This window comes from Pseudomonadota bacterium (assembly GCA_039818985.1).
Taxonomy (GTDB): domain Bacteria; phylum Pseudomonadota; class Alphaproteobacteria; order Sphingomonadales; family Sphingomonadaceae; genus Alterisphingorhabdus.
This window is the reverse complement of sequence record JBCBSU010000002.1, coordinates 172,079-228,201: the sequence shown is the minus strand read 5'-3', so window position 1 is coordinate 228,201 and position 56,123 is coordinate 172,079. Positions and strand designations below refer to the sequence as shown.

General features: G+C 59.9%; 58 protein-coding genes (2 of these 58 running past the window's edge). 31 read left to right on the top strand and 27 right to left on the bottom strand.

Translation table 11 applies throughout. From position 1 onward, the window contains the following. Window positions 1-525, bottom strand: partial view of a UDP-2,3-diacylglucosamine diphosphatase gene (locus tag AAFX04_12775; GenBank protein ID MEO1046308.1) — the 5' portion only. Its footprint begins 435 nt before the window's first position; only the first 525 of its 960 coding nucleotides appear in the window; its start codon is at window positions 523-525; the stop codon falls past the left edge of the window. Window positions 526-741: 216 nt separating this feature from the next. Between AAFX04_12775 and AAFX04_12770 the strand changes: the two genes are divergently transcribed. Next, entirely contained in the window at window positions 742-1,470 is a 729-nt protein-coding gene (locus AAFX04_12770; protein ID MEO1046307.1) for a hypothetical protein, read from the top strand. A gap of 15 nt (window positions 1,471-1,485) precedes the next feature. On the opposite strand, the gene AAFX04_12765 is transcribed toward AAFX04_12770, so the two are convergent. Further along, window positions 1,486-2,490 carry an NAD(P)H-quinone oxidoreductase gene (locus AAFX04_12765; protein ID MEO1046306.1) on the bottom strand — a complete coding sequence of 335 codons (1,005 nt, stop codon included), beginning with the start codon at window positions 2,488-2,490 and terminating at the stop codon, window positions 1,486-1,488. 103 nt (window positions 2,491-2,593) lie between these two features. Here AAFX04_12765 and AAFX04_12760 point away from each other — a divergent pair, with 103 nt between their 5' ends. The 7 genes from AAFX04_12760 to AAFX04_12730 all read left to right on the top strand — a co-directional run bounded on the left by AAFX04_12760 (window position 2,594) and on the right by AAFX04_12730 (window position 8,187). Further along, entirely contained in the window at window positions 2,594-2,791 is a 198-nt protein-coding gene (locus AAFX04_12760; GenBank protein ID MEO1046305.1) for a DUF1192 domain-containing protein, read from the top strand. 181 nt (window positions 2,792-2,972) lie between these two features. After that, a complete protein-coding gene (clpA, locus tag AAFX04_12755; GenBank protein ID MEO1046304.1) occupies window positions 2,973-5,300 on the top strand; it encodes an ATP-dependent Clp protease ATP-binding subunit ClpA in 2,328 nt (775 codons plus the stop codon). 79 nt (window positions 5,301-5,379) lie between these two features. Next, complete coding sequence (locus AAFX04_12750) at window positions 5,380-6,012, top strand: glutathione S-transferase family protein (GenBank protein ID MEO1046303.1); 633 nt, start codon at window positions 5,380-5,382, stop codon at window positions 6,010-6,012. 156 nt (window positions 6,013-6,168) lie between these two features. Then, window positions 6,169-6,567, top strand: a complete 399-nt coding sequence (locus AAFX04_12745; GenBank protein ID MEO1046302.1) for a BLUF domain-containing protein — start codon at window positions 6,169-6,171, stop codon at window positions 6,565-6,567. An 84-nt stretch (window positions 6,568-6,651) separates the two neighbouring features. Beyond that, entirely contained in the window at window positions 6,652-6,978 is a 327-nt protein-coding gene (gene erpA, locus AAFX04_12740) for an iron-sulfur cluster insertion protein ErpA (protein MEO1046301.1), read from the top strand. 31 nt (window positions 6,979-7,009) lie between these two features. Next, entirely contained in the window at window positions 7,010-7,801 is a 792-nt protein-coding gene (gene xth, locus AAFX04_12735; GenBank protein MEO1046300.1) for an exodeoxyribonuclease III, read from the top strand. After that, window positions 7,783-8,187, top strand: coding sequence for a hypothetical protein (locus tag AAFX04_12730; GenBank protein ID MEO1046299.1), 405 nt, complete (start codon window positions 7,783-7,785; stop codon window positions 8,185-8,187). Before xth ends, AAFX04_12730 begins: the two co-directional genes overlap by 19 nt. Window positions 8,188-8,224: 37 nt before the next feature. On the opposite strand, the gene AAFX04_12725 is transcribed toward AAFX04_12730, so the two are convergent. The 4 genes from AAFX04_12725 to AAFX04_12710 form a co-directional block, all read right to left on the bottom strand. Further along, window positions 8,225-9,646, bottom strand: a complete 1,422-nt coding sequence (locus AAFX04_12725) for a phosphomannomutase/phosphoglucomutase (protein ID MEO1046298.1) — start codon at window positions 9,644-9,646, stop codon at window positions 8,225-8,227. A gap of 68 nt (window positions 9,647-9,714) precedes the next feature. Beyond that, window positions 9,715-10,173: a molecular chaperone DnaJ gene (locus AAFX04_12720; GenBank protein MEO1046297.1), complete on the bottom strand. Its 459-nt coding sequence runs from the start codon at window positions 10,171-10,173 to the stop codon at window positions 9,715-9,717. A gap of 71 nt (window positions 10,174-10,244) precedes the next feature. Continuing rightward, window positions 10,245-10,736 carry a phosphoribosyl-AMP cyclohydrolase gene (locus AAFX04_12715; GenBank protein MEO1046296.1) on the bottom strand — a complete coding sequence of 164 codons (492 nt, stop codon included), beginning with the start codon at window positions 10,734-10,736 and terminating at the stop codon, window positions 10,245-10,247. A gap of 235 nt (window positions 10,737-10,971) precedes the next feature. Beyond that, entirely contained in the window at window positions 10,972-11,805 is an 834-nt protein-coding gene (locus AAFX04_12710; GenBank protein ID MEO1046295.1) for a division plane positioning ATPase MipZ, read from the bottom strand. Between the two features lie 115 nt (window positions 11,806-11,920). Between AAFX04_12710 and panC the strand changes: the two genes are divergently transcribed. Both panC and AAFX04_12700 read left to right on the top strand, forming a co-directional pair. Beyond that, window positions 11,921-12,781 carry a pantoate--beta-alanine ligase gene (gene panC / locus AAFX04_12705; GenBank protein MEO1046294.1) on the top strand — a complete coding sequence of 287 codons (861 nt, stop codon included), beginning with the start codon at window positions 11,921-11,923 and terminating at the stop codon, window positions 12,779-12,781. Window positions 12,782-12,953: 172 nt separating this feature from the next. Next, window positions 12,954-13,250, top strand: a complete 297-nt coding sequence (locus AAFX04_12700) for an SEL1-like repeat protein (GenBank protein ID MEO1046293.1) — start codon at window positions 12,954-12,956, stop codon at window positions 13,248-13,250. A gap of 2 nt (window positions 13,251-13,252) precedes the next feature. On the opposite strand, the gene AAFX04_12695 is transcribed toward AAFX04_12700, so the two are convergent. The 5 genes from AAFX04_12695 to AAFX04_12675 all read right to left on the bottom strand — a co-directional run bounded on the left by AAFX04_12695 (window position 13,253) and on the right by AAFX04_12675 (window position 18,118). Further along, window positions 13,253-15,433: a S9 family peptidase gene (locus AAFX04_12695; protein MEO1046292.1), complete on the bottom strand. Its 2,181-nt coding sequence runs from the start codon at window positions 15,431-15,433 to the stop codon at window positions 13,253-13,255. Between the two features lie 86 nt (window positions 15,434-15,519). Then, on the bottom strand, window positions 15,520-16,692 hold the full coding sequence (locus AAFX04_12690; protein MEO1046291.1) for a GNAT family N-acetyltransferase: 1,173 nt from the start codon (window positions 16,690-16,692) through the stop codon (window positions 15,520-15,522). Between the two features lie 11 nt (window positions 16,693-16,703). Continuing rightward, a complete protein-coding gene (locus AAFX04_12685; GenBank protein MEO1046290.1) occupies window positions 16,704-17,168 on the bottom strand; it encodes a RidA family protein in 465 nt (154 codons plus the stop codon). Window positions 17,169-17,198: 30 nt separating this feature from the next. Then, entirely contained in the window at window positions 17,199-17,852 is a 654-nt protein-coding gene (locus AAFX04_12680; protein MEO1046289.1) for an HAD family hydrolase, read from the bottom strand. Further along, complete coding sequence (locus tag AAFX04_12675) at window positions 17,849-18,118, bottom strand: DUF3572 domain-containing protein (protein ID MEO1046288.1); 270 nt, start codon at window positions 18,116-18,118, stop codon at window positions 17,849-17,851. The genes AAFX04_12680 and AAFX04_12675 overlap by 4 nt, the downstream gene beginning before the upstream one ends. 112 nt (window positions 18,119-18,230) lie before the next feature. Here AAFX04_12675 and AAFX04_12670 point away from each other — a divergent pair, with 112 nt between their 5' ends. Continuing rightward, window positions 18,231-18,593: a response regulator gene (locus AAFX04_12670; GenBank protein ID MEO1046287.1), complete on the top strand. Its 363-nt coding sequence runs from the start codon at window positions 18,231-18,233 to the stop codon at window positions 18,591-18,593. On the opposite strand, the gene AAFX04_12665 is transcribed toward AAFX04_12670, so the two are convergent. Continuing rightward, window positions 18,590-19,054, bottom strand: a complete 465-nt coding sequence (locus tag AAFX04_12665; protein MEO1046286.1) for a helix-turn-helix domain-containing protein — start codon at window positions 19,052-19,054, stop codon at window positions 18,590-18,592. The genes AAFX04_12670 and AAFX04_12665 overlap by 4 nt on opposite strands. 95 nt (window positions 19,055-19,149) lie before the next feature. On the opposite strand from AAFX04_12665, the gene AAFX04_12660 reads away from it, so the two are divergent. Genes AAFX04_12660 through AAFX04_12650 form a run of 3 tightly spaced genes read left to right on the top strand, consistent with a single transcriptional unit; the run spans window position 19,150 to window position 20,626 of the window. Further along, window positions 19,150-19,467 (top strand): hypothetical protein, encoded by a 318-nt coding sequence (locus AAFX04_12660; GenBank protein MEO1046285.1) that lies wholly within the window; start codon window positions 19,150-19,152, stop codon window positions 19,465-19,467. Window positions 19,468-19,490: 23 nt separating this feature from the next. Further along, on the top strand, window positions 19,491-19,904 hold the full coding sequence (locus AAFX04_12655) for a hypothetical protein (protein MEO1046284.1): 414 nt from the start codon (window positions 19,491-19,493) through the stop codon (window positions 19,902-19,904). Next, entirely contained in the window at window positions 19,901-20,626 is a 726-nt protein-coding gene (locus tag AAFX04_12650) for an SDR family NAD(P)-dependent oxidoreductase (GenBank protein MEO1046283.1), read from the top strand. The genes AAFX04_12655 and AAFX04_12650 overlap by 4 nt, the downstream gene beginning before the upstream one ends. 18 nt (window positions 20,627-20,644) lie before the next feature. Here AAFX04_12650 and AAFX04_12645 read toward each other — a convergent pair whose 3' ends face one another. Next, entirely contained in the window at window positions 20,645-21,421 is a 777-nt protein-coding gene (locus AAFX04_12645) for an aldo/keto reductase (protein MEO1046282.1), read from the bottom strand. Window positions 21,422-21,527: 106 nt separating this feature from the next. Here AAFX04_12645 and AAFX04_12640 point away from each other — a divergent pair, with 106 nt between their 5' ends. After that, entirely contained in the window at window positions 21,528-22,427 is a 900-nt protein-coding gene (locus AAFX04_12640; GenBank protein MEO1046281.1) for a LysR family transcriptional regulator, read from the top strand. Here the strand turns inward: AAFX04_12640 and AAFX04_12635 are convergent. Continuing rightward, window positions 22,424-23,326 (bottom strand): hypothetical protein, encoded by a 903-nt coding sequence (locus AAFX04_12635; GenBank protein ID MEO1046280.1) that lies wholly within the window; start codon window positions 23,324-23,326, stop codon window positions 22,424-22,426. The two genes, AAFX04_12640 and AAFX04_12635, sit on opposite strands and share 4 nt — an antisense overlap. 56 nt (window positions 23,327-23,382) lie before the next feature. Here AAFX04_12635 and AAFX04_12630 point away from each other — a divergent pair, with 56 nt between their 5' ends. Next, window positions 23,383-24,714, top strand: coding sequence for a S8/S53 family peptidase (locus AAFX04_12630; protein ID MEO1046279.1), 1,332 nt, complete (start codon window positions 23,383-23,385; stop codon window positions 24,712-24,714). Window positions 24,715-24,746: 32 nt separating this feature from the next. After that, window positions 24,747-25,022, top strand: a complete 276-nt coding sequence (locus tag AAFX04_12625) for a hypothetical protein (GenBank protein MEO1046278.1) — start codon at window positions 24,747-24,749, stop codon at window positions 25,020-25,022. 105 nt (window positions 25,023-25,127) lie between these two features. Here AAFX04_12625 and AAFX04_12620 read toward each other — a convergent pair whose 3' ends face one another. Then, window positions 25,128-27,455, bottom strand: coding sequence for a DNA translocase FtsK 4TM domain-containing protein (locus tag AAFX04_12620; protein ID MEO1046277.1), 2,328 nt, complete (start codon window positions 27,453-27,455; stop codon window positions 25,128-25,130). A 228-nt stretch (window positions 27,456-27,683) separates the two neighbouring features. On the opposite strand from AAFX04_12620, the gene AAFX04_12615 reads away from it, so the two are divergent. Together AAFX04_12615 and AAFX04_12610 are read left to right on the top strand one after the other, a co-directional pair. Beyond that, the gene (locus AAFX04_12615) at window positions 27,684-28,940 is read left to right on the top strand and encodes an FAD-dependent monooxygenase (GenBank protein MEO1046276.1); all 1,257 of its coding nucleotides are present in this window, start codon (window positions 27,684-27,686) and stop codon (window positions 28,938-28,940) included. A gap of 86 nt (window positions 28,941-29,026) precedes the next feature. Next, on the top strand, window positions 29,027-30,340 hold the full coding sequence (locus AAFX04_12610) for a hemolysin family protein (protein MEO1046275.1): 1,314 nt from the start codon (window positions 29,027-29,029) through the stop codon (window positions 30,338-30,340). 2 nt (window positions 30,341-30,342) lie between these two features. Here AAFX04_12610 and bamE read toward each other — a convergent pair whose 3' ends face one another. Then, window positions 30,343-30,891 carry an outer membrane protein assembly factor BamE gene (gene bamE, locus AAFX04_12605; GenBank protein MEO1046274.1) on the bottom strand — a complete coding sequence of 183 codons (549 nt, stop codon included), beginning with the start codon at window positions 30,889-30,891 and terminating at the stop codon, window positions 30,343-30,345. A 131-nt stretch (window positions 30,892-31,022) separates the two neighbouring features. Between bamE and AAFX04_12600 the strand changes: the two genes are divergently transcribed. Both AAFX04_12600 and AAFX04_12595 read left to right on the top strand, forming a co-directional pair. Next, a complete protein-coding gene (locus AAFX04_12600) occupies window positions 31,023-31,556 on the top strand; it encodes a ubiquinol-cytochrome C chaperone family protein (GenBank protein ID MEO1046273.1) in 534 nt (177 codons plus the stop codon). Beyond that, window positions 31,553-32,101 carry a DUF177 domain-containing protein gene (locus tag AAFX04_12595; protein ID MEO1046272.1) on the top strand — a complete coding sequence of 183 codons (549 nt, stop codon included), beginning with the start codon at window positions 31,553-31,555 and terminating at the stop codon, window positions 32,099-32,101. The genes AAFX04_12600 and AAFX04_12595 overlap by 4 nt, the downstream gene beginning before the upstream one ends. A 32-nt stretch (window positions 32,102-32,133) precedes the next feature. Here AAFX04_12595 and ssb read toward each other — a convergent pair whose 3' ends face one another. Genes ssb through AAFX04_12580 form a run of 3 tightly spaced genes read right to left on the bottom strand, consistent with a single transcriptional unit; the run spans window position 32,134 to window position 34,838 of the window. Further along, the gene (ssb, locus tag AAFX04_12590; GenBank protein ID MEO1046271.1) at window positions 32,134-32,667 is read right to left on the bottom strand and encodes a single-stranded DNA-binding protein; all 534 of its coding nucleotides are present in this window, start codon (window positions 32,665-32,667) and stop codon (window positions 32,134-32,136) included. A gap of 51 nt (window positions 32,668-32,718) precedes the next feature. Next, window positions 32,719-34,581, bottom strand: a complete 1,863-nt coding sequence (locus AAFX04_12585; protein ID MEO1046270.1) for a ferrous iron transporter B — start codon at window positions 34,579-34,581, stop codon at window positions 32,719-32,721. Next, the gene (locus AAFX04_12580; GenBank protein ID MEO1046269.1) at window positions 34,581-34,838 is read right to left on the bottom strand and encodes a FeoA family protein; all 258 of its coding nucleotides are present in this window, start codon (window positions 34,836-34,838) and stop codon (window positions 34,581-34,583) included. Before AAFX04_12580 ends, AAFX04_12585 begins: the two co-directional genes overlap by 1 nt. A 267-nt stretch (window positions 34,839-35,105) precedes the next feature. On the opposite strand from AAFX04_12580, the gene AAFX04_12575 reads away from it, so the two are divergent. Both AAFX04_12575 and AAFX04_12570 read left to right on the top strand, forming a co-directional pair. Further along, entirely contained in the window at window positions 35,106-36,068 is a 963-nt protein-coding gene (locus AAFX04_12575) for a TAXI family TRAP transporter solute-binding subunit (GenBank protein ID MEO1046268.1), read from the top strand. A gap of 290 nt (window positions 36,069-36,358) precedes the next feature. Beyond that, window positions 36,359-36,772 carry a hypothetical protein gene (locus AAFX04_12570; protein MEO1046267.1) on the top strand — a complete coding sequence of 138 codons (414 nt, stop codon included), beginning with the start codon at window positions 36,359-36,361 and terminating at the stop codon, window positions 36,770-36,772. Window positions 36,773-36,801: 29 nt separating this feature from the next. Here AAFX04_12570 and AAFX04_12565 read toward each other — a convergent pair whose 3' ends face one another. The 3 genes from AAFX04_12565 to lgt all read right to left on the bottom strand — a co-directional run bounded on the left by AAFX04_12565 (window position 36,802) and on the right by lgt (window position 39,517). Beyond that, entirely contained in the window at window positions 36,802-37,476 is a 675-nt protein-coding gene (locus AAFX04_12565; GenBank protein ID MEO1046266.1) for a COQ9 family protein, read from the bottom strand. A gap of 75 nt (window positions 37,477-37,551) precedes the next feature. Further along, window positions 37,552-38,622 carry an SAM-dependent methyltransferase gene (locus AAFX04_12560; GenBank protein ID MEO1046265.1) on the bottom strand — a complete coding sequence of 357 codons (1,071 nt, stop codon included), beginning with the start codon at window positions 38,620-38,622 and terminating at the stop codon, window positions 37,552-37,554. Between the two features lie 7 nt (window positions 38,623-38,629). Beyond that, window positions 38,630-39,517 carry a prolipoprotein diacylglyceryl transferase gene (lgt, locus tag AAFX04_12555; GenBank protein ID MEO1046264.1) on the bottom strand — a complete coding sequence of 296 codons (888 nt, stop codon included), beginning with the start codon at window positions 39,515-39,517 and terminating at the stop codon, window positions 38,630-38,632. A 69-nt stretch (window positions 39,518-39,586) separates the two neighbouring features. On the opposite strand from lgt, the gene AAFX04_12550 reads away from it, so the two are divergent. Both AAFX04_12550 and AAFX04_12545 read left to right on the top strand, forming a co-directional pair. Continuing rightward, window positions 39,587-41,308 (top strand): class I adenylate-forming enzyme family protein, encoded by a 1,722-nt coding sequence (locus AAFX04_12550; GenBank protein MEO1046263.1) that lies wholly within the window; start codon window positions 39,587-39,589, stop codon window positions 41,306-41,308. 165 nt (window positions 41,309-41,473) lie between these two features. Continuing rightward, window positions 41,474-44,233 (top strand): [protein-PII] uridylyltransferase, encoded by a 2,760-nt coding sequence (locus tag AAFX04_12545; protein ID MEO1046262.1) that lies wholly within the window; start codon window positions 41,474-41,476, stop codon window positions 44,231-44,233. On the opposite strand, the gene ribA is transcribed toward AAFX04_12545, so the two are convergent. The 4 genes from ribA to rpmG form a co-directional block, all read right to left on the bottom strand. Then, complete coding sequence (ribA, locus tag AAFX04_12540) at window positions 44,230-45,300, bottom strand: GTP cyclohydrolase II (GenBank protein ID MEO1046261.1); 1,071 nt, start codon at window positions 45,298-45,300, stop codon at window positions 44,230-44,232. The two genes, AAFX04_12545 and ribA, sit on opposite strands and share 4 nt — an antisense overlap. Further along, a complete protein-coding gene (locus tag AAFX04_12535; GenBank protein ID MEO1046260.1) occupies window positions 45,300-46,118 on the bottom strand; it encodes an exodeoxyribonuclease III in 819 nt (272 codons plus the stop codon). Before AAFX04_12535 ends, ribA begins: the two co-directional genes overlap by 1 nt. A 314-nt stretch (window positions 46,119-46,432) precedes the next feature. After that, a complete protein-coding gene (locus AAFX04_12530; protein ID MEO1046259.1) occupies window positions 46,433-47,107 on the bottom strand; it encodes an outer membrane lipoprotein carrier protein LolA in 675 nt (224 codons plus the stop codon). Between the two features lie 73 nt (window positions 47,108-47,180). Next, a complete protein-coding gene (gene rpmG, locus AAFX04_12525; protein MEO1046258.1) occupies window positions 47,181-47,348 on the bottom strand; it encodes a 50S ribosomal protein L33 in 168 nt (55 codons plus the stop codon). A gap of 295 nt (window positions 47,349-47,643) precedes the next feature. Between rpmG and AAFX04_12520 the strand changes: the two genes are divergently transcribed. Together AAFX04_12520 and AAFX04_12515 are read left to right on the top strand one after the other, a co-directional pair. Beyond that, on the top strand, window positions 47,644-48,210 hold the full coding sequence (locus AAFX04_12520) for a TMEM165/GDT1 family protein (GenBank protein ID MEO1046257.1): 567 nt from the start codon (window positions 47,644-47,646) through the stop codon (window positions 48,208-48,210). 238 nt (window positions 48,211-48,448) lie between these two features. Then, on the top strand, window positions 48,449-52,261 hold the full coding sequence (locus AAFX04_12515; protein ID MEO1046256.1) for an autotransporter domain-containing protein: 3,813 nt from the start codon (window positions 48,449-48,451) through the stop codon (window positions 52,259-52,261). 412 nt (window positions 52,262-52,673) lie between these two features. Here AAFX04_12515 and AAFX04_12510 read toward each other — a convergent pair whose 3' ends face one another. Then, window positions 52,674-53,423, bottom strand: coding sequence for a cold-shock protein (locus AAFX04_12510; GenBank protein ID MEO1046255.1), 750 nt, complete (start codon window positions 53,421-53,423; stop codon window positions 52,674-52,676). Window positions 53,424-53,883: 460 nt separating this feature from the next. Here AAFX04_12510 and AAFX04_12505 point away from each other — a divergent pair, with 460 nt between their 5' ends. The 4 genes in view from AAFX04_12505 to AAFX04_12490 are tightly spaced (at most 50 nt apart) and all read left to right on the top strand, a layout consistent with a single transcriptional unit that may run on beyond the window. After that, window positions 53,884-54,699 (top strand): TerC family protein, encoded by an 816-nt coding sequence (locus AAFX04_12505; protein MEO1046254.1) that lies wholly within the window; start codon window positions 53,884-53,886, stop codon window positions 54,697-54,699. After that, window positions 54,699-55,316 carry a ribonuclease D gene (locus AAFX04_12500; GenBank protein MEO1046253.1) on the top strand — a complete coding sequence of 206 codons (618 nt, stop codon included), beginning with the start codon at window positions 54,699-54,701 and terminating at the stop codon, window positions 55,314-55,316. The genes AAFX04_12505 and AAFX04_12500 overlap by 1 nt, the downstream gene beginning before the upstream one ends. 50 nt (window positions 55,317-55,366) lie before the next feature. Beyond that, on the top strand, window positions 55,367-56,005 hold the full coding sequence (gene lptC / locus AAFX04_12495; protein ID MEO1046252.1) for an LPS export ABC transporter periplasmic protein LptC: 639 nt from the start codon (window positions 55,367-55,369) through the stop codon (window positions 56,003-56,005). Further along, window positions 56,002-56,123, top strand: the 5' end (the start) of a protein-coding gene (locus AAFX04_12490; protein ID MEO1046251.1) for an LptA/OstA family protein. 463 nt of this gene lie beyond the right edge of the window; the window shows 122 of its 585 coding nt (coding positions 1-122); it begins with the start codon at window positions 56,002-56,004; the stop codon falls past the right edge of the window. The genes lptC and AAFX04_12490 overlap by 4 nt, the downstream gene beginning before the upstream one ends.

Genomic DNA, 56,123 nt, shown 5'->3' with positions numbered 1-56,123 from the left:
CGCATCGAATTCATCACCATGCAGCACGAGCAATTTGCGGCCATCGGCGGTTTCGTGCACGGCCGCACGCTCAATCTCGACATCGCCGAACTTCATCCCCGAAAACGGCCGTACCATTTCGTCATGATTGCCTGGAATGTAGATGATACGGGTGCCGCGCTTGGCGCGCTTGAGCACCCGCCACACCACGTCATTATGGGTCGAGGGCCAGTAGAATTTCTTCTTCAGCCGCCAGCCATCGATAATGTCACCGACCAGATACATGGTGTCGCTGTCGACATTGTCCAGAAAGTCGATCAGCATCTCGGCATTGCAGCCTCTTGTGCCGAGGTGAATGTCGGAAATCCAGATGGTACGATATTTGCGCCGCTCGCCACCGACCGGCTCCTTGATCACCGGAGCTGGAATGTTGAGCGGGAAATCGGTGATATTGTCCGCATTGTCGCCCTTTGATGGACTGTCCTGTGTAGCATCATCGCTCAGCGAGCGGATATTGGCAGGCAGGAGATCGGACGGCGTGACCATGGTGCTTTCCCCGGGGCAGTTTGCGTCTGCCGGGCGGGATAGCCGCTAAACTGTTACAAACGGAATCATGGTTCGATGAAACTTCTGTGACGAACACAGGGAATTTCATGGCACTTCGGTGACAAGAGTCGGGGCCGGAGCTTTCTGCGGCTCTAACCTTTCATTGACATATACCGGTTATTCCTCCCCGCGAGGATCAGTATGGGAGTTGGGGTAATGAAACACGGTTTTTGGACGATGGTCTGGCTGGCGCTTACTTCGCTGTTACTTGGCGGGTGCACTGACCAACCGCAGGATTTTATTGTCGCGAAACCCGCATCTACGGTTTACCAGGCACTGTCATCACTGGAAATGTCCGGCTCCCAACTGGGTAATTACAGCATGGCCATCAACACCATTTCGGTTGACCGCCAGAACAACAATCAGATTACCTATCATCTGGCGTCCGAAAAAGTCGACAAGGGCACCACGATCCGTTTCGACATAACCGCCATCGACCCGAATACCAGCAAGGTGCAGGTGCATTATGATGTGCCCGGCATGAACATGGGGGATGGCAGCCTCTATGGTCTGTCGCCGGGTCCGAAAGAATTGTCGGCGCGCAGGGTGAAGCGCAATGTCGGCAAGGACCTGAAATCCTTCTTCAACGCGCTGGAAGGTGGCTTCGGCTACCATGCCGAGGCGCGCGAACTGAACCTCACCTTCATGTCGCTGAGTCTTGCAACCAATCCCGACCGGCTGGCGGCAATGGTAGAGGGTAAGGGCGATTATGTGCGTATGCTCGCCAATATTCTGGGTGATGGCGATGGTGGCCGTAGTGACTATGCCGCGTCGACCAGCAATATCAACAGCGCGACGACAAGCGGACGTGCCACCGATAGCGCACGGCCGATGAATGATGCCGGCCCGATGCTCGATCCGGATGAGGCGATTGGCGACTATTGATGTGCGCTGCGGCGGTTAGTCGCCGGTGAGCAGGACGATCTTGCCGAAATGCTGGCCACTTTCCATATGCGCCTGCGCTGCGGCAGCGTCTTTCAGCGGGAAAGTGCTGTCGATGATTGGTACCACCTTGCGTGATGCCACCAGAGGCATAGCATTGTGCGCAATTTCATCGGCCAGCAGCGCCTTGAAGCTGTCAGGGCGTGGCCGCAATGTCGATCCGGTCAGGGTCAGCCGCTTGCGCATGATGTCGATCATCGGGATTTCCGCCGTCAGCCCGCCCTGCACCGCAATGGTGACATGGCGGCCATCATCGGCGAGACAGGCCATGTTGCGCGGCACATAGTCGCCGGCAACCATGTCGAGCACGATATCCACGCCTGCGCCACCGGTCAGCCTTGCAACCTCGGCGACAAAATCGGATGCCTTGTAGTTGACCGCTGCATCGGCGCCGAGTTCTTCCGCCTTGCGGCATTTCTCATCGCTGCCACAGGTGACGTACACCGTCAGCCCAAAGGCCTTGCCGAGCATGATTGCCATGGTGCCGATGCCGCTAGTGCCGCCATGGACCAGCAGGGTCTCGCCCTCGCGGGCATAGGCGCGCTCGAAGACATTGTGCCATACGGTGAACAGCGTCTCGGGCAGGGCCGCCGCTTCCTCGATGCTCAGTTCTGCGGGTATCGGCAGGCAATGGTCGTGCCGGGCAAGGCAATATTCGGCATAGCCGCCGCCACCGACCAGAGCGCAGACCTTCTGCCCGCGCATCACCGGATCGACCCCGTCGCCCAGAGCGACAATCTCTCCGGCCACTTCCAGACCCGGGGTGCTCGGTGCTCCGGGCGGCGGCGGATAAAAGCCCTTGCGCTGGACGATATCGGGGCGGTTGACCCCGGCAGCGGCAACATGGATCAGCACCTGGCCTGGCGCCGGCTGCGGCACATTTATCGTGCGCAGCGACAGCACCGAGGCGTCGCCCGGCGCATCCATATCGATTGCGTGCATCGTTTCCGGCAATTCTGCCATAGCACCCCCCCCGCTCTTCATGCCGGACTGTTTTCCCACCAGTCACTGCAAATCGGCCTGGTAGTTATTGACAGTCCAGCCTTGCGGGTCAACATTGTCGGTTATGGAAATTGACGAGAATCTTCCACGGCGTACCGATAATCCGGTCGAAATGCTGGGAAAGCAGGACCTGGATCCGCTCTCGCTGGACGAACTTGATGCGCGCATTACCGCGCTTCAGGCTGAAATCGAACGCTGCAAGGCACATAAGGAAAAAGCATCCAGTCATCGCGCCAGCGCGGAGGCGCTGTTCCAGAAATAGCGCATTTGGCCCGCTTCTTGCGGTATCACAGGTGCGCGGCTGGTGAAAGTGACATGCCCGGCAGCGACAATATTGGGGAGGCAGGAACGCCGGACCGATGAAAAAGCCGGTTGTCGTTCCTATATTGGACAGGAATATGATAGTCTGGCGCACAGGCTATCGAGCGAGAGAGTAAGATATCATGCCGTCATTTGCGGAATCCCTTGAGAAAACCATCCACCAGGCGCTGCACAATGCGTCGGAGCGGCGGCATGAATATGCCACGCTGGAGCATCTGCTGCTGGCGCTGATCGACGACGCCGAAGCATCGCAGGTGATGCAGGCCTGCGGTGTCGATCTTGGCGAACTCAGCGACACGCTGGTGCATTATCTCGACAATGAACTGGATTCGCTGAAGATCGAGGAAAAGATTGATCCGGCACCGACATCGGTGTTCCAGCGGGTTGTCCAGCGCGCCATCCTGCATGTCCAGTCCTCGGGCAAGGACGTTGTCACCGGTGCCAATGTGCTGGTGGCGCTGTTTTCCGAGCGTGAATCCTATGCCGTTTATTTCCTGCAGCAGCAGGATATGAGCCGCCTCGATGCCGTCAGCTATATCAGCCACGGCATCGGCAAGGGTGGCCAGCCGGTCGAACAGCGTCCGGTCGAGGGCAGCGATGACCAGGAAGAGGAAAGCGGCAAGGGCGATGCCAAGCAGAAAAAGGAAAGCGCGCTCGACCAGTTTACCGTCAACCTCAACGCCAAGGCCGAGGCTGGCAAGGTCGATCCACTGATCGGTCGCGGGCCGGAGGTTGACCGCACGGTGCAGATTCTCTGCCGCCGGTCAAAGAACAACCCGCTCTACGTCGGTGATCCCGGCGTCGGCAAGACCGCGATTGCCGAAGGGCTGGCGCGCAAAATTGTCGAAGGCGATGTTCCCGATGTGCTCGGTGATGCGGTGATCTATTCGCTCGATATGGGTGCGCTGCTGGCAGGTACACGCTATCGCGGCGATTTTGAGGAGCGGTTGAAACAGGTGGTGGCCGAGCTGGAGAAAAAGCCGCACGCCATTCTGTTCATCGACGAAATTCACACGGTGATTGGCGCCGGTGCCACTTCGGGCGGAGCAATGGATGCCTCCAACCTGCTCAAACCGGCGCTGTCGGGCGGTACCATCCGCTGCATTGGCTCGACCACCTATAAGGAATTTCGCAACCATTTCGAGAAAGACCGCGCTCTGTTGCGCCGGTTCCAGAAGATCGATGTCAACGAGCCAAGCATTGAGGACACGGTGAAGATCCTCAAGGGGCTGCGCAGCGCCTTCGAGGAGCACCACAAGGTGCGCTACACCCCCGACGCGCTAAAGACCGCAGTCGAGTTGTCGGCGCGCTATATCAATGACCGCAAGCTGCCCGACAAGGCCATCGACGTGATCGACGAGGTCGGCGCGATGCAGATGCTGGTGCCGCCATCGCGTCGCCGCAAAACGATCACCGCACGCGAGATTGAAGCGGTCATTTCGACCATGGCACGCATCCCGCCCAAATCGGTATCCAAGGACGACCGCAAGCAGCTCGAGCATCTTGAGCGTGACCTGAAACAGGTGGTCTTCGGCCAGGATCTGGCGATCGAGAAACTCGCCAGCGCGATCAAGCTGTCGCGCGCCGGTCTGCGCGAGCCGGAAAAGCCGATCGGCAATTATCTGTTCTCCGGCCCCACTGGTGTCGGCAAGACCGAGGTGGCGCGTCAGCTGGCGAGCATCATGGGCATTCCATTGAAGCGCTTCGACATGAGCGAATATATGGAGCGCCACAGCGTCTCGCGCCTGATCGGTGCGCCTCCGGGCTATGTCGGCTATGATCAGGGTGGCCTGCTCACCGACGCCGTCGACCAGCAGCCGCATTGCGTGTTGTTGCTCGACGAGATTGAAAAGGCGCACCCGGACCTGTTCAACGTGTTGTTGCAGGTGATGGATAATGGCAAGCTCACCGATCATCACGGCAAGACGGTGGATTTCCGCAATGTGGTGCTGATCATGACCACCAATGCCGGGGCCAGCGACATGGCACGTGAAAGCATCGGTTTCGGCAATGTCAGCCGCGAGGACGCGCAGGAAGACGCGGTGAAGAAGATGTTCACCCCCGAATTCCGCAACCGTCTCGATGCGGTGGTGCCGTTTACCTATCTGACGCCCGAGGTGGTCAGCCGTGTCGTCGACAAGTTCATCCTGCAGCTGGAGCTGCAGCTGGCCGAGCAGAATGTCCATATCCGCCTCGATCAGGATGCACGCGGCTGGCTCGCCGAGAAGGGTTATGACAAGCTGTTCGGCGCGCGCCCGATGGGCCGATTGATCCAGGAGAAGATCAAGGAACCGCTGGCCGAGGAACTGTTGTTCGGCAAGCTGGCCCAGGGCGGCGAGGTGGCGGTGCATATGAAGGAAGGCCGTATGGCGTTCGAGATCATGCCGGCACCGCCGCGCGGATCGAAGAAAAAGCCAAAGAAAAAGGCGCCGGCCAAGAAGAAGGACTGATCCCGGTTGGCATGGCCGGCAGCGGCGCTGTCGGCCATTGTCCCGGCTGTTAAAGACCGGCTTTTGAGGGGAAGATACGATGCTGGATTTTTACACCAATCCAATGTCGCGCGGCCAGATTGTGCGATGGGCACTGCATGAGGCAGGTGCCGAATATCGCCAGCATCTTTTGAGCTATGATGCCGATGCCGAGGACAGCATGAAGGGCGATGCCTATCTTGCGATCAATCCGATGGGCAAGGTCCCGGCAATTGCCGAGGACGGCAAGGTTGTTACCGAATGTGCCGCTATTTGCGCCTGGCTTGCCGATCGCTTTCCCGACTCCGGTCTGGCGCCGCAAAATGATTATGAGCGGGCCGAATATTATCGCTGGATGTTCTACGCCGCTGGTCCGGTGGAGGCTGCGGTCACCAACAACGCCATGGGTTTCGCGCCGAATGAGGAGCAGCAGCGCATGGCGGGTTATGGCTCCTTCGCCACGGTGATGGATGTGCTCGACAACCTGCTCTCCGAGCGCGATTTTGTCTGCGGCGAGCGTTTCACCATGGCCGATGTCTATCTCGGCAGCCAGATTGTCTGGGGCATGCAATTTGGCAGCATGGACAAGCGCGACAGCTTTGCCCCCTATGCCGAGCGCATGGAGGCGCGCAAGGCCTATAGGGCGGCCAAGGCGATCGATGCCGAATTGATTGCCGGCGCGCAAAGCGGCTGAACGTCGCAACCGGGTTTCCGCCCGCTGAGATGCCGCCGGAGACCCGTCGGCTGGCTACAGACCGGCTTAGCCTTAAATTTTCAATAGCAGAACCAACCCCTTGAATAGTGAACGAATACTCGCTTATGATATATTTCCAAGGGGTGGGGATTCCTTATGCGTTCAGTGATTTACATCAGTTCGGCGACTCAGGCTTTCGACAAGCCGGAGCTTGAAATCCTGCTCGAACAGTGCCGCACATTCAATTCCGCGCATGAGATTACCGGCTGCCTCGCCTATAATGGCATCAATTTTCTGCAGCTGATCGAGGGACCGGATGACGCGATTGCAGCCTGTCTCGACCGGATATTGTCCGACAAGCGGCATAGCGGTGTGGTGAAAATCCGCGATGAGGCGATCGGCGTGCGCGAATTTCCCGAATGGACCATGGCAGGGCGGCTCAGTCCCGATGCCGAAGGCAAGACCAGCCGCGGCCAGATGCTCGACATCCTGCAGGGTGCCCGCCAGGCGACGCGCGAGATTTTTGAAGGTTTCGCAACGCTCAAGGCGGCCTGACACGACCCGCGCCATAGTTTTTCTGTATCACCCCCAATGACAGCGCCACTTGAGCCATGGGCGCAGGCATATTACATAGGGTGCATGACCGAAGTCGACCTCCTGCCCGCTGCGGCCAAGCGCGTCGCCGCCATTGCCACCAAGCTCGGCAAGCAAGCCGCCCTGCGCCTGTCGGTAGAGGGTGGCGGCTGTTCCGGCTTTCAATACCGTTTCGGCCTGGCGGAATCGATTGACGGCGATGACCATGTCACCGAGCGCGACGGCGTCAAACTGGTGGTCGATCCGGTCAGTCTCGATCTGGTGCGCGGCTCGGCGGTCGATTTTGTCGAATCGCTCGGCGGGGCGTCGTTTCAGGTGACAAATCCAAACGCCGCCTCCGGCTGCGGCTGCGGATCCAGCTTTTCGGTTTGATGCTTTGGTCTCTGCTCGCTAGACCGGGTGCATGACCAAAATCGCCAGCTTCAATATCAACGGTATCAAGGCGCGGCTGCCGCGGTTGCTCGAGTGGCTGGAGGAAACCCAGCCCGACATTGCCTGTCTGCAGGAAATCAAGAGCCAGGATGAAGGCTTTCCCGCCGACGCGTTTGAAAAAGCCGGCTATGGCGCGATCTGGCATGGTCAAAAATCGTTTAACGGCGTTGCCATATTGGCGCGTGGCGCGCAGCCGGTGGAGACGAAGCGTGGGCTGGATGGCGAGCTGGAGGATGAGCAATCGCGTTATTTAGAGGCCGATGTCACCATTGGCGATGCGGCTCAGCCATTGCGGGTCGCCTGCATCTACCTCCCCAATGGCAATCCGCAACCGGGGCCGAAATTCGATTACAAGCTGCGCTGGATGGAGCGGCTGCGCAAACGTGCGGCGCAAATCTGGGCCGAGGAAGTGCCGGCGGTGCTGGCGGGCGATTATAACGTCATCCCGCGCGACAATGATGTCTGGTCACCGAAAGCCATGGCCTCGGACGCGCTGATGCAGCCGGAAAGCCGCGCCGCCTATCAGCGGTTGCTGCACGATGGCTGGACCGATCCGATTGGCAGCTGGCACCCCGATGGCCAGATCTGGACCTATTGGGACTATCAGCGCGGTGCCTGGCAGCGCGACCATGGTTTCCGCATCGACCACCTGCTGCTGTCGCCGCAAGCCGCCGACCGGCTCCAGGCCGTCGGTGTCGACAAGGACCATCGCGGCAGGGAAAAGGCCAGCGACCATGCGCCGACATGGGTGGTGTTGGGGTGATGGTGGCGTGGCGGGATCTCCTGCGGAGCAATCTCGCCAGCGCCTTGCTCATTGTCGCGCTTGTTGCAGGTTCTGAAACGAAGCTGCTGGCGCAGGAAGAGCCGTTGCACCTCGACGTCAAAGATGCGGTGAAAAACCGGGAATGCGTGCAACTGGAGGATGCAGATGAGGTTGTTGTATGCGCCACGCCGCAGGACAATGAACGCTACAGAATACCCAGAGCCATTCGCGAAAAACCGGTAAAATCAGTTCCGCAACATCTCAGGGTGTTGGAAGAAACGCCCACCTGTCTCGATGGCAACACGACACCGTGCGGGAAGGCCCAGATCAACATTTTCTCGATAAAGGGCGGCAAAGCCAGAATTGGCCCGCAGCAGGAGGACTAACGGGAAGCCGCATCACAGCGCGTATCTGGGTTAAATATCAGTGCCCCACACTCTCACCGCGTTCCAGTCCGGACAGCGCCAGTTGCGCGTCGATCTGCGCCAGCAGCCGTTCGAGCCCGGCCTCGGATCCGGCCTCGGCACGGGCGACCAGTACGTCCTGGGTGTTGGAAGCGCGCAGCAGCCACCAGCCATCATCGGTATTGACCCGCGCACCGTCGGTGTCGTTGACATTGGCGCCATCGGCCTTGAGCCGTTCGAGCACCTCGTCAATCACCGCGAATTTACGGGCTTCATCGACCTGGAAACGCATTTCCGGCGTGTTGATCATTTCGGGCATTTCGCCGCGCAGCATGGTGACACTCTTGCCGAGATCGCTGGCGGCGCGGATCAGCCGGATCGCGGCATAAAGCGCATCGTCAAAGCCGTAATATTCATGCGCGAAGAAGACATGGCCGCTCATCTCGCCCGCCAGCGGTGACCCGGTTTCCTTCATTTTGGACTTGATCAGGCTGTGCCCGGTTTTCCACATCAGCGGTTCGCCACCCAGCTGGGCGACCCGGTCATAGAGTGCCTGGCTCGCCTTGACATCGGCGATAATCGTGGCCCCCGGCTGGTCCTGCAGCACCGGCTCGGCAAAAATCGCCAGCAACTGGTCGCCCCAGATCACCCGGCCTTCGCCATCGATGGCGCCAATGCGGTCGCCATCGCCATCAAAAGCCACTCCGAAGTCGAGCTGCTTCTCGGCGACAAGTGCCTGGAGATCGGCCAGATTGGCCGCATCGGTTGGATCGGGATGATGATTGGGAAAACTGCCATCAACATCAGTGAACAGGCAATGATGCTCTCCGGGCAGCCGCTCAACCAGCCGCTCGACAATCGGTCCCGCAGCGCCATTGCCCGCATCCCAGCCGATGCGCATCCGGGCGAAATCGCTGCGCTCACTGTCAAAGCCTTCGATCAGCCGCGTCACATAGCGTTCCATGATGTCGAGCCGGGACACCGAACCGTTACCGCTATCCCAGTCGCCCGCCGCCGCCATTGCGCCGAGGCGCTGGATATCGGCGCCGAAAAACGGACGTCCCTGAAACACCATCTTGAAGCCGTTATAATTGGCGGGGTTGTGACTGCCGGTTATCTGGATGCCGCCCGCCGCCTCGTCGAGTACGGCCTCGGCATAATATAGCATCGGCGTCGGCCCCAGCCCGATGGTGATGACATCGATCCCGCTGTCGTTCAGCCCCTGCGCCAGCGCATCGGCCAGTAGCGGCGAGCTTTCACGGCCATCATAGCCAATGGCGACGCTGCCGCCGCCATCTCGGCCGATCAGCGTGCCGAAACCGCGGCCAATGGCATAGGCATCGTCCTCGCCCAGCGTTTCGCCGATAATACCGCGAATATCATATTCGCGCAGCGAGGTCGGGTGGAAGGCATGGCTCTGGAGATGGGGTGTATCGGTCATGGGAATAGGCTTTCTCTATGCAGGTTGCGGTGCCTGTCCGCACATCGTCGCGCCGCCTTATCGCGCTTTTATGACAATGGCGAGTCTGTCTTTTCAGCCTGGTTTTCCAGCAGCAGGTCGCGCGCGGCGTTGAGCTTGCTCGCCAGCTCGGCATTGCCGCCAGCATCGGGATGCGCCCGCGCCATGCGGCGGCGCCATGCGGCACGGATCATCCCGGCACTGGCGCGTTCGTCGATGCCGAGCAGCATACGCGCCTCGGCAATCGACATCTCCGGATAAGGACGGTCCGCATTGCCGGGCTTTCCCGCTTCCGCATCCGGTTTATGGCTGCGAGATCGATAGAGCGCCCAGCCAATAGCGCCGGCGAGCATGGCACCGGCGGCAGGCAGCTGCCCGGTAGTCAGGACGCGCGTGCCGAGCACGGCAATGGCGAGGGCGAACCAGTCGCCGGGCTGCATCTTCGCCAGCCGCCCCGAATAGTACAGCCAGAACAGCAGCGCGCCGGCGATCAGAAGAAATGGCACCATGGCGACAGCTTACTCGCCGCACCTTCCGTGCGCAATGATCCGTCCTGGCGCGGCGCTATCCTGCCGCCGCTTTAGCCGCCGCCATAAGGCAGTGACGATTTATGCACCACCATACGCAGATTGCCGTCATCGTCTTTGACATAGCCAATGGTGTATTCGACCTTGACCTCATCGCCCTCGGCAGGGGTGAACCAGTAGTTGCCCATCGCCACCGCCATGTCGCAGCTGGAGTTGGTGATGCCGGCATTTTCCCAGCGCACGGCCGTCCATGGGGTCAGCGCAAAGCCTTTGTCTTCGGTGAAGGACGGGTTGCCGCCGACAAAATAGGACAGTGCGCCATCGAACGATCCGCGAAACTGTTCATCGGCGGCAAGTGTAGGCTTGAACAGGACCAGTCCCAGATCATAGCCGTAAAAGCGGTTGATGTGGTCGGTGGCAGCGGCGGTATAGTCGCCTTGCTCGGAGAATGTTTTGCCGATCGCGACAATACCATCGCCCCAGGCCTTTTGCGCCGCGACGACTTCCTCCTCGGTAATGCACTGTTTGCTGTCATCCGTCGCCATGGCTGGTCCGGATTCCGGGCCGCATGCACCCAGTCCGAGAGCAGCGGAGACCGCCAGCAAAGCACCATATCTTCTATATGTCATCGATACCCCTTTCCGCTACACGTGCCGAAAACTTCGGTTTCCGGGCACCAGCATGATGATTGAAGGCATGATTTTAGACGAAAATACCTTTTCCGGCTTATCCAGAATGGCCGGTCATTTCGATAAGCTGGGCCAATGGCCTTATGTCGCTTTAGATGTTGGAGAACAGGCTGGCCTGTGCCTCGGCAGGGCGTTCCATGCCGGGCAGTTTGAGCGCGCTCAGCAGTTCGCGCAGCTCCTGCCGTGCAAGGATATGGCTGGTACCGAGATCGCCCAGATGTCCCTTGTCGAGCAGGGTCAGACCTGAAGGGAACAGCTCGCGATAGATCACCCGCTCGCTCAACCCCGGGATGATGCGGAAGCCGATACGGCGCGACAGTTCCTGCAACGCGGTGTTGATGCGGCGCATATTGCGCGCCTCGATATGCTGGGTACGGTTGCGCAGCACCACCCAGTCCATTTCCTTACCGGCATTTTTGGCGCGTGCCTTGCGTGCTTCCCAGATCAGCTCGGCATAGAAGCTGATCCGCTTGACCTTGAAGGTGTCGGGGTCGACCTGTCCGATCAGATCGAAATCGACAAAGCTGTCATTAAGTGGTGTTACCAGAGTATCGGCAGAGGTGGCGACATAACGGGCAAATTTGTCATCGCGGCCCGGGGTGTCGAAGATGAGAAAATCCAGTGATTTTGACTCCTGGGCGATCATCTGGTCGAGCCGGGCGATATTGTCCTGCTCGAACACCTTGAAATTTGCCATCGGCAGCGAGATGTTGCGGCGGATCATCGTCGCGGTGCGGTTTTCCATATAGCGGAAAGAGGTGCGCTGACGCGGATCGAGGTCGATAATGCCGACTTTCTTGCCATTATAGGCCAGCGCAATTGCGACATGCACCGCTGTGGTCGATTTGCCGGTGCCGCCCTTTTCATTGGCAAAGACAATGCGGTGGACGCCGCCATCATCCTTTGCAGATCCGCCGTTCATCATTGTCCCCCGGCACCTATGCCGATATGCGCTGCAGCAACGGGACGCTATGGTGTCCCAAGTCATCAGCAGCGCGTTCGGCTGGTTCGCGCCTGCACATACAGAAGGGCATAATCGGGTGCAAACTGTTCATGACCACAACAGGTTGAAAAAGACACTTTCGGGGTTGCGCGCCGACGGCGCAACACTGGCGCTGGTACCGACCATGGGCGCGCTGCATGCGGGCCATATGGCGCTGGTTGACGCCGCGCGGGAACAGGCGGACCGGGTCGCAGTGTCGATCTTCGTCAATCCGACGCAATTTGGGCCGAATGAGGATCTCGATGCCTATCCGCGTCAGTTGGCCGAGGATGCGGCGAAGCTGCGGGATACCGGCGTCGACCTGCTATGGGCCCCCGGCGTTGAGGAGATGTATCCACAGGGCTTTGAGACGGTGATCAGGCTGCCCGAGCTCAGCCTGGGACTGTGCGGCGGATCGCGTCCGGGGCATTTTGATGGGGTCGCCACCGTGGTTTGCAAGCTGCTCAACCAGATCAGCCCGGACATCGCTTTGTTTGGCGAGAAGGATTATCAGCAGCTTGCGATCATTCGCCGCATGGTACGTGATCTCGACATGTCGGCCAGGATCGTCGGCGTGCCCACGATAAGGGATCATGACGGTCTCGCCCTGTCGTCGCGCAATGCCTATCTTTCGACCGGTGAGCGCGCCCGGGCTGCCACCCTGCCGACCGCGATGCGTGCTGCCATTGCGGCGATAGAGCGGGGTGGCGATCCGGTGCAGGCGCTGGAGGCGCTGCGTCAGAGTCTGGCACAGGCCGGGTTCGATCCGGTTGATTATGCCGAAATCCGTCATGCGGACAGCCTCGCCCCGCTGTCTGAACGGCAGCCGGGTGATGGGCCCTTTTCGGGTCGGTTGCTGGCGGCGGCGCGGCTGGGGCGAACCCGGCTGATCGACAATATGCCGGTTACGCTGCCGTAAAAACCGTTACGGAATCTGGCTGATGGCCTGTGGGAATGTAAAATTTTGCCCGATCCGGCCCTATTGGTGCGGGTGTTAAGGAAAAGGCCTGCGACGTTAACTATATTTTCACACCTTGGGCGGACCTTTGCTGCTGTCGTTAACAAGACGACCGCAACAGGGAGCCAGGGACATGGCTAACAGTATGAAGAGCGCCCGCTTTCTCGTCGAGAGCAAGCTGGCGGAAGTGGCAACAGGAGACCCGACCGCCTATTTTGAACTGGGCGTGGCTTTCTCCACCGGCAGCGACGGTGCCGAAATCGATCTGATCGAAGCGCATAAATGGTTTAATCTGGCCGCAGTTATGGGCCATGTCGAAAGCGCCACCTGCCGTGCCGAAATAGCCGAGGAAATGACGGCGCGCGAAATTGCCGACGCCCAGCGCGAAGCGCGGGCATGGATCGCCCAGAACCGGCGCCACGCCGCCTGAGGCTATTCGCTCTCTCCGGCATCGCCGGGAGTATCGCTATCGGCAACGCCATCGGGCCCGCCATAGCGATCGAACCAGGCCAATATGGCCGCTGCCTTGGCGCCGCTTTGCGAAGGCCGCACCGCGATGCTGCCATGGCTGGCACCGGGCACGCGCACCAGCGCCGTCGGTACACCGCGCAGCCGCAATGCAGTATAATATTGCTCGGACTCGCTCACAGGGGTGCGGTAATCCTCTGATCCCACCACAACCAAAGTCGGCGTCGTCACATTGCCGACCAGCGACAGCGGCGAGCGCCGCCAGTAATTTTCCGGGTCTTCCCAGGGCTGTGCCCCGAACCAGTAGGTGGTGAAGAACGCTGCCCCGTCTGCCGTCAGCACCTGGCTGGTCCAGTTGATCACCGGTTTTTGCGTTGCCGCCGCCTTGAACCGGTCGGTCTTGCCGACAATCCAGCTTGTCAGCACTCCACCACCCGAACCGCCGGTAACGAACAGTTGGTCGGGATCGACAAAGCCCTGGGCGATTGCCGCATCAACCAGGCTGATCAGGTCATCATAGTCATTGCCGGGATAGTCGTGATGGATTTCATTTGCGAAATCCGCTCCATAGCTGGTCGAGCCGCGTGGATTGGCCGACAGCACCGCATAGCCGGCAGCGGCGTAGAGCTGATTGTCGGTGGCAAAATGCGGGCCATAGGCGGCAAAGGGACCGCCATGGATTTCAAGGATCAGCGGCACCCGCTTGCCCGCGACATAGTCAGGCGGCAGCGTCAGCCAGCCTTCGATCTCCAGTCCGTCATGGCGCGATGGGGTGGCGATGCGCTGCACCGCGCCCATGCGACGGCTGGCAAGCAGTGAGGCATTAAGGCTGGTCAGCATACGCGGTGCCCCGCGCTGTACCATTGCGACTTCCGCGGGGCGCTGGGCGGTGCCCATGGTGAAGGCAATGGTGCCGTTATCGGCGACGCTGAAGCTGCCGCCGGTATAGGGACGATCGAAGGATGTCCCGGTCAGGCCGCGCACCACTTCGCTTATTGTGCCTGTCAGCGATATTCGCGCCACCACCGTCTCGCCGCGATCATCATAGCTGATATAGAGCGCGCGACCATCGCCGGACCAGGCCGCGCCGTTGACGCTGCGATCGAGGCTGGCGGTTAGCACCCGACGGTTCGATCCGGTGCGATCCATCAGATAGAGATCGGCATTGTGATAGCCGAGCTGCTGATCATCGAAGCCGATATAGGCGATGCTACGGCCATCGGGCGAAACCATGGGCGCGCTATCGGGGCCGTTGCGCGATGTCAGTGCGCTGAGCGCGCCGCTGGCGATATCGAGCGCGAACACCTCGCTTTCCACCGGGTCACGCTGCCAGTCGGGCTGGCGGTTGGCGGCAAAATACAGGGTTTTGCCATCAGGCGCGAAGGACAGCGGGCCGCCATCATGATATTTGCCGAAGGTCAGCTGGCGCGGAGCACCGCCGCTGGCCGGTACGATGAACAGCTTGTTGAAACCCGGCCGCAAATAGCCGGCACCATCGGCGCGATAGGTAATCAGATCGAAAATCTCCAGCCCCTTGGCCCATTGCGCGCCTTCGGGCGGGGGCAGCTTGTCGCCCAGCTGCACACCCTTGTCGCGGACAAACATGGAGAAGGCGATCTGCTTGCCATCGGGCGACCAGGCGATGCTTGACGGGCTTTCGGGCAGGGCAGTGACGCGCACCGCTTCGCCGCTGTCCATCCAGCGGACATAAAGCTGCGGGGAGCCGCCATGGCCGCTGGAAATATAGGCGATCTGCGATCCATCGGGTGACCAGCGCGGATTGCCGTGCGAGCCTTCCCCGGCAGCGAGCGGGCGCTCTTCCCCGGTGGCGGTGTCGATCACCCAGATGGTGCGGCGCGGGGCATCACGCATGATGTCGTTGGTGACCCGGACATAGGCGATATGGCGGCCATCGGGGCTGATTTGCGGGTCAGCAGCGGCCGCCAGGCTGAACAGGTCCTTGCGGCTGAAGCGGGTGCTGTCGGCGGTGTTTCCGGTGTCGGCGGTGGCTATGGGTGGTGCGGTTTCCTGCGCCGCTGCCGGCGCGGTGAGCAGCGGGGCGAGGAGCAATGCGGCACCGAGGCTGGCGGACAGTCGATATAAGGGGCGATATAGGGGGCGATACGGGGGGCGGGGCTTCGTCATCTGGGCTCTCCATCGCTTCTTGTTGATTGACGCAAGGTGATGGCCCGCAATGCTGCTGACGGTCAAGGAGATTGCGCGCAGGCGGGCTAATCCGCTTTTTTGAACGGGGTCATGGCGGCGAGATAATCCTGGTCCTGTGCCACTGCCTCGCGCTCGCGTTCGAGGAAATCGGCAATGGCGCGGCGAAAGCCGCTATCGGGAATATAATGCGCCGACCATGTCGTCACCGGGGCATAGCCGCGTGCCAGCTTGTGGCCGCCTTGGGCACCGGCCTCGACATATTTCAGGCCGCGGTCAATGGCGATGTCGATCGCCTGATAATAGCATAGCTCGAAATGCAGACAGCTTATATCGCGGGTACAGCCCCAATAGCGGCCATAAAGCGTATCCGGTCCGGCAAAGTTGAGCGCTGCGGCCACCGGCTCGCCGTCGAGCCAGGCCATGACCAGCATGATCTGATCGGCCATGCGTTCGCCGAACAGGCTGAACGCCTCACGCGTCAGATAGGGCATGCCATATTTTCGCGCGCCAGTGTCCTGATAGAAGATCCAGAAGGCATCCCAATGCGCCTCGGTCAGATCGTCACCGCTGAGTTGGACGATCTCGACATTGCTTTGCGCCGTGCGCCGCTCCTTGCGGATGGCCTTGCGCTTGCGCGAGGACAGGGTCGCGAGGAAAGCATCGAAATCGGCAAAGCCCTGATTCGCCCAGTGAAACTGGGTATCGCTGCGCAACAGCCAGCCCAGTTCGACAAAGCTGCGTCGGTCCTGTTCGGTGAGAAAAGTAGCGTGCGCCGAGGACAGGGCATTTTGTTCGGTCAGCTGCTGTGCCGCGATGATCAGCGGCGTTATCCACTTCTCCTCCAGCGCCAATATCCGCGGTCCGGTTGCCGGGGTAAAAGGTGCGGAAATCTGCAGCTTGGGATAATAGCGTCCGCCAGCATTCTCATAAGCATGGGCCCAGCTATGATCGAAGACATATTCGCCCTGACTATGGCCCTTGAGATAGCTGGGCAGCGCCCCGACCAGCTGGCCGGTATCGTCGCGAATGGTGATCGGCGCCGCCTGCCAGCCCGTGCCTGGGCCGACGCTGCCCGAATCTTCCAGCGCTGAAAGAAAGGCGTGGCTGGTGAACGGATTGCCGCCGCATGCGGTGTTGATCGCATCCCATTCACAGGCATCGATGGTGGCGACGCCTTTTTCGATGCGCGCCGCTATGGCCGGGGTTTCATCACTATAGCTGGTATCGCCATCGGCCATAAGCGCCTGGTTCAGTCCCTGACCGCGATGATGGCATCGACCTCGACAGCGGCGTTGAGCGGCAGCACCGGCACACCGACTGCGCTGCGGGCATGGCGGCCGGCTTCGCTGAACACCTCTTCCATCAGGTCCGACGCGCCATTGATCACCTTGGGCTGGTCATGGAAATCGGGCAGGCTGGCGACAAAGCCGCCAAGTTTTATCACCTGCTCGACTCTGTCGAGCGAACCAAGTACCGCCCTGGCCTGGGCCAGGATCATCATGCCACAGGCGCGCGCCGCCACCTGCCCCTGTTCCAGCGATACATCCGCGCCCAGCTTGCCCGTTGCGAGCTCTCCATCGATAAAGGGCAGCTGGCCCGAAATGGTGAGAATGCCCTGATGCAGTATCGCCGGTTTATAGCTTGCCACCGGCGCAGCAGGGGTGGGCAGGGTGATGCCGAGAGTGGAAAGGCGGGTATCGATAGTATCGGTCATGATGGTCTTTCTGTTTCTGTCTGACGCAGTTTAGGCGGCTTTGGCGATGGGCGGTGCCGCTGCACCGCTTTCCAGCCGCTCGATAATCCAGTGCTGCGCCTCATTCCAGCGGTCGATACGGATATGGGCATGGCCGCGCGTTTCGGCGCAGGCAATATGCGGCGCCACTTCGGGTTCGCCGATCATGTGCAGCCGCCAGACATGCGGCGCGACTTCGCCGACCGAGTCATGATGCTGTGGCAGATCGTCGATGAACAGCGCCGATGACGGTTTGCGTTCGTCGAGTATTGCCTTGAGCGCGGCGCCCTTCGGCCCCTGATTGGTATAGACCGGATGGGTGATGCCGAATTTGGCGAGCTGTTCGGTGCGGTGATCGCGGCGATGATCCATCAAATTGGTGAGGATGACGATATCGGCAACCGCGCTGATTGCCTGCAGGCCTCTGACCGCACCATCAATCGGGGTCTGGCGGTGCATCTCGGTATCGAAAAAGCCACTGAGCAGCGCCCATATCCGTTCCGGCTTGAGTATTTCGCCGGTCTTCTGATCGGTCAGTGCGGTCGAGAAATCGCCGCTACTCAAGTCGAAATCGACGCCATGCGCCTCATCGACCCATTGGCGAAACGGCACCACCATGTGCAGCAGCACCTCGTCGCAATCGGTGATCAGCAAAGGGCGGCTCATATGTTCAGCTCCTGGTAACTGGCGGCCAGCTGCTCCGGACCTATCTGTAAATCGTCCGAGGCGGCCAAAAGATCCGGCTCGTGATTGGCAAGCCAGCCCATTACCGCCCCGAGCAGCTCGCGCGATCCGGCGCGGGCCCGGATATCGTCGGGTGTCATGCCGGTTATCGCCAGCAACCGGCCGCGGCGCGCATCATTGGTCAGCGCCCAGGCCAGCACTTGGAGCGCCACCGTTTCGGCATCATCCTGATGTTGTTCGCGCGCCATTGTGTCGCCTGTGCTCTTCGCCTAGATCGGTTGTCGTCAGATATCTGCCCTGCCTAAATGGCAGTACGGGGCAGTAGCGACAAGATGTGTATTGGGGAAGGATCGCAGTAAATTGGCAAAAAGGGTGCTTGTCGTCGAGGATAATGACCTCAACCGCAAATTGTTCTGCGATGTGCTGCGCGCGCATGGCTATGCGGTGGAACCGGTTGCCGATGGCCGTGAGGTGGTCGACAAGGCGCGCGAATTCGTGCCCGGTCTGATCATCATGGATATCCAGTTGCCGCATATCAGCGGGCTGGAGCTGATCGAACAGATCAAGGGCGATAATGATTTGCGTACTATCCCGGTGCTTGCCGTCACCGCCTATGCCGGCACCGGCGACGAAGCCCGCATCCGCGCCGCCGGGGCAGAAGGCTATATCTCGAAGCCGGTCAGCATCGGGCCGTTTATGGAGGCGGTGAACGGGTTGGTCTAGGCCGCCGACTTACTTTTTTCCGACGCCCGCCGCACGCCGATAGAACCGGGCGGCACCAGCTTGCCATCGGCATCGCGTATCTGCTGCGTGGCAATCTCTTCGCCACTGCGCTTGTCGATAATCATGAAGGTCCGGCCATCCTTATGCTTGGCCCATTTATCGCCCCATTGCGTCAGCGACAGGATCACCGGGAACAGCTCCAGCCCCTTTTGGGTCAGCTGATATTCGGCATATTTGCTGCCATCGCTGGCGGGTGCCTTGTGCAGCAACCCGGCATCGACAAGCTGGTTCAACCTTTTGGTCAGCGTGTTTTTGGCAATCCCCAATGATCGCTCAAAATCGCGGAACCGGCGGACGCCCATAAAGGCATCGCGGATAATCAGAAATGACCACCACGGCCCGATTATCTCCAGAGTGCGGGCGATGGAGCATTGCATATCGGCAAAGGATTTTTGCTGCATGGCGCTTTCTCATCGATAAAGTAGTTGCATTATAGGACCAGCTTACTATCGTGCAAGCCTTATAAACAGAGTCGCCCGGACAACAGGAGATAGTCGTGATACCGGTCACATGCTTTGTGCAGCAGGGGCAGATTGACCCGGATACCGTTGCCGCATTGCGCGAGGAGCTGGGCGCATTGACGCAATCGGCGTTTGATGGCGAAGCTATGATCAACTGGATTGAGGTGAGACCTGGCAATGGCTTTACCGAGGCCAAGCCGTCCACCAGTTCATTGGTCAGCATCCAGTCACCCCAGGCACTGGCTCAGCCCGAGCGTATCACGATCCTGCAACGCATATGCGATCTCTGGATGGAAAAGACCACCTGCTCGATCAACGAGATCGTCGCCAGCATCAACGATCCGGCGCAATAAGCCCGCGCAAAGGAGAAGACCCCATGCCGCTTTATCTGTGCAATGCCCATGCGGGTGCCATCCCCGAAGCTGCCAAGGCAAAGATCGCCAGGGACATCACCGATATCCATTGCGAACAGACCGACGCGCCGCCGACATTTGTTCATGCATTCTTCTTCGAGGATGCGCCCATGCCGCCTCTGGGCAATGCCATGGTGCATCTCCATGGCAATATTCGTGCCGGACGCGACGACGCAACCAAGCAGGCGATTATCGCGCAGATGCGGCAATCGGTGGCGCGGCACAGTGGTATCGCGCTGGAGAATATTACCATGTCGACACAGGATGTCCCCGCCCATTGGGTGATGGAAGGTGGCGATCTGCTGCCCGAGCCGGGCGAGGAAGAAGCATGGCTGGAGGCGCATGAGGCGAAGCTGAAAGCGGAGGCAGCGCAATGAGCGGCACGGTGATTATCCTCGGCGGCGGCTCGCTCAATGGCGTTGGCGGCGCGCTGGCGCAGCGTTTTGCCAGTGAGGGGCATCATGTGGTCTTCACCGGGCGCACACTGGAAACAGTGCAAGCCACGGCGGATGCGATTGCAGCAAAAGGTGGCTCCATCGAAGCGATGCGCGTCGATGTCACCAGTGAAGCGGATCAGGACGCGCTCTTCGCCCATGCGGCTGAGCGCGGCGAGATTGCCGCTGTGCTCTATAATGCCGGCAATAATGCCATCATTCCGTTTGAGCAGCTGACGGCAAAGCAGTTTGAGAATTTCTGGCGTGTCTGCTGTTTCGGCGCCTTCCTTACCGCCCAACGTGCGGTGCCGTTGCTGAAAGAACAGGGCCATGGCAGCCTGTTCTTCACCGGTGCCTCCGGTTCATTGCGTGGAAAACCCAATTTCGCCCATTTCGCTTCGGCCAAGGCGGGGCTGCGCAATCTGCTCCAGTCACTGGCGCGCGAATATGGGCCGCAGGGCATTCATGTTGCCCATTTCATTATCGACGGCGTGATCGATGGCGACCGGGTGCGCGATAATTATCCCGATTATCTCGACCAGATGGGCGAAGACGGCGCACTCGCGCCCGCCGCCATCGCCGATGCTTTCTGGACCACCCACAAGCAGCACCGTTCGGCCTGGTCGCACGAGGTGGAATTGCGCCCGTTCAAGGAGCGCTGGTAATCGTGTTGGTGCACGTAATCACACCAGATCCCATATCGTCATATTCTCCTTCAGATGCGCGACCGATGTCGTGCCGGGGATAACAATGATGTTGGGAGAACGCTTGAGCAGCCAGGCCAGCGCGGTGCGGGCCTCAAGTTTCGCGCCGCGCTGCATGGGATTGGCGCCGAGTGGACCATAGGGGATGAAGGCGATGCCGCGCTCGGCGGTATAGTCCACCAGAGCGTCATCGCCCATTTCGGACATGTTGAAGCGGTTCTGCACACTGGCAATCGGCGCGATGGCCAATGCTCTGTCCAGCTGCTCGCGTGTAACATTGGAAAGGCCGATATGGCGGACACGGCCATCGGCCTGCGCTTCGGAAATCGCTGCGACTGATCGCTCAATGGGAATTTCGGGGTCGACCCGGTGAAGCTGGAACAGATCGATCTGGGCGCGCCGCAAATTGGCCAGAGCGCTATCAATCTGGCGCAGCAATGTATCACGACTGCCATCGACAATGATCCTGTCCGGCGTGGTCTTGCCCACACCCCCCTTGGTCGCGAGAAACGGCTTGCGTCCGTCCAGCGCCTCACCGAGAATACGGTCAGCCGTTTCCGGGCCATAGGCATGGGCGCTGTCGAAAAAGTCGACACCCAGATTGGCCGCGTGTTGCAGCAGCGCCTTGCCGCTATCCCAGTCGGCATAGGGTCCGAAATTGCCTGGCTGTCCGGTCAGGCGCATGGCACCGAAGCCAAGCCTGTTGACCGAATCAGTGCCGCCAATCGCGAAATTCCGCAATATGTCATGTGCCATTGTTCATCTCCGTTCTGTGACCGCTGCCGGTCGATGAGGAGAATATGCTGGTCCAGTACAATATTCGGTAGAAGGATAGAGTGTTTATCTGTTATACACATAACGTATGGCAAAATCGCTCGATCGACTGACATTGCTGGAAACCTTTGTGCGCATATCCGAGCGCGGGTCGATCAGCGCCGCCGCGCGCGACCTCAACCTGTCCCAGGCCTCGGCAAGCCGCCAGCTTTCCGATCTGGAAAGCCGGTTGGGGGTACAATTGATAGTGCGGACGACGCATAGCCTGTCTCTGACAAAGGCAGGAATGGACTGCCTAACACGCGCGCGTGCACAGCTGCGGGGATGGGAGAGTCTTACAGAGAGCTTTGCCGACGAGGCGCACGCCATGCGCGGCCCTTTGCGCATTGTCGCGCCGATTGCTGTTGGGCAAAGGCACCTCGCCGATGCCGTGCTGGCGTTTCAGCGGCGCTATCCGGAGGTGACCGTTGACTGGATATTGCAGGATGGCGATATCCGCTTTGCGGAAACCGGATGCGATCTGTGGATCAAGGTCGGACCGGTGCCCGATGAAACGTTGGTGGTGCGGTCGGTGCGCTCTGTCGAACGGCTGATTGTCGCGGCGCCGGATTTTCTCGGAAGTGAGGCATCGCTGGACAGTCCCGCAGACCTGAAAGACAAATCCTGTGCCGGATTGCTGCCCTTTGAAAATGGGCGCATTCCGCTCACACATGAAAGCGGGCGGGCATATATACTGGAAGCGAGGCCCGTCTTTTCGACCAGCAATATTTTCGCGGCGCGGCAAGCGACGCGGTTGGGCAATGGTTTTGCGGTGATGCCCAAATGGCTGGTACGCGATGATCTGGCATCGGGTGCGCTGCTCGATCTGCTGCCCGACTGGCGCGCGCCGGAGCTGGATATCAATATGGCCTATGCTCCGGTCAACCGCCAGACGCTGCGGCTAAAGCGGCTGGTCGAGACGATGGTGGCGGCTTTGCAGGAACTTTAATCGGCTGCCATGCGCGCTTTCAGCATATCTTCGATAAAAGCGGCCGACATCCAGTAGATATCCTGTCTGCTGGTGTACATGAAGATTTTGCCATCCGGCGTGACGGAGGGGCAGAGTTCGTGGCCCGAAGTATTGACGCGCTCATCTATCGGCACGGGGTCCGACCAGCTGCCATCGCTCTCAGCGAAAGCGATATAGATGTCACCGCGACCCTGACCCTCTGGACGGTTGGAGGCGAAGATCAGATAGCGGCCATCGGGGTCGATAAACGGGTCGGCCTCATAGCGACGCGTATTGACGCCATCGGGAAAGAGCTCGGGTTTCGCGTAACCTTCGCCCTCGGGTTCGGCGCTGTAGAGATCATAGCCGCCATCACGCGCATCCGAGGCAAAGATGATGGCGCCGTCTTTGGTCAGTGAGGTATAATATTCATTCGCTTCGGTGTTGACTGGCTGTGGCAGGAAAACCGGTTCGCCCCAACCACCCGAAGTGTCCCGCTCGGCATAGGCGATGTCGGCGCTGCCCCTGCTGCGCGTGATGAAATAGAGCCGTTCGCCATCGGGCGAGAGATACGGGTCCTGCATGGTAAATTCCGGGCTGCCAGCTTCGTAAAAGGGCGCGCCCCAGTTCGCACCGTTCCAGCGATGCCCGGCCATCGACTGCCAGCGCCCATGCTCGATGCCGATATAGACCGTCTTCCTGTCTGCACTAAGCGTCGAGCAGAATTCGTGACGGTCTGGAAGTGAAACGGTGCCGGGGCCGAATATTTCCGGGTCGGTGGGCGGTGCCGGTGCTGCGGGGACTTCCGCAATGCCTGCAAATGTCAGGATCAGGGGCAAGGCGAACCCCCCAAGGCTTTTGGGAATTTTCAACATATCCTGCTCCGTGATGACGGTCACGCGCACAGTGTCGAGATTCAGGCGAGCTATCAAAACCAGTCAACAAGGAGGCAATCATGGGCAAAGTTCGCGTTCTCGTCAAACTATCGGAAGACATCGAGGCAAAACGGGTCTCGATGGAAGCATTTACCGCCACCCAGAACAATGAACCATATCATCCGGATTTTACTCCCCAGAAGGAACTTCCAGGACTGGACGTCGATACTGCTTACAATCCCATACCTCTGGAATCGGTGGGACGGACGCCGATTTTGGCTATGTCGACGCCCCAAGAGGCACGGACTCACGTCATCAGAGGGGAGATTGATGAAAATCGTCTCGAGGCTTTAACCCAGATAGAAGGGGTGAGTGTTTTCTCCGATCCACAAATAACACATTTTTCCCGTGAAGCTTGTCAAGGTGGGCCCATTGGCGATGTGTCGGATGTTCGGCGTCGGGTGAATATAGCCGAGCTGGAAAGGCGCAATCTCGATGGGCAGGGTGTGCACATCGCTATTTGCGATACAGGCATAAACAGCGACCATCTGATTTCAAAAGGTCTCACACCAAATATTGATACCAGCATCGACTGGATTCCTCAGGGCGCTTCCAGGGCGCATGGAAATTATGAGGTAGGTCATGGAACAATGTGCGCGCATGCGGCCATGATAGCTGCGCCAGCAGCAACGTTGATTGATTGCCCTTTGCTACGTTCACGCACCAGAGGCAGATCAGCCATGGAAGGCCTGCTTTCGGATGCAGTGGGGGCATATAGTTTCCTGGTGCAGCAACTTACATCAGGTCGGATCAACAAGCTTGTCGTCAACAACAGCTGGGGCATGTATCGTCTGGAGTGGGACTTCCGAGCCGGGCATCCGGGCCGCTATGCCGACAACCCGCAACATCCATTTAACCTTGCTTGCGCGACACTGGGAAGGGCGGGTGCCGACATTTATTTCGCTTCAGGGAACTGTGGACCCAGCTGCCCGGATGGCCGTTGCGATATCAATGACTCCCACAGCATCACAGGCGCAAATGCGCATCCGGACGTCACGACGATAGCCGGAGTGTCAACACGCAACCGGTTGATAGGTTATTCTTCCCAGGGTCCCGGGATTACGGGCATGGCCATTCGCAAGCCAAATTTTGCAAGCTATACACATTATCTGGGTTCAGAGGCATATGGCTTGGGGTCACCTGACTCTGGCACGTCTACTGCCTGTCCAGTTGCAGCTGGGCTTTGCGCTGCGCTGCGAACTTCGTCAAAAACAGAACATCTGTCTCCGAGAGACCTTGCACGCGAACTTAAAATGGACGCGATTACCAGATCGCCACAGAGGCGATGGAATAAGCGGATCGGCCATGGTATATATAATGCCGCTGGCACAGCGATGAGACTGGACCTGTAAATCTTCACTGCAGATCTTCAAAGGAGGCGGATTTGGGCAATGTTTTGATGTCTGTACGCCTTGATGGTGAGGTCAGTCTGGAAAAAGCGGCTGAAAAGCTTGGTGTAGAGCGGTCGCAGATTGATGAGGAATATGGGTTGGTCGCCATCGATGCTGATGCGAAATTGTTCGCGCTGATGGTAAAAGAAAGTGCGATTACGGAGAGTTCCAGCGGCCTTGGTGATAGTTCAAATGATTATCCAGGGCCGTTTTCCAATCCGGTCATTGCCCCTTTTGGTCCATTTGAGCGAGACCAGTCCAAAAACTGAGTTCGTCTCAAAAGATCTGTGTCATTACCGCTGGATGCTATCTTTTTGTGATTGTGATTTGAGCCTTGTGCTTTGCAAAAGCAAAATCACAAGGCGTTGCTAACATCAAATCGGCTGGCCGTCGCGATCGCGGAAGACTTCACGACGGCCTACGTGGTTTGGGGCGCTGACTAACCCTTCTTCCTCCATCCGCTCGATCAGTCGGGCGGCGGTGTTATAGCCAACGCGCAATTGCCGTTGCAGCCAACTGGTCGAGGCTTTCTGGCTTTCGAAAACCAGCTGGCACGCCTTGCGATAGCGTTCCTCTTCCGGATTGTCGTCGAGCGATGCACCTTCGAGTGCGAAGCCGCCATCCTCGGGTTCCTCGGTGACCGACTGGACATAGTCGGGCTGGCCCTGGGCGCGCCAATGATCGGCGACGCGGCGCACTTCGTCATCCGAGACAAACGGTCCATGCACCCGGCTCAGCCCCTTGCCGCCGGGCATGTAGAGCATGTCGCCCTTGCCAAGCAGCTGTTCGGCACCCTGTTCGCCCAGGATGGTGCGGCTGTCGATCTTCGAGGTGACGTGAAAGCTGACCCGCGTCGGCAGATTGGCCTTGATCACACCGGTGATGACATCGACCGAGGGCCGCTGCGTCGCCATGATCAGGTGGATGCCTGCGGCACGCGCCTTTTGCGCCAGTCGCTGGATCAGGAATTCGACCTCCTTGCCTGCGGTCATCATCAGGTCGGCCAGCTCATCGACGACGACAACGATTTGCGGCAGCGGTTCAAAATCGAGTTGCTCTTCCTCATAAAGCGGCTGGCCGCTTTCCGGATCAAAGCCGGTCTGCACCCGACGCCCCAGCGGCTTGCCCTTGGCCTTGGCCGCCTTCACCTTCTCATTGAAATTGGCAAGATTGCGTACCGAGATGGAGGACATCATGCGATAGCGCTCCTCCATCTGCTCGACCGCCCATTTGAGCGCGCGCACCGCCTTGGCCGGCTCGGTCACCACGGGTGAGAGCAGGTGCGGAATGTCGTCATAGCTCGACAGTTCGAGCATTTTCGGGTCGATCATGATCAACCGGCACTGATCGGGGGTCAGGCGATAGAGCAGCGACAGGATCATGCAGTTCAGCCCGACCGATTTACCCGATCCGGTGGTGCCCGCGACCAGCAGGTGCGGCATCGGCGCCAGATCGGCAATCACCGGGTCGCCGCTGATATTCTTGCCGAGAATGATCGGCAGCTGTCCCTTATGTTCTGCAAAATGGTGGCTCGCCAGCATCTCGTGCAGCACCACCATGTCACGCTTCTTGTTCGGCAGTTCGATGCCGATAACATTGCGTCCCGGGATGACCGCGATACGCGCCGACACCGCCGACATGTTGCGCGCGATGTCATCGGCCAGCTGGATCACCCTGCTGGCCTTGGTGCCGGGCGCAGGCTCCAGCTCATACATGGTAACCACCGGGCCGGGGCGCACCGCCTTGATCTCGCCCTGAACCCGGAAATCGGCAAGCACGGTTTCGAGCAGCCGGGCATTGCGCTCCAGCGCCACCTTGTCGAGCCTTGGGCCTTCGCTGTGTTCGGCCTGGTCGAGCAGGTCGAGTTCGGGAAGGTCATAATCGCCGAAGAAATCACCCTGGCGGCTGGTCGGACCGAGTTGTGCCTTGCGCGGCGGCAGGGAAGGTTCGGAGATTTCCGGCGGCGGGCGATTGTCCGGCTCGACCGTGCGGCGGGGACGGGCGCTGACTTTGGTGTCATCCTCTTCGGTCAGGGGCACGTCACTGACCTTATCACCATCTTCGCCGCGGTCGCCCCAGGGCAGTGCGAGGCGCGGCAGGGTGATTGCCGGCAGGCGAAACAGGCTGCGATTGACCGGAATGGCGCGCCAGACACAGACACCGCCGCCAAGGGCTAGCGCTACAGTAGCGATGATAGCGGTCCATGACTGGACGGTTTCGGGCAGTCGTGACAGCAATGCCTCGCCGGTCAGGCTGGCGATAATGCCGCTCAGTCCGCCCCAGCCTGCGGGCAGGTCACCTGCGGTTCCGGGAAAGGCAAGGCCGAGGGCTGCGGCAATCAGCGCGATACCGGCGAACAGCAACGCCAGATCGCGCCAGCCATTGCGCTTTTCATCGCTGCGCCACAATTGCCGTGCGCTGACAAAGGCAAAAGGCAGGAACAGCACCGAGGCCGGGCCGAAAAAACCAAGCGCGCGCTCGGCGATCCAGGCACCGGGGCGGCCCATCCAGTTGCTGACATCGCCGCCGGCAGCGGTGCTCGGCGAGGGGTCGGTCAGGCTGTAGCTCATCAGTGCCAGTGCGAAGAAGACGACAAAACCGAACAACGTTGCGCTCAGCATCAGCTCAAGCGAGCGGCCCAGGCTCTGGCGCATGATCGCGCGCCAGTCGCCATTCTTATTTGCTATTGCCCTGCTGGCCATGGTTCCGGTCCATTATCCTGTCTGGCTGCCGATCTTGGCGACTTTGCTCGGCGGTCGCGGCGATCATGCACATCATTCGCTCTCGGGCGGAATTATGCGCAGAGCGCGGACTCGCCGTCAAGCCCATGGTTAATGGCGACTCGTGGATTGAACTGGCTTTGCGCGAATATTTACGTCAGCCTGATTTGCCTTTTGCAACACCCGGCGGCCTCGCCTATCTTTATCAGCATGACACAAGCAGATTCACCCGCTGCGATACAGCATTGCGATGTCGCCATTTCCGGTGCCGGCATGATCGGCCTGACGCTGGCACTCGCGCTGGCCCAGTCGGGCATCACCGTGCATCTCATCGATCCCGTCGACCCCGCCGAGCATGTCCAGCACAAGGATGACCATCGCGCTACCGCGATTATCCGTTCGAGCTGGGAGATGTTTAGCGTCCTCGGCATTGCTGATCGGCTGGGCGAAACCGCATCGCCGATCAGCGCGATTGCGGTGCGCGAACAACAGGAGGCGACACCGCTGCAATTCACCGCCGATATTGGTGATGTCATGGGCTATATGGTGCCGAATATTGCGCTGATAAAGGCGCTGCTGGCCGCGATAGCCGAACAGCCTGGGGTGCATTGCCATTTCGGCTGCACATGCGCAGAGCGCGAAGAGCGTGGTTCGAAGCTGGCGCTAACGCTTGATGATGGGACGCATCTTTCGGCCGATGTGCTGGTAGTGGCCGAGGGCAAGCGCTCGCCCAGCCTTACATCCGGCGGCTTTTCGGCGACCCGATGGAGCTATGACCATCACGCCATTGTGGCGACGCTGGCGCATGATCATGGCCATGATGGCGTTGCCTTCCAGCATTTCCTGCCCGGTGGTCCATTGGCGCTGTTGCCGCTCTCCGATGCGCCGGGCGAGGAAGAAGGCCTGCCCCGTCACCGCAGCTCGCTGGTATGGTCGATGCCTGCGGCACAGGCCGATGGGCTGATGGCCATTGGGCCGCGCGGCTTTGCCCGCGAACTGATGCGCCATGTCGGGGATATCACAGGTGCGGTACAGCTGGCCGGGGCACGTGGCCGTTTCCCTCTGACCTTCCACAATGTCACCAATCCAGTGCGTGGTCGCACCGTGCTGATCGGTGATACCGCCCATGCTCTGCACCCAATTGCCGGACAGGGGTTCAATCTCGGCCTGCGCGATGTCGCCTGTCTCGCCGAGATATTTGCCGAGGCTGTGCGTATCGGGCTCGATTGCGGCCATGCCGACATGCTGCAGCGCTATGCCGACTGGCGCGCTGGCGATGTGACACTGATGGCTTCGGTCACCGACAGCCTGATGCGGATATTCGCGCTGCCCGAACCATTGGGCCGACTGCGTCGCGGCGGCATGCGGGCGGTTGGCGCTATCGACCCGCTGCGCAATATGCTCGCCGCCGAGGCACGGGGCGAAAGCGGCAACCTGCCGCGCCTGCTGCAGGGCATAGCTGTCTGAGCAGCGCTTTCTGGCAAGGATCCGACACCATCTATGGCAACGCAGTGGTTGTGCTTTGACCGATTTTGCTCAATAGGGGCAGGATAATGGCGCCTTTTCCCTGGCTCGATCTGGTCATCATTCTCGTTCTGGTGTTGCTGAACGGCGTTTTCGCCATGTCCGAACTCGCCATCGTATCGGCGCGCACGGCGCGGCTCGCGGCGTTGGCCGAAAAGGGCAATCGCGGCGCCCGCACCGCCATGGCGCTGGCGGCCAATCCCGGGCGATTTCTCTCGACGGTACAGGTCGGTATCACCCTGATCGGTATTATCGCCGGTGCCTATTCGGGTGCCAGCCTGGGCGGTCCGGTGGCGGAACGGCTTGCGCGTGCCGGGGTTGCCGCCGATCTGTCCCAGACTCTCGGCTTTGCCCTTGTCATCGGCTTCACCACCTATGCGTCGTTGGTCATCGGTGAGCTGGTGCCGAAACAGATTGCGTTGCGCTCGGCCGAACGGATCGCGGTGGTGATGGCGATTCCCATGGACCTGCTCGCGCGCATCGCCGCGCCGCTGGTGTGGGTGCTCGACATGACCAGCGCGCTGATCTTCCGTCTGCTTGGCCTCCGCCGTACCGCCGATGATCTGGTGACGGCGGAAGAATTGCAGATGGTGTTTGCCGAGGCCACCAAATCGGGTGTGATCGAGGAGCAGGAGCGCGCGATCATCTCCGGCGTGGTGCGGCTGGCCGACCGCCCGGTCCGCGAGGTGATGACTCCGCGTACCGAAGTCGACTGGATCGATGTCGATGCCGATGTCACCGCCATTGCCGAACTGCTCGAGCGGTCGCAGCACAGTCTGTGGCCGGTTGCCGAAGGTTCGATCGATGTGATTATCGGCGTGGTCAAGGTGCGTGAATTGCTGCTCGCCATGACTCGCGGTGATACGCCGGATATTCGCGCGCTGATGCTAGAACCGGCCATCATCCCCGATCAGGTTGACGCCATGGATGCGCTTGGCGTGCTGCAGCAGGCCGATGTCACCATGGCGATGGTGCATGATGAATATGGCCATTTCGAAGGGCTGGTGACGCCGGCCGATGTGCTGTCGGCGCTGGCGGGTAATTTCGTGTCAGACAGCGAGGACGGCGCGCTGCCGCGGATTATCGAGCGCGAGGACGGCTCATTGCTGGTTTCCGGTGCGCTGCCGGCGGATATGCTGGCCGACCGAATCGGGCTTCGTTTTGACGAGGATCGTGATTTTGCCACGGTCGCCGGCTATGCGCTGGCGATATTGCGCCACCTGCCGCAAGAGGGTGAGGCCTTTGCTGATCAGGGCTGGCGTTTCGAGATAGTCGATATGGATGGGCGGAAGATCGACAAGCTGATCGCCCGGCCGTTATCCTCCGGCGAGGAAACGGCTTAGGCTCAGGGGCCACCGCCACCCGGACCGACAGGGCCGCCGGGTCCGGTCGCACCAGGTGCGCCGACGGTGCCGATATTGCCGAACAGATCCTCAAAGAAACCGCGCTCGCGGCCCAGTGTCGGGGTGGCATCACCATCGGGCGATATTCGCACCGCCAGTTCGACTCCGGTCTGGGCGACATCGGTCACCTGTCCACGATCATCGAATTTGACGCGCAGCACGGTCTGCTGTTCGGGTCGTGGCCGGGCAAAGGCGAGCTGACGGGTGTCACGCGCGACATAATACCATTCATTGCTGGTGAACTGGCCGATAAAGGTCGGGCGCCCGAGCATATCCTCGACCGATCTCTTGTCATCGACACCCGGTTGTACCGAGCTGACAAGGGTCGGATCGGCAATATAGCCGCGATGCGCGCGAATCTTGGTGCAGCCACCAAGCAGCGCCAGCGTCGCGGTCCCGGCAATAAGGATTGAGAGCGGCTTTATGGCCATGGCGTCGCGTTCGTCTTCCCGTTCATATTTATCTCTGGTCCGCCGGATGGCCTGCGCCATCGGCTATCCATCTGCGCATTGCATCTGGCGATGCAAATAGCAATATATTTGCCCGGCAGGATTTTCTCAATCCAAATGCTGAACCGTCAAATGCTGAACTCATAGCACTGAACCGAAAGTGAACCCGTTCCATGTCGTTTTTCTCGCGCCTGTTTTCCCGCACTCCCGACCGGCGGGATGCCATGGTGCCGCTTTACCGCTCGGTTGTGACGCTCGGGCGCCAGCCGCACTGGTATCTCGATGGCGGCGTCAGCGACGATATCGAAGGCCGGTTCAATGTGCTGGTGACGCTGCTGACGCTGGTGCTGCTGCGGATCGAACAGGCACCGGACCAGTCCGAGGCCGGGGTGGCGCTGACCGAATTGTTCGTCGACGACATGGATGGCCAGCTGCGTCAGGACGGTGTCGGCGATGTTGTCGTCGGCAAGCGGGTCGGCAAGATGATGAGCATTTTGGGCGGGCGATTGACGGGCCTGCGCGATGCGCTCGCCGAGAGTGACAGCGCCGCGCGCGCCAAGGCGGTCGATGCGGTGCTGCAGCGCAATCTCTATCAGGCTAAGGTCAGCGACGCGGCGCTGCATCATAGCCGCAAGGCACTGCTCTCGCTGCATGCCGGGCTGGGCGCTCGCGGCATCGACATGGTGCTGGCGGGGGATATCGCATGAGCGGCCAGAATTCCGACAATCCGGTTACCCCTGAACTGTCGCGTCTGGTGCTGCTGTCGCAACTCGACCAGGCACCGCAGCGGATAACCGCGAATGTCGCCGAACGCGCTGCCCTGGCAGAGCGCTTCGGGCTGGTGCGTCTTGATGCGCTGTCGGCCAGTTGCGACTATCACCGTGCGGGCGATACGGTGCAGGCCAGCGGTTGGCTCCGCGCCGATATTGTTCAGAGTTGCGTCATCACGCTGGAGGATTTTCCCAGCCATATCGATCAGCCGTTCAGCCTGCGCTTTGCCGCCGAAGTGCTGGATGCCGGAGAGGATGAGATGGCCGACATGGGCGATGACGCCGACTATGATCTAATGCCACTGGAAAATGGTCGCTTCGATATTGGCGAAGCGGTGGCGCAAACGCTGGCGCTGATGCTCGATCCCTATCCGCGCAGTCCAGAAGCCGATGCGGCGCTATTGCAAAAAGGTATTTTGCGCGAAGGGGAGGAAAAGGAAAGTCCCTTTGCGGCACTGGGTGAACTTAAGAAAAAGGGCTGAGCTGACCTTATGTGGAAATCGGGTCAAAATGATCAGAACGGCACTTCGTCGTCGAGATCGTCATAGCCACCAGCCGGACCACTACCTCCGGAACCACCACCGCTGCTGCCGCCGGTCTGGCCCCAGTTCGAAGCGCCACCACCGGAGCCACCCGAGCCATAGTCGTTGCCGCCGCCATAATTGCCGCCACCGCTGCGCTGACCACCGCCACCACCCGGACCATCAAGCATGGTAAGGTTGCCGCCATAGCCCTGGAGCACGACCTCGGTGGTGTAGCGGTCATTGCCGGACTGGTCCTGCCATTTACGGGTACGCAGCGCACCTTCGATATAGACCTTGGAGCCTTTTTTGAGATAGCGCTCGGCGACGCCGACCAGACCGTCCTGGAAGATTGCGACATTGTGCCACTCGGTGCGTTCCTGGCGTTCGCCGGTATTGCGGTCCTTCCAGCTATCGGTGGTGGCGATACGCAAATTGCACACACGCCCGCCATTCTGGAACGAGCGGACTTCCGGGTCGGCACCCAGATTGCCGATAAGTATGACCTTGTTGACCGATCCTGCCATGGGATTGCCCTTTTCGCTGATGCTTTTTGACGTGCGAGTCTGTTAGCGAAATTACAGCCCCAATGCACTTGCGGTCCAGTAAGTTATCCCCGCCGCAATCCAGGCCAGCGCAAAAAGATAGACCAGCATGAAGATCGGCCAGCGCCAGCTATTGGTCTCGCGCCTTGTGACCGCGATGGTGGACAAGCATTGCGGTGCAAAAACGAACCAGGCGAGAAAGGCCAAAGCCGTAGGCAGCGACCAGCGCCCGGCGAGCTGCTGCCCCAGTTCGACCGCCTGTTCATCCTCGTCCTCGGCGTCGACGGCATAGGTGGTGGCCAGCGCCGCCACCGCAACTTCGCGTGCGGCCATAGCCGGGATCAGCGCCAGCGCGATATCGCGGCTGAAGCCGATCGGCGCGACCACCGGTTCGATCACCCCGGCAATCCGCCCGGCGGCACTGTAATCGACCTGGCTGATATCGCTGCCCACCGGCTTTTGCGGATAGCTGAGCAGCAGCCACAGGCCGATGGTGACAGCGAAGATGATGGTGCCGGCGCGGCGCAGGAATATCCATGCCCGCTGCCATAGACCGAGCAGTACATCGCGGATGCGCGGCACCTGATATTTCGGCATTTCCATAAGGAAGCCGCCTGCCGCGCCGCGGGTGACGGTGGCGCGCAAAATCCAGGCGACCAGCATCGCGCCGATAATGCCGAAAATATACAGGCCAAACAGCACAAGGCCCTGCAGCCCGACAAAGGGGGCGACGCGGATATTGGGAATAAATGCACCGATGATCACGGTATAGACCGGCAGGCGCGCCGAGCAGGTCATCAGCGGTGCGATGAGAATCGTGGTTAGCCGGTCGCGCGAGTCGGAGATGCTGCGCGTCGCCATAATGCCGGGAATGGCGCAGGCAAAGGAGGAGAGCAGCGGGATGAACGAGCGGCCAGACAGGCCGACCAGCGCCATCAATCGGTCCATGATAAAAGCAGCGCGTGCCATATAGCCCGAGGCTTCCATCAGCAGGATGAAGAGAAACAGGATCAGGATTTGCGGCAGAAACACGACCACCGATCCGACGCCCGCGATCAGGCCTTCGGTGATAAGGTCGCGGAAAAAGCCTTCGGGCATCGTGCTGGTGACCAGACCGGACAGGGCTTCCGCGCCGCTTTCGATCAGGTCCATTGCCGGTGTTGCCCAGCTAAACACCGCCTGAAAGATCACAAATAACAGCGCCAGCAGAATCAGTGGACCAAAGACCGGATGCAGCAAGATCGCATCGGCCTGTTGCGAGAGGCGGCGGCTCGTTGTTTCGCCGACAATCGCGTCGCGTGCTATCGTCTCGGCGAGACGCCGCCGCTCACGCATCGGTGCGCCCGGGGTGATAGGCAATTGGTGTGTCGCGTCGATCGCTGACAGGCGCTCGCTTATCGCCGTGTTCAGCTCTTCGAGGCCACGACGCCGGACAGCTACGGTTTCGACAACCGGAATATCCAACTGCGCTGATAGCCGCGCTGGATCAATGGTCAGGCCATCGCGCTCGGCCAGGTCGACCATATTGAGCGCCATCACCACCGGACGGCCCAGCGCCAGCACCTCCAGCGCAAAGGCGAGATGCTGCTCCATATTGGTCGCATCGATGACGAGAATGATGAGGTCCGGTTGGCGCTCGCCTTCCTGCTCGCCCATCACCACCTTGCGGGTCACCGCTTCATCGGGGCTGGTGGGGTTGAGACTGTAGCTGCCGGGTAGGTCGATCAGCTCGGCCGGGCGGCCATCGGCAAGCGCGATGCGCCCCGCCTTGCGCTCGACGGTGACACCGGGATAGTTGGCAATCTTCTGCTGCGCCCCGGTGAGCGCATTGAACAGCGCGCTCTTGCCCGCATTGGGGTTGCCGACCAGAGCAATAAGCGGCTGCGCGGTGGTCATTATTTGGTTTCCTCAACGCTGGCCCTGGCAATGCCGATCAGCTTGGCGTGCATCCGCCGGATGGCAATGGTGGTGCGGCCAATGTCCAGTGCGATCGGGTCACGCCCGAAAAACATCCCGCGATGCCGCACCGCGACCCGCTGCCCCTCATAAATGCCCAAAGCGCGCAGACGACGGCCTTCATCATCGGAAAGCTGGTCCCAGGAAATATCGGTGATCTCGGCACTATGGCCAGGGGAAAGCTGGTCGAGAAACATGCGGCCCGCTGCTGAAATGATAGCGCAACACCATGCAGCGCTAAAACCCATCTAGGCGGTCTCAGGGGTTATTGCAAATGGTTATCATTAGATCCCGACCCTGGTTGGCTTTGGCGCCATTGGTAATGGCTGAGAGTAGATTAGTCTCAAGCTATCGGCATTCTGACACACTGATCAAGAGGACCATCTGTTGCCTCAATTTTGTGCCAGATTCATGGTTGCGCTCGATCCGTTACTGATGAATATATCTCCAAAATGGAGATTCCGATGTTCAAGAATCTGGCTACGGTCATTTTGTGCGGCCTTTTGGTTAGCGCAGCCGCGCTTGCACAGCAGTCGAGGTTCGCAACTATTGGAACAGGACACATAACTGGCGCCAGCTACCCGACAGGTGGTGCGATAATACGTGTCTCAAGCCGTCAGGCTCGCTCGCGGGGGCTTCGCTTGTCTGTCGAAGCAACAAGTGGTGGGGGCTACAATCTTCAGACCCTCCTGAACAAGGAGCTGGATTTCGCTATCACCAATGAATATCTGACGGGTAAAGCGTGGACAGGGACTGGGCCTTTCGCCTCGGCCGGACCGCAGCGAAACCTCCGCTTTGTTATGCGGCTTCACGATCAGCTATTGTTTGTGGTGGCTCATCCCGATGCGGGCATAGCGACTTTCGATGATCTGAAGGGAAAAAAGGTCGCGCTTGGCGGGGAAGGCTCCGACGCAGCAGCGATAGTAGACGCCATCTTTGCTGCCAAAGGCTGGTCACAAGAGGCGATATCGGAACAGCCCATTAGTATTGGCGATGCGGTTTGGAATCTTTGTGACCGCAAGATCGATGCTTATATCGTCATGGATGGACTTATCAATGCTGGCGTCAAGGACGCCCAGAACGCTTGCAATGCGGTCTTTGTTCCGGTGACAGGCGCAGCTATCGACACAATGCTGGGGGTCGAGCCTGGATTGCGCGCCGCGAGCATTCCCAAGGGGGTGTATGGCGGAATGAGCGGCGATGTTCAGACGATTGGAACATCCGCTCTGCTTCTTTCCTCCACCAGCGTTGATTCAGGAACGGTGTATGATGTGACCCAATTAGTCCTGTCAAATGTGAACAGATTCACAATACTGCATCCCAGCCTTCAAGGCCTAACAGCGGCGAGAATGTCCTCTGCTATGCCAGAGGGCATTGTGGTTCATGATGGCGCGGAGCGTTCTTTTCGTGAGGAAGGGCTTCAATAGGCCCGTAGTGCCACTTCACTTACTCGGAGGTGTTGACGATCTGGCAGTTCGACGAATGTGTCCAAGTTTATGCGCATATAGCCTAAGACTTGGAACCATGGAAATTCCCCGCAATTGTGGTTTTGCAGCAGGTCCGGAAATCTGTGCCTGTGTGTCTACGAACAGTGACAGGGGGTAATATGCGTTTTCTTACATTGGCATCGGTCTTGGTATTGGCGGCTTGTAACGCGCCAGAGGCAAGCGAAGATAAGAGTGAAGCCGAGGCACAAACATCGTGTTCGGGAAGCGATGTGGCCGCGTCGGGTGATAAACCGTCGGCCAAGAGCGAACAGCCTGAGACCGAAAGCGAGGACGAGGCCAAGATCACCGAAGAGCTGAAAAACTCGGTGGCGAAAGACAAGGCTGATGGCCCTTCCAAAACGGTTGAATGCACCGTCGCATCGGCGCCCGGCGGCGTGGAGTATAAGGGCCAGTGCGAATATTTTATCCTTGGCGGTGACAGCTTCACCATGGTGCGCAGCGATGGCCTGCCGTTTTTTGAGCAGATTGTCGAAGTCATCATTGAGGCGGATACGCCGACACAGGCGGGAATGTCGGTGCGCATGAGCGATGGCGAACGCCCCGGTTTCGGCACCGCCTATCGCGAGCCGGGAGAGCAATGCTGGATCAATGATTCGGTCGATGTCTGCTGGAAAGATATCTGAAGCTCTAGCATTCAGGAGCGCGTCGGGTGCTACTCCGCCCGATAGCGCAGCCGTCCGAGAAACCGCGTGAGGTCGAAGCCTTCGCGTCGTTTCAGCACCTTCGCCTTGACCTTTTCGAACTGCATCACATTCTCGATGCGGCGTTCCAGAAAGGCGCGGGTGTCTTCATATTCGTCGCTCTCGTCATCGAGAAAGCACAGCAGGGTCGTCGAATAGACGCCGGTCAGAATCGTCCGCTTGGTATAGTGGTTATAGTCGGTGGCGGTGTCACCGGCCATGCGCCACATAAGGTCGGACGAGCGCCACGAGATGCGCGCGCTGCGACCGGCATTTTGCGGCAGTGCCATGATCGAAACGGCGCGACGCAGCGCCTCCTTTTGCGGCATCACTGCGGTGATGCGGAACCACACGAGCTCGGTGATTTTCTCGCGGATTTTCATCGCATCGAGCCGGTCTTCGGGAAATTCCGCCTTCATCCGCGCATCGATGGATTCGATCCAGGCATCGATCATGTCCATCGCGCCCTCGGGATAGGCCAGCCGCGCCACCGCCGGGTCGATGTCATGCGCCTCTGCTGCCAGCACCAGTGCTTCGTCCGTCCAGCCGTCAAATGCGGCCTCCTCGGCGATATGCGGTGCCAGAAAGACGCGAATCTCGTCGAGATCGGGGTCCTCGGGCAGGCTGTCCAATAATGTGTCTGACATGATTCGCTCCGGCTGGGCTGATTCCTGACAGGATATTTAGGCATTGCACCGCTTCGGCTCAACTGTTGCCGGGATTTACCGCGCGCCATTACTGGTGCCGAAGCCCTCGGGCTGTGGCCAGGTGGTCGCGGTCAGCGCCAGCACCCGGAACAGTTCGCCCATCGAATCGGGATCGTCATTGACCAGCCGGTCCTGCGCCGTCTTGAGCGCATCGGCCTGCGCGGGATTGGCCTCGGCCAGCATCCGGGTGCGGGTCTCGATGCCCAGTGCTTTGAGAAACGACCCCTGGCCGACCGGTCCATGCGGGCGCAGGCCGTGCGACAGACCGATCTGTTTCAGCTCGTCGAAATTGACATGTGCGGTGATGTCGCACTCGCCCGGATCGCTGAACGGATCGACTTTCTGGTGCGCCCGCACCGCCTGCAGCGTGCTGCCCAGCTGCGGCGTGTCATAGCCATAATCGACGGTGAGCATGGCGCCGCCCTGGGCTTTGATGCGGCTGGCAAGCTCATAGGCGAAGCCGCTGGCAGCGGGGCAGGTCTCCAATATGCTGCCCGGCGGGGCGTTGCGAAAGTCCTGCGGCACCACCGCATCCATCGGTCGTGCGCCGGGCAATGCGGCGAACTGTTCGCCCGTGCGCGCAACGACGCGCTCGCGCCATCCGGCATGGGTGGCGATCAGCTGGCGCACCGGCAGCGCATCGAAAAACTCATTGGCCATGACCAGCAGCGCACCACTGCGCGGCAATGTGTCGAGCGCATCGTGCCAAATGGCATCGGGGCGCAGTGCTGCCTGCCGCTCGCGTAGCGCCGGGCTGGTCTCGAGGAAATGGACTTTCGGCTCGATGCCGAATTGCGCCATGGCGCCAAGCGCATCCTGCGCCAGCGTGCCGCGTCCAGGGCCGAGCTCGACATAATGCGGTCGCCCTTTATAGCCCGAGCGCAGGAACAGATCGGCGAACCACAGCCCGATCATCTCGCCAAACATCTGGCTGATTTCGGGCGCGGTGATGAAATCACCTTCTGCCCCCAGCGGATCACGCGCAGCATAATAGGCGGCGTTGGACTCGCCCATATATTGCGCCACCGATATCGGACCGGTGGCCTCGATCAGCCGGGTAAAGCGCTGTGCCAGTTCGGATATCATGACGGCGTCAGGCCTGGCGCGGCGCCGGTTCGCTGACGCGGCGCTTGCCGGCGGTCAGGATCAGCGTTAGCCCGATCAGGATCATCGGCACCGTCAGCCATTGGCCCATGCTGAGCCCGGTACGCTCGGCAAACTCGACCAGATGCGCATCGGGGTTGCGGAAAAATTCGACGACGAAGCGGCTGATGCCGTAAATCATGGCCGCCGCCCCGACCAGCAGGCCGGGCTTGTATCGTGCCTGAGTGTGCCAGAACAGCCAGTAGAGGATGAGGAACATCAGCAGCCCCTCGCTGGCAGCCTCGTAAAGCTGGCTTGGATGACGCGGCAGCGGCGGATTGGCTGTATCGGTATTGGTGAAGATGATCGCCCAGGGGACATCGGTGGGGCGGCCCCAAAGCTCGCCATTGACGAAATTGGCGAGCCGACCGAAGAACAGGCCGAACGGCACCACACAGGCGACATAATCGCAAAAGCGCAGAAAGGAGAGGCTTTCCTTGCGGCACATCCACCAGATCGCCAGCAAAACCCCGAGAACGCCGCCATGCAGCGACATGCCGCCATCCCATAGCCGCACCAGATCATAGCTGACCCAGCCCTCGCCGGTGAACGAGACGAACAGTTCCGGCTTGTAGAACAGCGCATAGCCCAGCCGCCCGCCAAGGATGATACCGAGCGTGGCGTAAAGGATGAAATCATCGGCATGGCGCCGCGCCATCGGCGCACCAGGCTGGGCGATCAGCTTGAGCAGATACCAGTAACCGACCAATATGCCGGCAAGATAGGCGAGCGAATACCAGCGCAGCTCGAAAAAGCCGATGGTGAGCAGCGTTTTCGAAAGCCCAAGCTCTTCAAAACGCACATAGTCGGTGGCAGAAGCGAGAATAGACAGTATCAAGGCTTTTCCCCAATGATTTTCGCCTGCATATAGGGCAGTTAAAGGAATACCAACAGGAGAGATACCGTAATGCCGACAGAGCTTGATAAAATCATGCAGGCGACCATGGACGCGATGACCGCAGATGGCGCGCCGCTGGCAACCGTGCCTTATGAGAAATATGGTCAGCAACTGCCGATGCTGGCCATGGCACCGCCCAGCCTGTCGCACTATTTCGCCCATTTCTGCACCCAGCATGGCGATGCCGAATTTCTGGTCGATGGCGATGTCCGTCTCAGCTTTGCCGATGCCCTGGCGGGGGCGCAGCAGGTAGCGCGGGGCCTGATCGCCGAGCATGGACTGCAAAAAGGCGACCGCGTCGGCATTGCCGCGCGCAATTCGGCCAACTGGATCGTCGCCTATATGGGCATATTGATGGCCGGCGGTGTGGCAACGCTGCTCAATGGCTGGTGGCAGGGTGAGGAACTGGCCCATGGCATTACCAGCGTCGGCTGCAATCTGGTGCTCGCCGATGAGCAACGCGCGGCGCGGCTGGCGGATCAGGCGCTGCCCGATTCGGTCACTATCGTCATCTTCGAGCATGACAGCACACCGCAGGCGGGTTTGGCACCCGTGATCGGCGGTGCGCTGGACAGCGACAGCGCCCTGCCCGAGCTGAACGGCGATGATCTGGCGACAATCCTGTTCACATCCGGTTCGACCGGCCAATCCAAGGGTGCCTATTCAGATCATCGCGGCGTGATGCAGGGCACCGCCAGCTATATCGCTCAGACGATGATGAGCCTGCAGATTCTGATCAAGCTGGGCCAGCCGCCACAGGGCCAGCCTGCGACGCTACTCAATGTGCCGCTCTTCCATGTCACTGCCATGGTGCCGGTGCTGCTGCAGAGCATCGGCATCGGGCGCAAGCTGGTATTGATGCCCAAATGGGATGCCGAACATGCGATGCAGCTGATCGAGCGAGAAAAGGTCAGCTATTTTGTCGGCGTGCCGCTGATGAGCTATGAAATCGCAACCCATCACGATCGCGACAAATATGATCTGACCAGCTGTACCGCCTTTGCAGCGGGTGGCGCGCCGCGCCCGGTCGAGCATGTCAAACGGATCAAGAAAGAGATGGATTGGGCATTCCCGCTGCTGGGTTATGGCCTGACCGAGACCAATGGTGTGGGTTGCGGCAATTTCAACGAGAATTACATGGCCAAGCCCGACAGTACCGGCACGCCATCGCGCCCGCTGGTCGACCTTGCGATCCTCGACGATGACGGCAAACCCTTGCCTCAGGGAGAGATTGGCGAGATTTCGATCCGCTCGATCTGCAACTTCCTCGGCTATTGGGACAATGAGGAAGCGACCAGGGCGGCGATCATGCCCGATGGCTATTTCCGCACCGGCGATCTCGGCTATCTCGACGAGGACAATTATCTGTTCATCGTCGACCGCAAGAAGGACATTGTCATTCGCGGCGGCGAGAATATCAGCTGTATCGAGGTCGAGGCGGCAATCTATGCCCATCCCGATGTTGCCCAGGCCTGTGTCTTCGGCCTGCCCGATGAGCGCTTTGGCGAAGTGCCGGGCGCGGTCTATCACATGAAGGAGGGCAAGTCGCTCGAACCCGAGGCGTTGCAGGAATTTCTGGGGCAGCATCTCGCGCCGTTCAAGATCCCCACACGTATCTGGCATTCGTCCGAAGTGCTGCCGATCCTTGGTACCCAGAAGATCGACAAGGTAACGTTGCGCAAACAGTATCGTGAGCTGGTTGCGGCGGAGGACAGGGTCAGCGTCCACTAGGCGCATGGGCCGTGACTTGGCCAGCACAGGCCAGATCGAGGAGCAAGTGAGGAGAATAGTGGGCCTATTGGACGAACGAGCGACAACAAGCTGGCCTGTGCTGGCCAGGCCCCTGCGGGGTGGCGCGCTGCGGGCGATGTGCGGCGTCGAAGCGCTTGCAGGGGCGTGATCGCTGCCGTGCCTCGGCGCCGCGCGATCATCGATCGCGCCAGGCTGGGGGAGGCGATTGACCGGCTGGTAGCGCATGGCGAGGGTCATTCGCGCGCGGATATATTGTCGCTGCTGCGTGATGCGCTGGTCGATGGCCGGGCAGAGATTGCCGACCGGCTGATGGTGCGGCCGACATCGGGCCATGCCGTGGCTGCGGCCCAGGCCTTTCTCATCGACCAGATCGTCCGACTGATCCATGATTATGTTGTCACCCATGTTTATCCTATGGGCAACCCGACCGCCGGGGCGCGGCTGGCGGTGATGGCGGTCGGCGGTTATGGCCGTGGCGAAATGGCGCCGCACAGCGATGTCGATATCGCCTTTCTGACACCGATGCGGAAGAACAGCTGGACCGAACAGGTCACCGAGGCGATGCTCTACCTGTTATGGGATCTGGGGCTGAAAGTCGGCCAGTCGAGCCGCTCGCTCAACGATATGGTGCGCATGGCCAAGTCCGATCTGACGATCCGCACCGCGCTGCTTGAAGGGCGGTTTATCTGGGGCGACAAGGCGCTGTATGACGAGGCTGCGGCGCGCTTTTTTGCCGAAGTGGTGCACGGCACCACGCGCGACTTTATCGCGCAAAAACTGGCCGAACGCGATGCCCGGCACAAGCGCATGGGCGACAGTCGCTATGTCGTCGAGCCCAATGTCAAGGATGGCAAGGGCGGGTTGCGCGACCTGCAGACGCTCTACTGGATTGGCAAATACGCCTATAATGTGCGTAGCGCTGCCGAGCTGGTCGACAAGAAGCTGTTCAACATGACCGAATATCGCGGCTTTCGGCGTGCCGCCAATTTCTTCTGGGCGGTGCGCTGTCATCTGCATGACATTACCGGGCGGGCCGAGGAGCGGCTGACCTTCGATTTGCAGCGCGAGGTGGCGGAGCGCATGAATTATGCCGACCGCCCAGGCAAATCGGCGGTCGAGCGGTTCATGCAATTCTATTTTCTCAACGCCAAAAAGGTCGGTGACCTGACCGGGATTTTTCTCGCCCATATCGATGAGAAATTCGCCGCCTCCGACCGGCGGCTGATACCGACAATCCGCCGCAAACCGCGCAAACTGAACGGTTTCCAGCTTGATCGCGGACGGCTGATCACGCCCGATAGCGGGTTTTTCCAGGCTGATCCGGTGCGCCTGATCGAACTGTTCCATCTCGCCGATCTGCACGAGCTGGAAATTCACCCGGTGGCGATGCGTCAGGCGATGCGCGATGCCAGGCTGATCACCCGCAAGATGCGCGATAATCCTGCGGCCAACGCCATGTTTCTCGACATATTGTCCAGCCCGCGCGATCCCGAAGCGGTGCTGCGCTGGATGAACGAAGCGACGGTATTTGGTCGTTTTGTACCCGAATTCGGTCGTGTCGTGGCGCAGATGCAGTTCGACATGTATCACCACTATACTGTCGATGAACATTCGATCCGTGCCATCGGCCTGCTGTCGCAACTGGCATCGGGTGCACTCACAGATGACCATCCCAAGGTCAGCGAGATCATCGCCACGTTGACTACCTATCGCGCGCTCAGCGTCGCGGTGCTGCTGCATGACATCGCCAAGGGCCGCAAGGGCGACCACAGCATATTGGGCGCGGAGATTGCGTTGGAGCTGTGTCCGCGCCTCGGGCTCTCCGATGCCGAGACCGAGCTGGTGGCGTGGCTGGTGCGGCACCATCTGCTGATGTCGGCAACCGCGTTCAAGCGTGACCTCTCCGATTACAAGACCATCTCCGACTTTGCTGCGTTGGTGAAGAGTCCGGAACGGCTCAAGCTGTTGCTGGTGCTGACCACGGTGGATATTCGCGCGGTCGGTCCGGGGGTATGGAACAGCTGGAAACGCCAGCTGCTCGGCACATTGTACGATACTGCCGAAGAGGTGCTGCGTCTCGGCCATAAGCAGCATGGCCGGTCGGAGAAAATCGCCGCGTGCAAGGCCGAGGTGGCGGCTTCGCTCGGTGCCGATGCAGCGCGGGTCGCGCGCTGGGATACATGGCTGCCCGATGCCTATTGGATTGCCGAGCCGGAAGATATTATCGCGCGCAATGTCGAACAGCTCGAGCACATGGACAAGAATGCGCCACTGTCGATTGCGGCGGAATATTATCCGGCGCGGGGCGCGACGCTGGTGACCATTATCGCCGCCGACCATCCCGGCCTGTTCTATCGCATATCGGGGGGCATCCATGCTGCTGGCGGCAATATCATCGATGCACGCATCCACACCACCCGCGACGGCATGGCGCTTGACAATTTCCTGATCCAGGACGTGCACGGCGCGGCGATGCGCGAGGAAGACCAGATAATGCGGTTGAAATCGGCGATTGCCGATGCCCTGACCAACCGCCAGCAGATGACTGACCGACTCGATGCGCGCCCGGCGGCGCATCCGCGCGCCGACGCCTTCAGCATCACACCTTTTGCCATTGTAGACAATAACGCCTCCAACCGCTTCACCGTGGTCGAGGTCAATGCGCAGGACCGTCCGGCGCTGCTGTCACGACTGGCGCAGATTTTCTTCGAAGCCAATATGATCGTTCACAGCGCGCATATCGCGACCTATGGCGAGCGGGCGGTGGATACTTTCTACATCACCGACCTGACCGGCGCGAAAATTACCGACAGGGAGCGGCTCGAACGGCTGCAACAGGCGCTGGTCGAGGTCCCGCGCGAGCTGGATGAAGACAACGAAGCGGGGGTGCTGAGCGTAGTCTAAAGCTGATGGCCGGTGCGGTCGCGCTTGGTATCGAGATAGCGCCGGTTATACGGATTGTCCGGCGTAATCAGCGAAAGCCGTTCGACCACGGTGATGCCGCCCTGTTCCAGACGCGCCACCTTGTCCGGGTTGTTGGTCATCAGCCGCAGCTTGTCGATATGCAGCAATTTCAGCATGTTCACTGCGATCATGAAATCACGGGCATCGGTGGCGAAGCCGAGCCGGTTATTGGCCTCAACGGTATCGAACCCCTGGTCCTGCAGCTGATAGGCACGCAGCTTGTTGATCAGGCCGATGGAACGGCCCTCCTGGCGCAGATAGAGCAATACTCCCCATTGCGCGTCAGACATGGCCTCCAATGCGGCATGAAGCTGCGGCCCGCAATCGCATTTCAGGCTCCCCAGCGCATCGCCGGTCAGGCACTCGCTGTGCAACCGCACCACAGGCGGGCTGCTGTCGCGCTCGCCGACCACCAGCGCCACATGCTCCTCATTATTGGCCATGCTGCGAAAAGCGACAATCTCGCCGGTCTCGCTCGCGGCGACCGGCAGTCTGGCCCGCGCCGCGATGCGCAGCGCACCGGCATCGCCATAGGCCTCGGCATCGCTTGCCTTGATGCTGGCCAGCGGCGCGACGGCTGCTCCGGTCTCGACAACAAAAGCCGGCAGCAGCCCTGCCTGGCGCGCCAATGTCATCGCCGCTTCGGCAAGGACTGTGTCGGGCAACGGCAGAGCGGTGAAGGGCCCCTTTAGCGGATTGGCAAGATCGAGCGCCGGGTCGGCAATCGCCATGGCCGCGACATTGTCGAGCGGCGCCATGGTCTCGATCATCACCGGGGCGTCGGGCCGGGCGGCAGCGCGCTGGTTGATGATTTTCAGCGTCGCCGCCCGTGCGGCAGAGATCAGCATCTGGTGGCTTTGGTACGGCGCGCTGTCGCTTTCAGGGAGGCGGGTCTCGACCGCGCTCAGCACCAGTTTCTGGTTACCCTTGGCTATCGCAATCGGCCAACCACGCAACAGGGCATCAATTGCCCGCGCCGCCGCAATAGCGCCAGCATGATCCGGCATCAGAACACCAACTCGCTGACCAGCGGCGCATGGTCGGATGGCTTGGTCCAGCCGCGACAGTCTTCGAGGACTGCATGACTGTGAACATTGTCGGCAAGGGCTGGCGAGACCCACATATGATCGAGGCGCCGCCCACGATCCGATTTGGCCCAGTCGCGTGCGCGATAGCTCCACCAGCTATAGAGCCGCTGTGGCTCGGGATAGAATGTGCGACCGATATCGCGCCAGTCATGCGCCGCTTGCAGCCGGTCGAGATGCTCAACCTCGACCGGTGTATGTGACACCACTTTAAGCAACTGCTTGTGGCTCCATACATCGCTTTCCAGTGGCGCGATGTTGAAATCGCCGACCAGCATGGTCGGGGTGTCGAGGCCATGCGCCCATTCAGTCATACGGGTCAGAAAATCGAGCTTCTGGCCGAATTTGGGGTTGGCCTCGCGGTCGGGGACATCGCCGCCAGCAGGGATATAGACATTTTCCAGCCGCACTGTCTTGCCAAATCGCTCGACCGCGGGACCGGCCAGCTCGACGCCGACATGGCGCGCCTCTCCATTGGCCTGCCAGTCATGGCGGGTGATGTTGCGGATCGGAATCTTGCTGAGAATCGCCACGCCATGATGCATCGGCTGGCCATGCAGCGCCTGATGGTTATAGCCGAGCTGGCGAAACGCGCCTTCGGGGAATTGTTCGTCGACAACCTTGGTTTCCTGCAGGCAGAGAATATCGGGCGCCTGCTCGCGCAGGAATCGCTGGACGATCTCGATGCGGAAACGGACGCTGTTGATGTTCCACGAAGCGACGGTGATGGCTTGGCTCATGCGGGGGGTCTAGCGAGCGTCATCGCCAAACCCAAGACCTGGCGCGAAATAAATCTGCGCTACCATGGAATTCGGGCAGGAAAAACCCCCGTCCCGGGGGCATTGGAACGGGGGCTCCTGTGCGTTCGTCACGCCTCTATCCGGTGGGAACGAGAGCAACAGGGGGAAACTCTGCCTCACCAGATAACAATAATGTTAGGCGTAATCGGCTTTCGCGGACATGAACAGTATCTGACAGGATATGATTTGATCGCAGCAGAAAGGCATCTCGCCGTGTATACGGAAGTAAAACGGCTGTTGTTGAACGATATTGTTCAGCGTCTGCCGCGCCGGACCCTTGGGTCGCGCCAGCGAAAGGCCGAGTCTGCCACCGTCTGGTTATAGCGGTGGTTGCTCAGGCTTACCGTGGTGCGCTTGTTTTGCGAATCGAGCGCAACCCAACCGGCGAGTTCAATGCCTTCAGGAGCGGTGGCATCGCGGCGGAAGACCATGGTGATGGTGCCATATTCGGGGCGGTCGTCATCACTGACCTCGACGCTGACGACATTGGGGCTGCCGGTGTCCAGCAGCCGACCATAGCGGGTAATGTCGCGATCCGGGTCGAGCAGCGCGCCGAGTGGGCTTTTCTTGATCGGCCAGCGCTGCACCTGTGCCACCTCATAATCGACCATGGTCAGCGACCGGCCGTCGGCGACGATCAGCAATTGTGCATCTTTCTGATATTCGAAACGAATCCGCCCCGGCTGTTTCAGCGTGAGCCTGCCCGAAAGCTGCTGGTTGCTCCGATCGGTCTGGACAAAATCGGCACGCAGCGTCTGGATACCGCGCAGATGGCGTGAGACCTTTTCGAGATCGGCGAGAGCCGGTGTAGCGGATTGCTGTGCTTGTGCCGGAATGGCGGTCACAATGCCAAGCGCGATGGCGCTGGCGGGCACCGCAAGAGCAGCGAGCGCAAGTGTGTAGCTGCGAAAGGGACTGATCGGTTTCATGCCTGTCATCGTGGCAGCAGCGGGTTGAATGCGTGCTGAACCTCTTTGCGGCAAGTAACTGGCCTGCTGATGATTATTTGATCTTGGCTTCTTTGAACTCGACATGCTTGCGCACGACCGGGTCATATTTGCGGAAGGTCAGCTTTTCGGTCAGGTTACGCGGATTCTTCTTGGTAACGTAGAAGAAGCCGGTATCGGCGGTGCTGACAAGCTTGATCTTAACAGTGGCTGGTTTGGCCATGACAATTCATCCTGTAGAAATGCGCTGTATCATCAAATGCGGATGGCGCTGTATCTGCTCCCCGCAGGAGACCGGCAGGCCAACACCGATTCGACGAATATCTCCGCGAGGCGCCATGGCACATCGCATCCGAACGGCGCTCTCTATGGTTTTTGCCGATAAAGTCAAGCGCCAACTGTCGCATCGGGCACAGCGATCAGGGCCAGGCGGCTGGCTTACACGCCCTTAACCACAGCATGGCTATGCTGTCTGGCATTATATATAGGGATATTGGGCGACGGCCCGGATAACCGCCATGGATGCTTTTCTTTCGACCCTGATTTTCACCGCTCTCGCGGAGATGGGTGACCGAACCCAGATTCTGTGTGCCGCCCTGGCACTGCGTTTTCGGCATGATGGCATGATATTGGCTGCGGTGGCGCTGGCAACACTGCTCAACAGCGCGGTCTCGGCGCTGGCTGGCGCCACTGTCGGTGGCTGGATCAGCCAGGACCCACTGACATTGTTCTACGCACTGGCGCTGTTATTTGCCGGCATCGGCATGCTGGTCTGGCGCCGCCCGGTGGATCTGCTCGAACATTGGCAGACGGGGGCGTTCACCACTGCCTTTCTTGGTATTCTGATTTTGCAATTTGGCGACAAGGGGCAGTTTCTCATTGCCGCCACTGCGGCGCGCAGCCAGGCGGCGGGCTTTGCGCTCGCCGGCGGCTGGCTGGGCACCATGATCGCCCTGCTGCCTGCGGTTCTGCTGCGCGAGCGGCTGGCGCAGCTGGTGCCGTTAAAAGCTATTCGCATGGCGGGTGGCGCGGTGTTTCTGGTTCTGGGTGCTGTCCATGGGCTGATGGCATGGCGGCTGATCTGAGTCGCGCATTGTTGATGGTGCAAGTGCCATTGGTCAAACCCCCATGGAATAATAGAAATTATCACTCATAGCCATGCTGACAGCGGTGAAACATTTCGCAAACGCACTGATTATGTATCTCTTTAGCAACAACTCCATCAAAGCGTCATCAAAATGTCGTTTATTGCTCCCTCGCCCCTTGTTTCTCTTGCGAAATACTGCAATTCAAACCGGTGAGTTGAAAAATGAGGGAAGAGAGATGACCAAATCACGTTCCGTTTCTATGCGCGGATTCCGCGCAGGCGCTGCGACTGCTGCCATGGCTACCATGCTGGCTGCGGCCCCCGCCATGGCTATCGTGCCGAATGAAAACACTGACTCGGAAGCCATTGTCGATAATGACGATGAATTTGCCGGTGTTGGCCAGTTCTTCAGCAACAGCGGCGTTGACGGCGATACCGGACTGGGTCTGTGTACCGGCAGCCTGATCAACCCGCGTGCGGTGCTGTTTGCCGCGCACTGCGTCAATGACCTGCCGGCGACTGCTTATAATGACGGCACCCGGATTTCGTCTTTTGGCTTCAACGTCAACAATCTTCCCGCGGTCCAGGAATGGCTCGCTCCGTTTATCGATCCTGATGGCGGTTTTGTTTTCAACACGGCCGGCCTGACCGCTGACGAGATTGCCGCGCTGCGCCCCAACCCGCTGCTGCGTCAGACCTCGGTGGCAAATAACCTCTTTAACATCAGCCAGATACAGTATGATCCGCGCTCGCTGCAAAATCCGCAGGCCCTGGGCTTCATCGAGGCGGATATTGCCGTTGCAACCCTTGATACCCCGGCCGGCAATCTCCCGACATGGGCACTGCTGTTTTCGATCCTGCCGGCTCCCGACGGTATCGACCCGGTTACCGGCACCGGTTACAATGTGGACATCGTTGGCTTTGGCGGCACCGGTACGGCTCTTGATGGCCCGATCTTCGGCATCGACTTCCGTCGCCGTGCTGCAGAAAATGTTCTGGGCGGCTTCCTCTCGCTCGATGATCGTAACAATGTAATCTTCGGCCCGGATGATCCGTTCCTGCCGCAGAACCTCTACAATCTCGACTTTGACTCGACCACGCCTGACGACTTCTTCTTTGACTTCAACGTCCACCAGGATGACCCGCTGCCAAATGAAGGCACCACCGCCGGTGGTGACTCCGGCGGCCCGCTCATCCTGCGCTCCGAAGATAATGACATTACCGACGAAGAACTGGTTATCGGCGTTCTGTCCGGTGGTTCGCGCTTCTTCGGTGCCACTCCGTTCAGCTCGCTCGGCACCACCAGCTTCTATCAGCCGCTGGCGCTCTTCTGGCAGTATATCGCCGAGGTTAACCCTTATCGCTATGTCGGCACCAATGGCGGCGACGGCAACTGGGAAGATGCCGATCACTGGGTAACGCTGCTTGATCCGAACTACCGGATCATCGATGAGAACGGCAATGTCGTGAATGGCCTGCCGACCACGCCGGAGCTTGGCCTGAACGGCACCGAGGGTGACTTTGGTGGCGTCTGCGTCGAAGGCATTGGCGCCCCGGGCATCGGTCCCGATGAGTGTCAGGACGTAGCGACCGGCATCATTACCACTCCGGACGGTGACCCGATCGATCCGCCGGCAGATCCTACGGAAGCCGGCTCCGAGATCTTCAACAATCGCGGTGAAGCCGACATTGCCCAGTCGGGCAACGATGTCATCGCCAATGCCGAAGGCGTTGAAGGTACCGTCACTGCGGAGACGACAACAACCGCTCCGGTTGAAGAGGCTGCGTCGGCTGAAGCTGCCGCTGCAACCTCCGAACCGGCTCTTGGTGAAGGCCTGACCGGTGTTCAGTTTGCCGAAAACGCACCGATGACCACCCGCGTCGAATTTGCGGAAGAATCGCCGAACACGATCACTGTCACCGGTTCGGAAGAAGCGCCGATGGCGGATGCCGTTGAAGGTGCCGAAGAGAGCCCGATGGAAGAGGGCATGGATCCGGATCCTGATCCTGCGCCGGAACCGCTGCCCGATCCGACGCTGGCCAATGGCCTGCCGGGTGCGACCGGTTTCGTTCCCGATAATGTTGACCCCGGCTTCACCGAGGAAGGTGATGTCATCAACGGTCGTTATTTTGACGTGACCCTCGCCAATGCAGGCACCACGACGCTGAGCAGCGCGGTCAATATCGACCGTCTGACCGTCTCGGGTACTGCCGGTCTTGACGTCACCGCCGATGGTGAGCTGTTCACCTGGCTCGGCGTGATGCAGACAGGCGGCACCGTGAATGTCGACGGCGTATTGAGCATGAACAGCGACTATTCGCTTATGGCGGGTATGCTGTCGGGCTCGGGTACCATTGTGACGCCGTTCCTCACCAACCTCACCGGCGCTATTGCACCGGGTGGCATGGACAATATCGGTACGCTGACGATCGAAGGTAATGTTATCCTGACATCGGGCAGCACGCTCATTGTCGATATCGACAATGCCGGCAATTCCGATACCCTTGCGGTGACCCGCGGCACGATCACGGAAACCGATGATATCGGCAATCCGGTTCTGGATGATGACGGTAATCCGAACATCATTCCCAATCCGGATGCAGGTAATCTGGATCTTGGCGGCATTGTCGCCTTTAACCAGCTCACCGAGTTCCTGTTCAACGATGGTGACACCTTCACCATTGCGACGGCAGAGGGTGATGTCACCAACAGCTTCAACACCGGCTTCGGCAGTGCTGTTCTGGGTGTGGCGTTCGAAAATGTCACCGATGAGACCACCGGTGTAACCTCAGTCAATGCGGTGTTCGACGTCAACACCTATGCTTCGGTTGTCGACCCCAACTCTGCGGTACAGTCCTCATTCGCACAGCTGCTTGATCAGAACCGTGCAAACGGCCTGACCAACTTTGCGGATATCTATCGCTTCACCGAGTTTGCTGATGCGGCAACGCTGGGTGCAACGCTGGAAGGTCTGGCTCCGGTCACGGAGACGACCAATCTCAGCGTAGCGGAGATGATGCTGAACAGCATGACCAACTTCTACCGCAACCGTACGGCCACGGCATTTGACAGCGATCGTGGCGGCACAGTCGCTACCAGCGGCACCGCGGTACAGCTGGCTTCGGCAAGCGCCATGGGTCTGCCGACCCAGGGAGCATTTGCGGCGACCACCTCGGCGGCGCAGAATGATACGGTCAATGACGACAGCGGCCTGTCTTCGGACTTCGCGCTGTTCCTCTCGGGTGGCTTCCTGGTGGGTGAAGGCGTCGGCATGCCGGCAGCACTCACCACGCAGGATGACCAATATGACGGCTTCTTTATCGCAGCCGGTCTGGAATATCTGCCTAACGAGAATGTCATAATCGGCTTCTCCGGTTCGTACAGCGATGTCGAAGGCAATTCGCAGGCAGGTGCCCGTGCAGACGGTCAGCTGTGGCAGGGCACCATCTACGGCGCATTGCGCAACGATAGTGGCCTGACTTTTGACGGTCTGCTGAGCCTCGGTAGCTACAGCACCGAAACCTTGCGAACAGTCACCATCGGTACCAACAGCTTCAACCTCAGCAGCGATGATGACAGCCTGGCCTTTGCAGCCGACTTCGGTATCTCGAAAGACTTTGAGACCAAGACCGTGCTGATCCGTCCGCGTGTCGGTCTGAGCTATCAGATGATCGACTTTGGTGACGTTCAGGAAACCGGTGGTCTTCCGGCTCTGGCCATCCAGCGTGATCGCTTCGATACGCTGCAGGGCCGTGCCGGTGTCACTGCGACCACGCTCAGGGGCAAGGCCTTCCGTCCATGGATCCGTGCTGACTATGTCCACGACTTCCTGGATCGCGACGGCAGCTTCGGCGCCAACTTTGTTGGCGGCAGCGGCGCCCTGGCACCGTTCGCCATCGCGTCGGATGACAGCGACTGGGTCGAAGCCGGCGTTGGCCTGAACTATGACGTCGGCAATGTGACCATCGGTGTTTCGGCAGAAACCACCGTCGGTCGCAGCGACTTCCAGAACCAGTCCTATCAGGGCAGCATCCGCTTCCGCTTCTAAGCGGCAAGCCGATGTGCCGGAGATTATCCGGCAAAAAAGGGCGTCCTTCGGGGCGCCCTTTTTTGTTCTGTGCAAGGCATGGATTGGTCCGCAGCGACGATACCATCGGGGGCATGCTACAGCCTGTCATGGTCGGCCATGACTGAATCTTGGATCGGTGGAGGCGAATGGGCGCATATCGCTACAAGGCATCATCGGTTGATATGCTTGGGTCACATAGCGCAGTCAGGCATGGCGATATGCCACGCACGGTTTTCTACCGTGGCCAGAGCGTATCGGTGCAGTGTCGATGCTGACAGCAACAAAGGTGCTGAGCGCAATATAAAGGGCCGCCGACACGAGTCGGCGGCCCTTTATGTGATGCTGCTGTTTCGCTCAGCCCGTCGACATAGCCGTTGGGGCAGATAGCGGGTCAGTCGGTCTTGGCGACGAGATTGACCGCCGAATATTTGCCACGCCGATCAACTTCCAGATCGAAATCCAGTCGGTCGCCCTCATTCAGGCCATGCAGGCCCGAACGCTCCACGGCGGAAATATGGACAAAGGCATCAGCTTCGCCATCATCGCGCGAAATAAAGCCGAAGCCTTTCATTGAGTTGAAGAACTTGACCGTGCCGCTGGCGCGTTCGCCCGTCAGCTCACGCTGCGGCGGAGCCGAACGCTCCTGTACCGGGATGATTTCACCGTCGATCTTGAGATCGCTTGCCGAAACCTTGCCGCCGCGATCGATCAGGGTGAATTCCAGCTTCTGTCCCTCGGCCAAGCCCTGCAGGCCGGCACGTTCGACAGCGCTGATATGGACGAACACATCATCGCCGCCGCCATCGCGTTGAATAAAGCCGAAGCCCTTGTTGCTGTTGAAGAATTTTACCGTGCCGCTGCCTTCGCCGACAACCTGGGCCGGCATGCCGCCGCCGCGATTATAACCGCCACCGCCACCGCCGCCGCCGCCGCGATTATAACCGCCGCCGCCCTGGCCACCATCGAAACCGCCGCCTCGGCGATCATCATAGCCGCCGCCGCCGCCGCGATGGCCACCGCCACGGTTGTCGAAACCACCGCCAAAATCACCACCGGGTGGAGGGAAGCCGTCGAAACTGTCCTCACCAAATCCATCGCGCTTGTCCCGGCCGCGGCCACGACGCCCTCTGTCAAAACCCATAATCCGTTCGTCACTTTCAATTCCGCCCCAATCATTCTCGGCCAAGCCTCCGGGACGCGGGGAAGACTGCAGCCGACAGAGGGAAATCAGGCCCTCTCAATTACCGCTCAATAAAACACTGTTTCTGCCTGTCTTAAACATCGTCAGCGGGTATCGGCGCGATAGCAGCCATGCTCGGGGCACAGCTTGCGACTCTCTATACCGTAAAAAACCCTCTTGAGCGAATACTTTAACAAATGAATGTTTCAGATTTGCTGCGGTTGAGCCTGCAAATCTTGCTGACATCGTTACGCAATCGTATCTACTGCATCTTGCACGATGGTATCAGCATCACCGATTGCTGCATCGCGCGGCGAAATTTGCGCCGCGATTCCACATATTTATCGACGCCCATCTGGGGGTATTTTCATCAGCGCTTGCCAGCGCCCCGGCAATTGGGCAAGGGAGCGCAATGCCAGATATTGCCGCGATATTCAGTATTTTTGCCGAACCCGCGACCTGGGCCGCGCTTGCGGCACTGATCGCGATGGAGGTGGTGCTCGGCATCGACAATCTGATCTTTATCTCGATTATCACCAACAAGATGCCTGAAGGTGATCGGCCGCGGGCGCGCTTCATCGGTATCGGCCTGGCGCTCGGCTTGCGGCTCGGGCTGCTCAGCCTGGTGTTCATCATCGTCCAGCTAACAACGCCGGTCTTCACGGCTTTTGGCCATGGATTTTCGTGGCGCGACATGATCCTGATTGCAGGGGGGTTATTCCTGGTGTGGAAGGCGACCAAGGAAATCCATCACAATGTCGATTTTGATCCGGCGATAGATGATATGGCTGAGGTGGCGAAGAAGGCCGAGATCGGTTTCGCCGCCGCGATCGGCCAGATCATCATGCTCGATCTGGTGTTCTCGCTCGACTCGATCATCACTGCGGTTGGCATGACCGATCATATCGTCATCATGGTCATTGCGGTGCTGGTGGCGGTCTCGGTGATGCTGGTCGCGGCCGGACCGCTGGCGCGCTTTCTCGAGCAGAACCCGACCGTGGTGATGCTGGCGCTCGCCTTTCTGTTCATGATCGGCGCCAGCCTGATTGCCGACGGCTTTGGTTTTCATGTGCCCAAAGAGGTCATTTATGGCGCCATGGCGTTTTCGGCGCTGGTCGAGTTTCTCAACATCCTCGCGCGTGATGCACGGCGCAAGCGGGCGGGTCTGACGCCGCGCCTTGCTGGTGGTGCTGCGCCGGATGCAAACACACAGGATAATGACAGGGACACAATCTGATGGCCGTCTATTTGCATGAAGAAGACATTCCCGCTGATGCACTGGGCGACGGTGCGCTGGCGGTCGATACCGAGACCATGGGGCTGAATACTCCGCGCGACCGGCTGTGCCTGGTGCAGATCAGCGATGGCGGCGATGACGAACATCTGGTCCGCTTCACCCCTGACAGCGACTATGCCGCGCCCAATCTCAAGGCGGTTCTCGCCGATCCCGGGCGTATCAAGCTCTATCATTTCGGGCGCTTCGACCTGGCCGCGATCAAATATTATCTCGGCGTCATGGCCGAGCCGGTTTTCTGCACCAAGATCGCGTCGCGGCTGGTGCGCACCTATACCGACCGGCACGGGCTCAAAGAGCTGGTGCGGGAGATGCTCGGCAAGGAGATATCGAAGCAGCAACAGTCGAGCGACTGGGGCGCCCCTGAATTGAGCACGGCGCAGCAGGACTATGCCGCCAGCGATGTGCGCTACCTGCACGATCTGCGCGACGCACTCACCCAGCGGCTGGTGCGCGAAAAGCGGCTGGACATGGCCGAGGCGTGCTTCGCCTTTCTACCGCATCGCGCCGAACTTGATCTGATCGGCTGGCCGGAAATTGATATTTTTGCCCATAGCTAATATCTAACAGCACAGAGCGTCGGTAATCAGGCCGCGCCAGTGGATATCGCATGACCCAAAGGGCAGAGCAGCAACGTACCAGACGGCAGGTCTTTGCCGCCCCGGGCAGTCGTCACGACGCTATTGTCCGGTTTTTGCGCGTCTCGCTACCCGCCGCCATTGGCGCGCTGTTCGCCTTTCTCGCGCTGGCACCGCTGGTGCAGCGATCGGAGCTCAGCTTCCTGCTCGACAAGGATACGGTCGAGATTGCCAGCGAGCGGATGCGTGTCACCGATGCGCTATATCGCGGCAAGGACAGCAGGGGGCGCCCTTTTTCGCTCAAGGCCGGCAAGGCGGTGCAGCGGAGCTCCGATGTCCCGATAGTCGAGCTCGATGATCTGACCGCACGCATCCTGCTGGAATCGGGGCCGGGTACGCTCGATGCCAATGAGGGCGTCTATGACATGGAGGCGGAGACGGTGCGCATCGACGGGCCTATCCGCTTCAACGCCGCCAATGGCTACCGTATGGTGACCCGCGACGTTGATGTTGATTTGAAGGGACGAACGCTGCAAAGCAGAGGTGCGGTCAGTGGGCGAACCGCGGTCGGCACCTTCAGTGCCGACCAGTTGCGTGCCGATCTCGAACAACGCACGGTGACGCTGATCGGCAATGCCCGCATGCGGATAGAGCAAGGGAAGTTGCGATGAAAGACCGGACCCGCTGGATCATGCCGCCGCGCCTCACAAAGCCATTATCCCTGGCTGCCGCCATTGGTATGGTCACAATGGCGCTGGCCATTCCCGGCCATGGCAACGCCCAGTCACT

Excerpts from the sequence above, each read along its gene's own strand:
- AAFX04_12770 (MEO1046307.1), top strand. The coding sequence starts at position 742 with ATGAAACACGGTTTTTGGACGATGGTCTGGCTGGCGCTTACTTCGCTG.
- AAFX04_12765 (MEO1046306.1), bottom strand. The coding sequence starts at position 2,490 with ATGGCAGAATTGCCGGAAACGATGCACGCAATCGATATGGATGCGCCG.
- AAFX04_12760 (MEO1046305.1), top strand. The coding sequence starts at position 2,594 with ATGGAAATTGACGAGAATCTTCCACGGCGTACCGATAATCCGGTCGAA.
- clpA (MEO1046304.1), top strand. The coding sequence starts at position 2,973 with ATGCCGTCATTTGCGGAATCCCTTGAGAAAACCATCCACCAGGCGCTG.
- AAFX04_12750 (MEO1046303.1), top strand. The coding sequence starts at position 5,380 with ATGCTGGATTTTTACACCAATCCAATGTCGCGCGGCCAGATTGTGCGA.
- AAFX04_12745 (MEO1046302.1), top strand. The coding sequence starts at position 6,169 with ATGCGTTCAGTGATTTACATCAGTTCGGCGACTCAGGCTTTCGACAAG.
- erpA (MEO1046301.1), top strand. The coding sequence starts at position 6,652 with ATGACCGAAGTCGACCTCCTGCCCGCTGCGGCCAAGCGCGTCGCCGCC.
- xth (MEO1046300.1), top strand. The coding sequence starts at position 7,010 with ATGACCAAAATCGCCAGCTTCAATATCAACGGTATCAAGGCGCGGCTG.
- AAFX04_12730 (MEO1046299.1), top strand. The coding sequence starts at position 7,783 with ATGGGTGGTGTTGGGGTGATGGTGGCGTGGCGGGATCTCCTGCGGAGC.
- AAFX04_12725 (MEO1046298.1), bottom strand. The coding sequence starts at position 9,646 with ATGACCGATACACCCCATCTCCAGAGCCATGCCTTCCACCCGACCTCG.
- AAFX04_12720 (MEO1046297.1), bottom strand. The coding sequence starts at position 10,173 with ATGGTGCCATTTCTTCTGATCGCCGGCGCGCTGCTGTTCTGGCTGTAC.
- AAFX04_12715 (MEO1046296.1), bottom strand. The coding sequence starts at position 10,736 with ATGGCGACGGATGACAGCAAACAGTGCATTACCGAGGAGGAAGTCGTC.
- AAFX04_12710 (MEO1046295.1), bottom strand. The coding sequence starts at position 11,805 with ATGATGAACGGCGGATCTGCAAAGGATGATGGCGGCGTCCACCGCATT.
- AAFX04_12700 (MEO1046293.1), top strand. The coding sequence starts at position 12,954 with ATGGCTAACAGTATGAAGAGCGCCCGCTTTCTCGTCGAGAGCAAGCTG.
- AAFX04_12695 (MEO1046292.1), bottom strand. The coding sequence starts at position 15,433 with ATGACGAAGCCCCGCCCCCCGTATCGCCCCCTATATCGCCCCTTATAT.
- AAFX04_12690 (MEO1046291.1), bottom strand. The coding sequence starts at position 16,692 with ATGGCCGATGGCGATACCAGCTATAGTGATGAAACCCCGGCCATAGCG.
- AAFX04_12685 (MEO1046290.1), bottom strand. The coding sequence starts at position 17,168 with ATGACCGATACTATCGATACCCGCCTTTCCACTCTCGGCATCACCCTG.
- AAFX04_12680 (MEO1046289.1), bottom strand. The coding sequence starts at position 17,852 with ATGAGCCGCCCTTTGCTGATCACCGATTGCGACGAGGTGCTGCTGCAC.
- AAFX04_12675 (MEO1046288.1), bottom strand. The coding sequence starts at position 18,118 with ATGGCGCGCGAACAACATCAGGATGATGCCGAAACGGTGGCGCTCCAA.
- AAFX04_12665 (MEO1046286.1), bottom strand. The coding sequence starts at position 19,054 with ATGCAGCAAAAATCCTTTGCCGATATGCAATGCTCCATCGCCCGCACT.
- AAFX04_12655 (MEO1046284.1), top strand. The coding sequence starts at position 19,491 with ATGCCGCTTTATCTGTGCAATGCCCATGCGGGTGCCATCCCCGAAGCT.
- AAFX04_12650 (MEO1046283.1), top strand. The coding sequence starts at position 19,901 with ATGAGCGGCACGGTGATTATCCTCGGCGGCGGCTCGCTCAATGGCGTT.
- AAFX04_12645 (MEO1046282.1), bottom strand. The coding sequence starts at position 21,421 with ATGGCACATGACATATTGCGGAATTTCGCGATTGGCGGCACTGATTCG.
- AAFX04_12640 (MEO1046281.1), top strand. The coding sequence starts at position 21,528 with ATGGCAAAATCGCTCGATCGACTGACATTGCTGGAAACCTTTGTGCGC.
- AAFX04_12630 (MEO1046279.1), top strand. The coding sequence starts at position 23,383 with ATGGGCAAAGTTCGCGTTCTCGTCAAACTATCGGAAGACATCGAGGCA.
- AAFX04_12620 (MEO1046277.1), bottom strand. The coding sequence starts at position 27,455 with ATGGCCAGCAGGGCAATAGCAAATAAGAATGGCGACTGGCGCGCGATC.
- AAFX04_12615 (MEO1046276.1), top strand. The coding sequence starts at position 27,684 with ATGACACAAGCAGATTCACCCGCTGCGATACAGCATTGCGATGTCGCC.
- AAFX04_12610 (MEO1046275.1), top strand. The coding sequence starts at position 29,027 with ATGGCGCCTTTTCCCTGGCTCGATCTGGTCATCATTCTCGTTCTGGTG.
- bamE (MEO1046274.1), bottom strand. The coding sequence starts at position 30,891 with ATGGCGCAGGCCATCCGGCGGACCAGAGATAAATATGAACGGGAAGAC.
- AAFX04_12600 (MEO1046273.1), top strand. The coding sequence starts at position 31,023 with ATGTCGTTTTTCTCGCGCCTGTTTTCCCGCACTCCCGACCGGCGGGAT.
- AAFX04_12595 (MEO1046272.1), top strand. The coding sequence starts at position 31,553 with ATGAGCGGCCAGAATTCCGACAATCCGGTTACCCCTGAACTGTCGCGT.
- ssb (MEO1046271.1), bottom strand. The coding sequence starts at position 32,667 with ATGGCAGGATCGGTCAACAAGGTCATACTTATCGGCAATCTGGGTGCC.
- AAFX04_12585 (MEO1046270.1), bottom strand. The coding sequence starts at position 34,581 with ATGACCACCGCGCAGCCGCTTATTGCTCTGGTCGGCAACCCCAATGCG.
- AAFX04_12580 (MEO1046269.1), bottom strand. The coding sequence starts at position 34,838 with ATGTTTCTCGACCAGCTTTCCCCTGGCCATAGTGCCGAGATCACCGAT.
- AAFX04_12575 (MEO1046268.1), top strand. The coding sequence starts at position 35,106 with ATGTTCAAGAATCTGGCTACGGTCATTTTGTGCGGCCTTTTGGTTAGC.
- AAFX04_12565 (MEO1046266.1), bottom strand. The coding sequence starts at position 37,476 with ATGTCAGACACATTATTGGACAGCCTGCCCGAGGACCCCGATCTCGAC.
- AAFX04_12560 (MEO1046265.1), bottom strand. The coding sequence starts at position 38,622 with ATGATATCCGAACTGGCACAGCGCTTTACCCGGCTGATCGAGGCCACC.
- AAFX04_12550 (MEO1046263.1), top strand. The coding sequence starts at position 39,587 with ATGCCGACAGAGCTTGATAAAATCATGCAGGCGACCATGGACGCGATG.
- ribA (MEO1046261.1), bottom strand. The coding sequence starts at position 45,300 with ATGCCGGATCATGCTGGCGCTATTGCGGCGGCGCGGGCAATTGATGCC.
- AAFX04_12535 (MEO1046260.1), bottom strand. The coding sequence starts at position 46,118 with ATGAGCCAAGCCATCACCGTCGCTTCGTGGAACATCAACAGCGTCCGT.
- AAFX04_12530 (MEO1046259.1), bottom strand. The coding sequence starts at position 47,107 with ATGAAACCGATCAGTCCCTTTCGCAGCTACACACTTGCGCTCGCTGCT.
- rpmG (MEO1046258.1), bottom strand. The coding sequence starts at position 47,348 with ATGGCCAAACCAGCCACTGTTAAGATCAAGCTTGTCAGCACCGCCGAT.
- AAFX04_12520 (MEO1046257.1), top strand. The coding sequence starts at position 47,644 with ATGGATGCTTTTCTTTCGACCCTGATTTTCACCGCTCTCGCGGAGATG.
- AAFX04_12515 (MEO1046256.1), top strand. The coding sequence starts at position 48,449 with ATGACCAAATCACGTTCCGTTTCTATGCGCGGATTCCGCGCAGGCGCT.
- AAFX04_12510 (MEO1046255.1), bottom strand. The coding sequence starts at position 53,423 with ATGGGTTTTGACAGAGGGCGTCGTGGCCGCGGCCGGGACAAGCGCGAT.
- AAFX04_12500 (MEO1046253.1), top strand. The coding sequence starts at position 54,699 with ATGGCCGTCTATTTGCATGAAGAAGACATTCCCGCTGATGCACTGGGC.
- lptC (MEO1046252.1), top strand. The coding sequence starts at position 55,367 with ATGACCCAAAGGGCAGAGCAGCAACGTACCAGACGGCAGGTCTTTGCC.